Raw genomic sequence first — 57164 nt, forward strand, 5'->3', positions numbered from 1 at the left:
TCGACATCCGCTCGGAGGTCTACTCCGCCGCGTGGCTGCACCGCTACGTGGTCGCCACCACCGCCGCCCCCGGGTGGCGTGAGTTCGTGCGCGACACCAGGGCCCGGTATGCCGTGCTCCGCACCGGCTCCCCCCTCACCGGCGCCCTCGCCGCACGCCTCGGCTGGCGCACGCTCGGGCAGGACCGCGGGTACACGCTGCTGGAGGCGCCATGACCCTGCTCAGCCGCCGCCAGACCCCGGCGACGACGACGCCCGCACCGGCCACGGAGCACCGTGACCCGCGCTGGTTGGCCCCGGCGTTCGCGCTGTTCACCGTCGCCGCGACGGTCAAGCTCGGCGTCCGCGCGGTCAGCGACCCGGACACCTGGTGGCACCTCAAGACCGGCGAGCTGGTGCTGCACGGCGGTTCCTTCGCCGGTCCCGACCCCTGGGTGCCCGCGTCGACCCGCCCGTTCGTGCTGACCCAGTGGCTGCCCGAGGTGGTGGCCGCGAAGGCCAACGAGCTGGCCGGGCTGCCGGGGGTGGCGTGGCTGCGCTGCGCCGCGATGCTGGCCCTGCTGGGCGCGCTGGTGTGGGCGTGCCGCCGTGTCGCGGACAGCGTCCCGGCCGTCATCGCCGCCATCGCCGCCCTGGTCGGCACCGGCGGCAGCCTGTCGGAGCGACCCCAGCTGGTCAGCTTCGTCCTGCTGGCGGTGACCGTCGGCGCCTGGTGGCGGACGGCGGACGACCTGCGGCCGCGCTGGTGGCTGGTGCCGCTGACGTGGGTGTGGGCGTGCTGCCACGGGCTGTGGTCGGTCGGGCCCGTGGTCGGCGTGGTGTTCGTCGCCGGCCTGGTGCTGGACCGGCGCGTGGGCCGTGCCGCGGCGCTGCGCCTGCTGCTCGTGCCCGCCCTGTCGGTGGTCGTGGCCGCCCTGACCCCGGTGGGGCCCCGACTGCTGCTGACGCCGTTCCAGGTCGGTTCGACCGCGAGCCGGTTCGTGCAGGAGTGGCAGCCGACGACCGTCGGCAACGTCTTCGCCGTGGTCGTGCTGGTCATGGTGGCCACGACGGTGCTGGTGTGGGTGCGCTCCGGCCGGCCCACGTCCTGGCTGTCGCTGCTGCTCGCCGCCGCCTCCGTGGTCGCCACGCTGGCCATGCTGCGCACCGTGGCCGTGGGCGCGACCCTCGCCGCTCCCCTGCTCGCCGGGGCGCTGCAGGGGCTGCGCTCGGCGCGGCCGACCCGCGCCGGCCGACGGGAGGTGCTGGCCTGGCTGGCCGCGCTGGTCGTCGCGGCCGCCCTCGCCATGCCGTTGTGCGGGCAGGTGGCCGCACGCCCCTCGGGGGTGCCGACCGGCCTGTCGGCGCCGCTGTCGGCGCTGCCGAAGGGCACGGTCGTGCTCGACGACTTCGCCCAGAGCGGCTGGCTGCTGTGGTCCCAGCCCCAGCTCGTCCCGGTCATCGACCTGCGCTCGGAGATCTACGACCCCGCCTACATCGACGCCTACCGGCGCGCCGAGGCCGTGCGGCCGGGGTGGCAGGAGTTCGTGCAGCACACGGGGGCCCGCGTCGCGGTGCTGGAGACCCGCTCGCCGCTCGCCCTCGCCCTGCGCGAGGAACTGGGCTGGCGGGTCACCGCCTCGACGGCGCGCTTCTCGCTGCTCGAGGCTCCGACCACATCCTGAAGCCCGATGTCAATGGTCCGACCGGTCGAGATGACACACCGGGCCGCACGATGTCTGGTGGCAGCAGCAACTGATGACATACCCGCACCAACTGCAGCGCTCTCGACCCGTCGTTCTCAGGGGGGAACCGGATGATGTCCACGCTCGCGTCGCCACGCCGATCCACCGCAATCCAGAGTGGGTCACCTCTCACCGCGGGCTTGGCAGGGACCGCCGCATGACGACGCAAGCCCCGGCTCTCCGCTGGGACGTCACTGGTGCACCGGTCCGGATCATGGCGTTGTGGCGCTCGGTCCGGTTTCCCCTCGCGATCTACCTCGCGGCACGAGCAGTGTCCGCGATCCTGATCGCCGTGGCTGCCCGCGAGCAGGTGGCCATCTCCGAGGGTGCCAGCGGTTACAACCTCGCCAGACCAAGCCCGGCCGCACCCGGCTACCTCGGCGTCGCGACGAACTGGGACGGCCAGTGGTATGAGCGGATCGCCCTCAGCGGCTACCCCTCGGAGCTCCCTCTGGACCAGGCCGGGCAGGTTCGCCAGAACGAATGGGCCTTCTATCCCCTGTATCCCATGGCGGTCCGCCTGCTGATGGCACTGAGTGGCCTCGGCTTCGACGTCGCCGCCGCCTCGCTCAGTGCGACCGTGGGCCTGCTGGCGGTCATGCTGGTTCACCGACTCATCCGTGACAGCGCGGGCACCTTTGCCGCGAAGGCCACGGTTGTCCTTCTGTGTGTGTCGATGGCGGCTCCCGCACTTCAGATCGCCTACACCGAGAGCCTGGCCCTGGCCCTCGTCGCTGGGGCGCTCCTGCTGCTGCGGCGGCGCCGTTACCTCGGCCTCATCCCTGTGCTGGGCGCTCTCGCACTCACGCGACCAATTGTGCTCGCCATCGTCCCCGTGATCCTGGTGCACGGCTGGCTCCGCTACCGCTCCCGCGCCTCCGAGCCGTTCCCCGTCCGTGAGCGGGCCATGGTGAGCGCTTTGGCTGTGGGCTGCCTGCTCCTGACCGGGGTCTGGCCGGCCGTCGCGGCGGTTCGCACCGGCCACCCCGATGCCTACCTGAGGACCATGGCGGGCTGGGGCGGTTACCAGCACATCCGCCCGGGCATGGCGTGGCTGGCGTTCATCTGGGCCAACGGCGGCCTGATCGGACTGACCATCTTCGCCGTGCTGGTCGGGCTGTTCGGCTTCCTGGTGGCCGGGCGAGCCTCTCGTCCCTGGGGACCGGAGCTACGGACGTGGTCCGCCGCATACCCGATGTACCTCCTCGCGGGCACCGCCCCCGGGTCCAGCATCGTGCGCTACCTGCTGCTGGCCTTCCCGCTCTTCTGGCTCTTTCCCGCTCCAACCACGGGAAGCCGGGACCGGCGCATCCAGCTAGCCCTCGTGGGCGTGCTGGCTGCCGCCGGCCTGGTCCTGCAATGGACGTGGGTGCGCGACTTCCTCGTCATCTCCAGCCCGCCTGGCGGTCGCGCCTTCCCGTGACCGTCCCCAGCCACTCATCCGGCGGGGACGACCAGGTCGTTGGCGCTGCTCTCGACCACCCAGCCGTTGCCGGCGCGCGTCAGCACCTGACCCCGGTCGTTGGCCACGACCAGCCCACGGGGTCCGCCGGTGCTGGTCAGCGACACCGCACCGGCCACCGGCGCCAGGGCCGTGGTCGGGCCACCGACCTCGACCAGGTAGGGCCGCAACGGGTCCGCCTCGCCGGCCGAGCCCAGGACCGCGACCGTCCGCGAGTCCACCCAGGCCACGTCGCGGGCCGTGGTCAGCCGCTCCCCCACCCGCAACGGCATGGTCAGGCTGCGCGGGGCGCCGTTGGCCGCGCGCACGATGCCGACGACGTCGACGCGGACGTCGCCATCGGGGCCACGGGTCACCAGGACCATGCGGGTGCTGTCGGCGGCCACGCGCAGCGCCACCACGCGCCGGCCGCCCAGCCAGGGCACGTCGACCGCATGCGGCGCCGCAGGGCTCGCGGAGGTGTCGATGACGTAGACGTGGGGCGTGCCACCGCTGGTCCCGCCCACCCACAGGCCGTGCCGGCTGTCGAACGCGGGGCGGGTCAGGTCCCGGGCGAACGGAGCCACCGGGATCAGCCTCGTGCCACGCCACCGGGCCAGGCTGGTGCCGTCGGTGGTCACCGCCGCCACCTCCGCCCCGTCGCGGGAGAGCGCCAGCGGCCCGTACGTCAGCGGCATCGCGGGCAGCTCGCTGGTGAGGCTGGCCGGGGCCCGCCGCGGGTCCTCGGTGCCACCGAGCCGGCCGGGGTCGAGCCGGTGGAGCGCGGTGCCCTGGCGCACCACCACGCTGGTCACCTGGGTGTCGTCGCTGTCCTCGGGGTAGCCGACCTGGACCAGGCTGGACGGCGCCTCGGGGACCCCCTGCAGGTCGACCTTGCTGCCGCCAACGAGCAGGGACACCGAGGACACCGTCGGCGCCTGGGTCAGCGTGGCCACGAACTGGGCCCACATCGCCCGCCGCAGCTCCGGGTCGGCGACCAGGCCGCTGACCGACAGGTCCACCGCGGCGCGGCCGTTCTCCACCGGCACCGCGTCGACGGCCAGCCGGGTGCTCTCGGGCACGCCGCTGACCGCCGCTCCGCGCAGGTAGTCGGGCACGGGACCGAGCTGGGCCCGGGCCAGGGTCGTGGCGAGCCCCGGGGTGAGGGGGAACCAGCGCTCGTCGGGCACCAGGGTCCGGGTGGCCGGCACCGCGTAGTGGATCGCGAACGCGCGGTAGAGGCGGTCCAGGTCGGCCTCGCTGAGCCACAGCCCGAAGCCGGCCGGGGTGCTGGCAATCCGCCACTGCCCACCGGCCTGCTGCAGGCCGAACGTGGCGCTGGCGGTGGAGCCGTTCGGCAGCTCGCGGTAGCGGCCGGACTCGTCGATGGTCGCCGTGGCCGGGACAGTGACTCGCACCCGGTCCCCGGGCAGCGACCGGACCGACAGCGAGGACTCGCCGGGGAAGACGGTGACGCCGTGGTCGGGCACCCAGCTCTGGGCGACGTTGGGCAGCAGGAAGGAGCGGCCCACGGCGTGGTCGTCGTCGAAGCCGGCCGCCGCCCGCAGGAAGCCCCGGACGATCTGCTCCTGCGTGGCCCCGGCGGCCGGCCCGTCGGGCAGCACCCGCACCGGCTCCACCGGAGGGCTCCCCACGGAAAGACCCTCGCGCACCGGCCCGGTGGTGGGCAGGCCGCCGCAGCCGCCGGTCGCCAGGGCCAGCCCGAGCAGGACGGCCGCCAGCGCGCGCGGTCTCATCGGGAGCTCTCGGCCTGACGGCCGAGCTGCTGGTAGGGCCCGCCGACGCCCCGGGTGGACCGATGCTGCTCCTCCTCCGGCGTGAGGGGCAGCGGCGAGCGGTCGATGCCCACGCCCGCGCGGCGGGGCAGGGTCAGCCGGAAGCAGGAACCGCGTCCGGGCTCCCCCCAGGCCTGCAGCCAGCCGTCGTGCAGGTGGGCGTCCTCCAGGGCGATGGCCAGCCCGAGCCCGGTGCCGCCGGTGGTGCGGGCGCGGGCCGGGTCGGCGCGCCAGAACCGGTTGAACACCAGCGCGGCCTCGCCGGGGCGCAGCCCGACGCCATGGTCGCGGACGGTCACCGCGACCGCCGTGCCGTTGGAGGAGACGCGCACGACGATCGGCCGGCCCTCGCCGTGCTCGATCGCGTTGACGACGAGGTTGCGCAGGATCCGCTCGACGCGTCGCGGGTCGATCTCGGCGACGCACGCCCGGTGCGGGGCGTCGACCCGGACCACGCTGCCGCGGCGCTCGGCCAGGGCCACGGTCGCCTCCACCACCCGGGCCACAGTGTCGCGCAGGTCGGTGGCCTCCAGGTCGAGCGCCGCCGCCCCCGCGTCGAAGCGGCTGATCTCCAGCAGGTCGGCCAGCAGCGACTCGAACCGGTCGAGCTCGTCGTGGAGCAGCTCGGCCGAGCGGGACACCGAGGGGTCGAACTCGTCGCGGGAGTCGTGGATCAGGTCGCCGGCCATGCGGATCGTGGTCAGCGGGGTGCGCAGCTCGTGGGAGACGTCGGAGACGAACCGCTGCTGCACCCGGGAGAGGTCCTCGAGCTGGCGGATCTGCTTCTGCAGGCTCTCGGCCATGGCGTTGAACGACTTGGCCAGCCGGGCCAGGTCGTCCTGCCCCCGGGCCCGCATCCGCTCGTGCAGCCCACCGGAGGCGAGCCGCTCGGCCACCTCGGCGGCACGGCGTACCGGCTCCACCACGAGCCGGGTGACGACGTAGGCGACCGCACCGACCATGAGCACGAGGGCGATACCGCCCAAGGTGAACGTCTGCGCGACGACCTTCAGCGTCGCCTGCTCGCGCTCCATCGGGAAGACGAAGTACAGCTCGTAGGTGCCGGCCACGGGCAGCGAGACCTGGCTGCCCACGATGACCGTCGGCACCGCAGCCCCGGTGTCCGATGAGCTGGTGGCGATGATCTGGACGTGCTGGTGGGTGGCGTCGGCGGCGACCGCCTGGCGCAGCTCGGCGGGCACGCTGGGCAGGCCGACGTCGCCGGAGAGGCGGGTCGCGACCACCGGCGTGCGGGTGTTGTGCAGGGCCCGCGTGAGGATCACGTCACGTGCGTGGTCGGCGCCCGGCGAGGCCAGCTGCTGGACCAGGTCGGTGGCCAGCACGCTCAGGCTGGTCGGGTCGGTCCGGTCGGCGGCGTCGAAGCGGGTCTGCGCGGCCCGGGTGCCCTGGGCAGCCTCCTCCGTGGCGGACTTGACCCGGTCGGAGACCAGGCCGTCGGCGATCTGCTGGTAGAGGTAGGACCCGAGCAGCAGCACCACGACCAGGCCCAGCAGCATGGTCATGGAGATGACCCGGAACTGCAGCGACGCGCGCCACTGGTGGGCCAGCCAGCGCCCGGAGCCGAGCACCGCCGCGCGGGCCCGGGCCACGGCCCAGCCGGCACTGCGCAGTACCCGGGTCCTGCGGATCGCGAACCGGGAGGGCTGCTCGGGCGCCGGGCGGCTCGGCTCGGACATCGGCTAGCTCGGACCAGCCTTGTAGCCGACGCCACGCACCGTCACGACGATCTCGGGGTGCTCAGGGTCCTGCTCGATCTTGGAGCGCAGCCGCTGCACGTGGACGTTGACCAGCCGGGTGTCGCCGGCGTGGCGGTAGCCCCAGACCTGCTCCAGCAGCACCTCGCGGGTGAACACCTGCCACGGCTTGCGCGCGAGCGCGACGAGCAGGTCGAACTCCAGCGGGGTCAGCGACAGCGGCTGCCCGTCACGCTTGACCGAGTGGCCGGCCACGTCGATGACCAGGTCGCCGATCTCCAGGCGCTCGGGCTCGGGCTCGTCGCCGCGGCGCAGCCGGGCCCGCACCCGGGCGATGAGCTCCTGCGGCTTGAACGGCTTGACCACGTAGTCGTCGGCGCCGGACTCCAGCCCGACGACCACGTCCACCGTGTCGCTGCGCGCGGTGAGCATGACGATCGGCACGCCGGACTCGCCACGGATGCGGCGGCACACCTCGATGCCGTCCATCCCGGGGAGCATCACGTCGAGCAGGACCACGTCGGGCCGGCTCTCGCGGAAGGCGGCCATCGCCGAGGAACCGTCGGCGACGTGCACGACCTCGAGGCCCTCGTTGCGCAGGACGATGCCCAGCATCTCCGCCAGCGCGAGGTCGTCGTCGACGACGAGGATCCTGCCCTTCACCGGCTGTTCCTTTCACCGTGTGCGTTCATCGGGTGCATCGTCGCACACAGGCCCGTGGTTCCCGGTGGGGACGCTCAGGTCCGGTTACCGGCCGGTATGCCGGCCGGTCACCTGCCGGTCGCCGCCCAGGGCGGCCACCACCTCCGCGAGCGCCTCGACCGAGTGCCCGCTGAGCAGGTCGTCGCAGAAGGGCAGCGCCGCCCGCATGCCGCCGGTGTCCGGCGCGAACCCCGGCGCGACCGCCCGGGGGTTGACCCACACGACGCGGTGCGCCCGGCGGGCGATGGCCTCCATCTGCGCCCCCAGGACGGCCGGGTCGTCCCGCTCCCACCCGTCGGAGACGACGAGCACCACCGCGCCGTGGGCCATCCCGCTGCGGCCGTAGCGGTGCATGAACGCCTTGAGGTTGTGACCGATCCGGGTGCCACCGGACCAGTCGGGCATCGCCCGGCCGGCGCGGGCCAGGGCCTGCTGCGGACTGCGGGTCCGCAGCACCGGGGTGAGCCGGGTCAGCCGGGTGCCGAAGACGAACACCTCGGCGCGGGCGACGGTCGCCGCACCCCAGAGCAGGTGCAACCAGGCCCGGGCGTAGGGCTCCATCGACCCCGAGATGTCGAGCAGCGCCACCAGCCGCCGGGGGCGGCGCCGCCGGGAGCGCCGCACGGCCAGCACCGGGTCCCCGCCGGAGCGGATGCTGCGCCGGATCGTGGCGCGCACGTCCAGCCGGTCCCCCCGCGGGTGCCGGTGCCGGCGGCGGCTGCGCCGCGTCGGCAGCGTGGTCAGCAGCTGGTGCAGCAGCGGCGCCACCTCGGCCAGCTCCGCGTCGCTCAGCGCGCCGAGATCGGCGTGCCGCAGCCGCTCCTCGCTGCTGGCGAGCGCCCGCAGGACATGCGGCTCGGCGTCACCCTCCTGCTCCCCCGCCGGGCCCGCGCGGGTGCCGGCCGGCCCGGCCGGCGGTCGCTCGCTCCCCTGCTCCCCCGCTGCCTGGCGCGGAGGCCGGGACTCCGAGCGCAGGGCCGACGGCTCCTGGCCGCGATGCTCGGCCACGTCGGCCAACCCGCGGAAGACGAGCGCGAACACCGCGTTGAACTCCGGCACCTGGTCCGGGGACCGCAGCAGGCTGACCCGGGCACACCAGTACAGCTGGTCCACGGTCAGTGGGTCGCAGACCTGCACCACACGGGCCAGCTGCGCCGACTCGCTCGGCGACACCGGGATCCCGGCCCGGTGCAGCTCCCGGCCGAAGAGGCCGAACACGCTGGCCAGGTCGGCCGGCACCCCCGCGCTCACAGCCGCCGCCGGCTCACCCGGCGACCAGCGTGGCCAGGCCGGCCTCGCGCGCCACCTGCTGGTCCTCGACGTACTTCAGCGCCGAGCCCAGGGTGCGTTCGACGGCGCCGGCGTCGAGGGCGCGCGCGCCCAGCAGCTCCAGCGCCGCGACCCAGTCGATCGCCTCGGCCACCCCCGGCGGCTTCTGGAGGTCGAGCCGGCGCAGCCGTTCGACGGTCCGGGCGACCTGCTCGGCCAGCGTCCGCGAGCTGCCCGGCACCCGGCGCCGGATGATCTCGGCGCTGCGCTGCGCCGAGGGATATTCGATCCAGTGGAACAGGCAGCGCCGCTTGAGGGCGTCGTGCAGCTCCCGGGTCCGGTTGGAGGTGAGCACCGCGATGGGCGGGTAGGCGGCCCGGAGGGTCCCGATCTCCGGGATCGTCACCGCCGCGTCGGCGAGCAGCTCCAGCAGGAACGCCTCGAAGTCGTCGTCGGCACGGTCCACCTCGTCGATGAGCAGCACCGCCGGACGCGGGCCGGGGTGGCGGAGCGCGGTCAGCAGCGGCCGGGCGACGAGGTACTCCTCGCCGAAGACGTCGGCGTCCTCGAGCATCTCGCCGCGGGACTCGGCCAGCCGGATGCTGAGCAGCTGGCGCGGGTAGTTCCACTCGTAGAGCGCCTCGGCGACGTCGATGCCCTCGTAGCACTGCAGCCGCACCAGCGGGGTGCGCAGCACCTGGGCCAGGGAGGTCGCGGCCTGGGTCTTGCCGACCCCGGGCTCGCCCTCGATCAGCACCGGCTGGGCCAGGCGCGCGGCGCAGAACAGCGCGGTGGCGGTGCCCTCGTCGGCCAGGTAGTCCACGGCGTCCAGCCCGGCCTGCAGCGCGGCCACGTCGGGCAGCAGGTCGGCGACCGTGGCGGTGTCGGGGCTGGTCACGTCGCGTACGCCGCCGGGTTGTCCAGGTATGCCGTGCGGCAGCCGGTGCCGCAGAACCACACCGTCCCGGCGGGGGTGTCGACGTGCACGCTGGTGGGCACCGCCGCCACGGTCATCCCGCAGACCGGGTCCCGCGCCGTCGGCGGGGCCGGTGGGGTGGCCGCCGCCTCCGCGCGTGCAGCGCGGGCCGGCCCCGCCGCGCGGCGGGTCGCCACCACCTCGGCGAGGATCGACAGGGCCACCTCGTCGGCGGTGTGGGCCCCGATGTCCAGCCCGGCAGGGGTGTGCACCGTGTCCCGCTGCGCGTCCTCGACGTCGAGGGAGGCCAGGACCGCTGCACCGCGGCGGCGGCTGGCGACCAGCCCGACATACGGCACCCCGGCGCGCAGCGCCGCGGTGAGCACCGGCTCCTCGTCGCGCCCGTGCGAGGCGACCACGACCGCGAGGGTGCCCTCGGGCAGCTCCTCCTCCGGGGCGAGGGCACGCACCTGCAGGCCGAAGAGCCGGTCCGCCCGCAGCAGCGCCGTGGCGATCGGCGCGGACCCGACGACCGCGACCACGGGCAGCGGCACCGACGGCTCCAGCAGGATCTCGAGGGTGCCCCCGGACAGGCACGGGTTGTGCACGGTGATGACGCCGTCCTCGTCCGGCAGGCCGGTCTCCTCCTCGCCGGGGGCGACGCGCAGCAGCCGGGTCTGCCCGGTGGAGAGCGCCTCCAGCGACTGGGCGCGGACCGTGGCCTCGGCGCACTCACCGCCGACGAAGCCGTCGATCTGCCCGTCGGCCAGGACGATCGCCGAGTCACCGGCCTTGGCGCTCGTGGGCCGGTGGGCGTGCACCACGGTCGCCCAGACGAACGGGGTGCCCTCGGCGCTCAGCGCCGCGGCCCGTCCGGCGAGGTCGAGGTGGGCGGGCATCAGCGTTCCGGGTGCTCGGGGCTCACTCGTCGGTGATGGCGAGGTCGGTGCGGAACGGCCGGCCCTGCATCGCGCGCCAGACCTGCGCCGGGGTGAGTGGCATGTCCACGTGCCGCACGCCATACGGCTTGAGCGCGTCGATGACCGCGTTGACCACGGCCGGGGGCGAACCGACGGTGGCCGACTCACCGACGCCCTTGAGCCCGAGCGGGTGGTGCGGTGAGGGGGTGACCGTCTCGCCGAGCTCCCAGCTGGGGCACTCCAGCGCGGTGGGCAGCTGGTAGTCCATGAACGACCCGCCCAGGCAGTTGCCCTCCTCGTCGAAGGCGATGACCTCCATCAGCGCCATGCCGACCCCGTCTGCCAGGCCGCCGTGGACCTGGCCCTCGACGATCATCGGGTTGATCCGCGGGCCGCAGTCGTCGACGGCAATGAACCGGCGCACCTTGACCTGCCCGGTGCCCTTGTCGACGTCCACCACGCAGATGGAGGCGCCGACGGGATAGGTGAGGTTCGGCGGGTCGTAGACGCACTCGGCGTCGAGGTGGCCCTCGACCCCCTCGGGCAGCTCCTGGGTGCCGTGCGAGGCGAACGCGATCTCCTGGATCGTCTTCGCGGTGCTCGGGTCGCCCTTGACGAAGAACCTCCCGCGGTCCCACTCCAGGTCCTCCGGGGACACCTCGAGCATGGCCGAGGCGATCAGCCGGGCCTTGTCGACGATGCGGCGGGAGGCGACGGCGACCGCGGCCCCGGACACCGGGGTGGACCGGCTGCCGTAGGTGCCCAGTCCGAACGGGGTGTTGTCGGTGTCGCCGTGGACCACCTCGATGTCCGCCGACGGGATGCCGGTGACCTCCGAGACGATCTGGGCGAACGTCGTCTCGTGGCCCTGGCCCTGGGTCTGCACCGACAGCCGGACGACCGCCTTGCCGGTCGGGTGCACCCGCACCTCGGCGCCGTCGGCCATGCCCAGGCCGAGGATGTCCATGTGCTTGCGCGGCCCGGCGCCGACGGTCTCGGTGAAGAAGCTGACCCCGATGCCCATGAGCTCGCCGCGCTCGCGCTTGTCGGCCTGCTCCTGGCGCAGCTGCTCGTAGCCGGCCATCTCCATGGCCTTGGCCAGCGCCCGCGGGTACTCCCCCGAGTCGTACTCCCAGCCGGTCGGTGAGAGGTAGGGGAAGCGCTCGGGACGCAGCAGGTTCTTCATCCGCAGGTCGGCGGGGTCCATCCCCAGCTCGTCGGCCAGGCAGTCGACGATCCGCTCGACGAGGTAGCAGGCCTCGGTGACGCGGAACGAGCACGCGTAGGCCACCCCGCCGGGCGCCTTGTTGGTGTAGACGCCCTTCACCGTGCAGTAGGCGGCCGGGTAGTCGTAGCTGCCGGTGAAGATGTGGAAGAAGCCGGCCGGGTACTTCGTCGGCTGGGCGGTGTTGTTGAACGCTCCGTGGTCGGCGAGCACGTCCACCCGCAGACCCAGGATCTTGCCGTCACGCGTGGCCGCGATCTCGCCGTGCATGTGGTAGTCGCGGGCGAACGAGGTGGACACGAGGTTCTCCGAGCGGTCCTCGACCCACTTCACCGGGGCACCGGTGACGATCGAGCCGACGACGGAGAGCACGTAGCCGGGGTAGATGCCGACCTTGTTGCCGAAGCCACCACCGATGTCCGGGCTGACCACCCGGATCTTCTGCTCGGGCAGGCCGGCGACCAGGGCGTAGAGGGTGCGGTGGGCGTGCGGCGCCTGGGTGGTGCACCAGATGGTGAGCTTGCCGCTGACCGGGTCCATCCACGCGACCGAGCCGCACGTCTCCAGCGGTGCGGGGTGCACCCGCGGATACAGCATGTCCTGCCTGACGACGACCTCGGCCGAGGCGAACGCCGCGTCGGTCTGGTCCTTGTCGCCGGCGGTCCAGTCGAAGATGTGGTTGTCGGTCTTGCCCTCGATGTCGTCGCGGATCACTGGTGCGCCCGGGTCCAGGGCCCGCCGCGCGTCGATGACCGGGTCGAGCACGTCGTAGTCCACGTCGATGAGCTCGAGGGCGTCCCTGGCGGCGTAGCGGTCCTCGGCGACGACGAACGCCACCTCCTGCCCCTGGTAGCGCACCTTGTCGGTGGCCAGCACGGCGATGACGTCGTGCGAGAGGGACGGGATCCAGGCCAGCTTCAGCGACTCCAGCGTCGCCCCGGTGATGACCGCCCTGACCTTGGGGTGGGCCTCGGCCTCGGAGGTGTCGATCGAGACGATCCGGGCGTGGGCGTGGGGGCTGCGCAGGATGGCGCCGTGCAGCATCCCGGGCAGGGTGATGTCGTCGACGTACTGCCCCTTGCCGCGCAGGAACCGGGCGTCCTCCACGCGGTGGCGGCGTCCGAAGCCGACCTCTGCGTGCGCTTGCTGCTCGGTGGTCGTCATGACGAGACCCCTTCAGTGGCAACGTCTTTCGGGTGCTCGGCGGCCCACTGGATGGCCCGCACGATGTTCTCGTAGCCCGTGCACCGGCAGATCTGGCCGGAGATCGCCCCGCGCACCTCCTCGTTGGTGGGGTGCGGGTTGGTGTCGAGCAGGTGGCGGGCGGTGAGCATCATCCCGGGGGTGCAGAAGCCGCACTGGAGGCCGTGCTCGTGCATGAAGCCCTGTTGCACCGGGTCGAGCTCGGCGCCGTCGGCCAGGCCCTCGACCGTGCGCACGTCGTGGCCGTCGGCCATGACCGCCAGGACGGTGCAGCTCTTGACCGGCAGCCCGTCGAGCTGGACCACGCAGACCCCGCAGTTGGAGGTGTCGCAGCCCCAGTGGGTGCCGGTCAGCCGCAGGGTGTCCCGCAGGAAGTGCACGAGCAGCAGCCGTGGCTCGACGTCCTCGCTGACCTGTGTCCCGTTGACCGTCATGGTCACCTGCATGGCGTCAGGCCTCCTCTCCGCGACTGCGGGCGATGGCCGTGCGCAGCACACGACGGACCAGCTCCGCCACGAGCGCGCGCTTGTAGTCGGCCGGCCCGCGCTGGTCGGTGGTCGGCGAGCACTCCTCGCTGGCCCGGACCGCCGCGAGCTCGATGCTCTCCTCGTCGGCGGCACGTCCCCGGATGGCGTCCTCGGCGCCGGGCACGACCGAGTGCGCCGCGCCCACGGCCGCGAGCCCGATGCCGACCTCGGCGATCGTGTCGCCCTCCAGCCGGACCACCGCCCCCGCCGAGGCGATCGGCCAGTCCCCCGCGCGGCGCTCGACCTTGCGGTAGCTGCTGCCCGTGCCCGGGCGGATCGGCACCCGCACCTCGGTGAGGATCTCGTCCGGCGCGACGACGGTCTCGTACGGCCCGGTCACCAGCTCGCGCACCGGCACGACGCGCTCGCCGCCGGCGCCGCGGATGACGACCTCGGCCCGCAACGCCCCGAACGCGGCTGACAGGTCCTCGGCGGGGTCGGCCTGGCACAGCGACCCGCCGACCGTGCCGCGGTTGCGCACCACGGGGTCGGCGATCACCTGCTCGGCCTCGTGCAGGAGGCGGAAGTGCTCTCCGACCACCGCCGAGGCGAGCAGCTCCGCGTGACGCACCATGGCGCCGATGCGCACGGCGTCGGCGTCGACCCGGATCCGCTGCAGGTCGGTCAGCGCGTTGATGTCGACCAGCACCTCCGGTGAGGCCAGCCGCAGCTTCATCAGCGGGAGCAGGCTGTGGCCTCCGGCGATCAGTCGGGCGCCCTCCCCGTGGCGCTGCAACAACGCAATGGCCTCGTCCACGGACGAAGCCCGTTCGTACTCGAACGGTGACGGCACCTGCATGGGGCCCTCCCCTACCGGCTCGACGGGGTCACGCGAACAGCGGTGCGCCGGCCGCGGCTATGCCTGCCTCCGCTCGGACTCATCGTGGGTCTGCGCGAAGTCCCCGACAGGGACGTTTGTCCCGGGCGGCCCGGGCACGACGCCGACCGCACCGGTGGTCGCCGGAGGCGCGCCCGGCGTCACGGGATTCACAGGCTCTGGCCGTCGTCGGCCGCCGGCTTCGGTCGTAGCCTCGAACGAGGGCCGCACACCCGACCACGTCGGACCACCGAGTCATCTGGGGAGGGCCCCATGACCACTGCGACACGTCCTGTCCTGACCGCGGCGACGCGGGTCGCCGCCGTCACGTCCCTGGTCGCCGCCTGTGCCATGCCGGCGGCAGCCGGTGGCGTCCAACCCACGGCATCGGTCCGACCCGCCACCGCCGCCGCGGCGCAGGTCGGACGCGTTCCCCGTCCGGCCCACGTCGTCGTGGTGGTCATGGAGAACCACTCCTACGGGCAGGTCATCGGGTCCGCGGACGCCCCCTTCATCAGCAGCCTGGCCCGGTCAGGGGCGCTGCTCACCCAGTCGTATGCCGTGACGCACCCGAGCGAGCCCAACTACCTCGCGCTGTTCTCCGGGTCCACCCAGGGGCTGGGCGACGACTCGTGCCCGCACACGTACACGGGAGCCAACATCGGCAGCCGCGTGCTGGCGTCGGGGCGACGGTTCGTCGGGTACTCCGAGGGTCTGCCCGCCACCGGGTTCACGGGGTGCGACGCCGGCTCCTACGCGCGCCGGCACAACCCCTGGGTCAACTTCAGCTCCGTCCCGGCGTCGGCGAACCAGCCGTTGAGCCGCTGGCCGGCGAACCATGCGTTGCTGCCGGCCCTGTCCTTCGTCGTCCCCAACGTCGTCAACGACATGCACGACGGCAGCGTCGCCACCGGCGACCGATGGCTGGCCGCCCACCTGGGCTCCTACGCGACCTGGGCCCGCACCCACCACAGCCTGCTGGTGCTGACGTGGGACGAGGACGACGACAACGCCGGCAACCACGTCGCCACCGTGGTGGTCGGGGCCGGGGTCCGCCCCGGACGGTACGGCGACCGGGTCGACCACTACCGCGTGCTGCGGATGCTGTGCGACCTGATGGGCGTGACCCCGATGGGGCGGGCCGCGTCGGAGCCATCGCTCACCTCGATCTGGAGCTGATCCCCCTGCGGGTGAACGGTCGTCGTTTCTGACGCCGGTGCCGTACGCACATTGCTTGAGTGCGGATCCACGGAGCCGAACAAGACTCGCTGGTGACGGGGGCATCAGAACGGCTCGGTGACCCACACCGTCCGGCCCCCGCCAGAGTCCGGCCACAAGCCCCGGACTGCGAAGACTGCACCACGCGAGCGCAGCCAGGACCTTGTCCGGCTGCTGCTCACTCCCCGGATGTGAGGAGACTCCGGTGGACCTGCCGAACACCGCACACACCACCCAGAACGGGGCATCGGGCACCCACGTCACCGTTGTCCCCACGACCACCACGGCCGGGGCATCCCCCCGGTCGACCGAACCGGCGACCCACGCCGCCAGCCCCCTGCCCGCCACCACGCCACTCGGACCGGCCCCTGCCCCCCGCGCCCTGACCGTCAGCCTGGTGATCCCCGCCAAGAACGAGGCACGCAACCTCGCCTGGGTGCTCGGGGAGATCCCCGACTGCGTGGACGAGGTCGTCATGGTTGACGGCCGCTCGGAGGACGCCACCTTGCTGATGGCCTCGATCCACCGGCCCGACATCCGCTTTGTCGCCCAGTCGGGCACCGGCAAGGGCGACGCGCTGCGGGCCGGTTTCGCGTCCGCGACCGGCGACATCGTGGTGATGATCGACGCCGACGGCAGCATGTCGGCCCGCGAGATCCCGCACTTCCTGCACTTCCTCACCCACGGCTACGACTTCGTCAAGGGCTCGCGGTTCATCGCCGGTGGCGGGTCGCTGGACATCACGGCGTTCCGCCGGACGGGCAACTGGGCCCTGCTGCAGCTGGTGAACAAGCTGTACGACGCGAACCTCACCGACCTGTGCTACGGCTTCTGCGCCTTCCACCGCCAGTTCCTGGACCTGCTGGACCTGACTGCGGACGGGTTCGACATCGAGGCCCAGATGACCGTGCACGCGCTGAAGGCCGGTCTCCGGATCGCCGAGGTCCCCAGCCTGGAGCTCCCCCGCCGCAGCGGACGGTCCAACCTGCACGCCATCCGGGACGGCAACCTCGTCCTCAGGAGCGTGCTGCGCGACCGTCAGCGCCGGCACCGGGCACGCCACGCCCTGGACCTGCTCCACCTGCCCTACACCGGACGACGTCAGCTGGCCACACACCATGGTTGAACCGCTCCTCGTCGGTGACCTCGACCTGGACGCGCCACTGCCCCACCTGCCCTCCTCGCCGAGGCACGCCGGCACGCGGCTGCTGGCCCGGCTGCACACCCGCCCCATGGGTGAGGTCGACCTACGCTGGGGCGCAGCGGGCCTGGCCCCGGACGAGCTCGCGGCGCAGGCGTGGCCGCAGGTCGGGGACCGCGTCCGCGAGCACCTGCGCTCCGAGGGGGTGCCGGTCCCCGACCGGCTGCCCGTGCAGGGGCTGACCCCGGAGCTCCCCCCGGGGTGCCTCGAGGTCCGCTTCAGGCCGGAGCAGCCCTCGATCACCGTGGTGGTGGCGACCCGCGACCGCACCGCGAGCCTCGAGCGCACGCTGTCGTCGCTGGAACGCCTGCGCTACCAGCGGTTCGACGTCGTCGTGGTCGACAGCGCCCCCTCGACCGCCGAGACCCGGCTGGCGCTGGAGGCACGCACCACTCCCTTCGCCCTGCGGTACGTGCACACCAGCCGTCCGGGACTTGCGCTCGCGCACAACACGGCCCTCGACCTCGTCACGGGCGAGGTCGTCGCCTTCACCGACGACGACGTCGAGGTGGACCCGTGGTGGCTCTCCGCCGTGGCGGAGACGTTCGCCGACGAGGGCGTCACCTGCGTGACCGGCCTGATCCTGGCCGCCGAGCTCGAGACGGCGGCCCAGGTGTGGGTCGAGCAGGCGGGCGGGTTCGCCCGGGGGTTCGAGGAACGCCGCTTCAGCCTGACGCGACCGAGCCCGGACCCCCTGTTCCCGTTCACCGCCGGCCGGTTCGGCTCCGGCGCCAACATGTCCTTCCGCACGAGCTGGCTGCGGGACCGGGCCGGGTTCGACCGGGCCACCGGGGCCGGGACGCCCGCCCGGGGCGGCGACGACCTGGCCGCGTTCTGCCGGGTGGTGCTCGACGGTGGCGTGCTGGCCTACCAGCCGGCGGCGATCGTGCGGCACTGGCACCGGCGGGACTACGCGGGCCTGCGCCGTCAGTCCTTCGGCTACGGGATCGGCCTGGGCGCCTACCTCACGTCCACCGCGTGGCGACAGCCGTCCCTGGTCGCGCAGATGGCACGGCGCGCCGTGCCAGCCACGGCCCACCTGCTGGCGCACGACTCGCCGAAGAACCAGGGCAAGCGCTCCGACTTCCCCACCGAGCTGACCTGGCGTGAGCGCGCCGGCCTGGCCCTCGGGCCGCCGGCCTACCTGCTCAGCCGGTGGCGCTACCGGTCCACGACCCCCTGGGGGACACCCCCATGAGCGTGGGCGTCATCCTCAGCCTCGGCCGGCGTCGCGCATCGGCCCAGTGGAGCCAGCCCGTCTACCGCGCGGGATGGCTCCTGGCCGGCGGGTCGGTCGTCACGGCCGTGGCCGGTGTCGCGTTCTGGCTTTCGGCCGCCCACCTCTACCCGCCGGAAGTCGTCGGCGCCAACTCCTCGCTCATCTCGGCGATGATGTTCCTCGCCGGCGTCGCGCAGCTCAACCTCATGAGCGCCGTCCTGCGCTTCGTGCCGGGCGCCGGTGCCAGGGCCGGGCGGCTCGTCCTCGGCTTCTACGCCGTGGCCCTGACGACGAGCGCCGTGGCCGCCGCGGCCTTCCTGCTGGGCCTGGGGACCTTCGCGCCCGCCCTCCGCCCGCTCCTGTCCTCCCCACCCCAAATGTTCTTCTTCGTCGCGGCCACCATGGGCTGGACGCTGTACGTCCTCCACTGCTCGACGCTCGTGGCCGTCGGCCAGGCCGGGGCGTCCACGGTCGCCACCCAGACGTTCAACCTCGGCAAGCTCGTCCTGCTGCTCGGCTTCGCGGTGGCGGTGCCGGGGGCCGGCGTCTGGTTCTCCTGGACCGTCGCCATGGCCGTCGTCCTGGTCGGGGCCGTCTGGTACTACGCCGCCCGCGCATACCCGCGGTTCATCGCCCTTCCGCGTGCCGTGCCGGCCACGGCCCCCACGCTGCGCGAGCTGGTCCGCTACGTCGGCCCCGACTACCTGGCCGCCCTGGCCTGGATCGCCTGCACCACGCTGCCCCCGATCCTGGTCATCAACCTCACCGGCCCGTCCCATGCTGCGGTGTTCGCGCTCGCCTGGTCCATGTGTTTCGTGCTGCTCAACGTCCCCGCCTCGTTCGGCCAGTCCCTGGTCGCCCACGGCCCGCTGGAGCCGCACCGGCTCGAGGAGCGCCACCGCAAGGTGCTCACCTACTCCCTGGGCATGGTGGCGCCGGCGGTGACGGTGCTCGTTGTCCTCGCGCCGTGGATCCTGCGGCTCTTCGGGTCGTGGTACGTCGAGGTCGGCACCACCACGCTGCGCCTGCTGGCCCTGGCGGCCGTGCCCAACTGCGTCGTGGCGCTCGCCGTCAGCCGGGCCCGCGTGCAACGACGGATGACCGTCGTGGTCGGGACGATGGCCACCCTCAGCGTGGGGGTGCTGGGGGGCACCCTGCTGGCGGTCCCCCACGTGGGTATCGCGGGCGCCGGGTTCGCGTGGCTGGTGGCCGAGTCGGTCGTGGCGGCCTGGGTGGGGCTGCGGTGGGTCGGGCCCCACCTCGTGGCTCCCCCGTGGCCCACCGTGCCCCGCCGCACCCGCCGCCGCGCGGTGCAGGCCGTCGCGGCGGACGGCTGGACCCCGGAGCGGACGCTGCGGTCGGTGTCCGACTCCTCCGTGGTCCTCCTGCGCTCGTCGTCGTCGTCGGCGGCCCTCAAGGTCGCCACGGGCGAGGGGGGCGTCAGGTCCCTCGCCGCGGAACGACGCGTCCTGCAGCAGCTTGCCGCCGACGAGCGGCTCGGCTCATGGCGCCGCATGATCCCCACGGTCCTGGGCGGCTGGCAGGACGCCCGCGGTGGCTACCTGCTGCTCAGCCGCCTGCCCGGGGCACCCCCGGACCAGCACACGCCGGGGCGCCTCACTCACGAGGCCCTCTGCGCGCTCGCCCCCCTGCATCGGCTCGAGTCCTCCATCGTCGCGGTCGACGCGCGGCTGCTGGACCGGTGGGTGGGGGCACCGGTCGCGGCTCTGGCCCGCGCGCTGCCCGACGGCGAGGTCGTCCGCTCGGGGCTGCACGACCTCGAGCGGGTGCTGCGGTGCCGGCTCCAGGGACGGTCGGTGACCCTGGGCTGGAGCCACGGCGACCTGCACCCGGGGAACCTGCTGGTCTGGCCCGACGGCGTGGTGCGGGGGATCCTCGACTGGGGTGGGGCCCGGCCGGACTCCTTCCCGGCGCTGGACCCCGCGCACTGGCTGCTGACCACGGCCGCGGAGCACGGCCACCGCGCCCTGGGCAGGGAGGTGGCCGAGCGGCTGGGCCGCGGGGAGTACTGGCACCGCGGCGAAGCCGAGCTCATCGGGTCCGCCGCCTGTGGCCACGGCCTGCCGGACGAGTCCCTGCTGCTCCTGACCTGGCTGGCCCACGTGCACATGAACCTGCAGAAGTCGGCCCGCTACGGCGCGAGCCCGCTCTGGTCGCGGCGCACCGTCCTCCCGGTGCTGCGCGCCGTCCACGAGGGTGGGGTGACGCGGTGACCGGCAAGCAGGCCCAGGGCGCCTCCCTCACGACGCCCGGCCCCCCGGCTTCGGCGCTCCCCCCGCGGGCCGTCGTGGATGCCCGCACCCGGTCGCGCCATCGCGTGCTGCCGCTCCTGGGCCAGCTCCTGCCGCTCGGCCTCGCCCTGGCCCTCTGGCTGAGCTCGCTGCGCCGGGTCGACCTGCGGGGGATGAGCGACCTGGGACTGCTCTCGGTCCTGCCGCTGACCTACGGGGCGGCGCTGGGGCTGGTGATCGGGACGCTGGCGGTGCTCATCCACCAGGGGTCGACGCGGCCCGTGGTGCTGGTCGCCTACTTCGTCCTGCTCATCGCGATCCTGCACGCCACGCCGGCCATCCTCTACGACTCGTTGCGCTACGCGTGGGCGTGGAAGCACGTCGGGGTCGTCGACTTCATCCTGCGCCACCACGCGGTGGCCCCCCGCATGGACAGCCCCTTCTCGGCATACCAGTCCTGGCCCGGCTTCTTCGCGCTGAACGCCCTGCTGGTCAAGGTGTCCGGGCTGGGCAGCGCGCTGTCCTACGCGGCGTGGGCGCCCCCGGTCGTCGAGCTCCTGGCGCTCGGGCCCCTGAAGCTGCTGTTCTCGACGCTCGCGCGGGACACCCGCCAGGTGTGGCTGGCGCTGCTCGTGTTCTACCTCGGCAACTGGGTCGGCCAGGACTACTTCTCCCCCCAGGCCTTCGCCTACCTGCTCTACCTCGTGTGCCTGGTCGTCTGCCTGAGGTGGCTGCCGGCGACCCGGGCCGGGACCCCGCTGCCGCGCTGGCGGCGCTGGATGGGCGAGACGCTGCCCGGGCAGGCGTCGGGCGCACCGGTCCGGCGCCGGGAGCTGCTGGCGGTCGTGCTCCTGCTCGCCGGCGGCATCGTCACCAGCCACCAGCTGACGCCGTTCATGCTCGTCGCGGCCCTGTGCGTGCTCTGCCTCGGCCGCCACACCGGTCCGGCGTGGCTGCCGGTGGTGGTCGGCGTCATGACCGTGGCGTGGGTCGGGTTCATGGCCACGACGTTCCTGCGGGACAACCTGTACTGGATCATCGCCTCGATCGGGCAGCTCGGACAGAACACCCAGACCGGCTTCGTCGACCTCAGCCACGCCACGCTCGACCAGAAGCTGGTGTCCTACGCCTCGCGGGCCCTGACCGCGCTGGTCGGCCTCTGCGCAGTCGCCGGCTGGTTCCGGCTGCGCCACACGCGACAGCCGTATCGCGTCGCGGGCCTGCTGGCGGCCACACCCGTCTCGCTGCTGGCGGCCAACAGCTACGGCGGCGAGATGATCTTCCGCGTCTACCTCTTCGCCCTGCCGTTCCTGGCCCTGCTCGCCGCGGGCCTGGTCTACCCGCGCACCCGCCGACGGGGCAGCGCGACGGTGATCGCCGCGCTGGCCATCACGATGTCGATGCTGTTCTGCGCGGCGTACTACGGCCGCGAGCGCGCCAACTACTTCACGCCGGAGGAGGTGGCCGCCTCGACGTGGCTGTACGCCCACGCGCCCAGCCGCGCGATGCTGGTCGGCGCCACGGCCGACTTCCCGTGGGCCTGGACGCACTACGAGACCTACGACTACACCTTCCTCGAGGACCTCTCGCCGACGGAGCGCCGCGACATGGTCCGCTCGCCGATCCCCGTGCTGGGCGAGGCGGTCACAGGCCGCCAGGGACCGGTCTACGTCGTCCTGACGCGCAGCCAGGTCGACTCCGTCCGCTACACCGGCGTCCTACCGGACGGGGCCGTCGCAGCCATCGGCGCTGCCCTGGAGCACGCGCCCGGCTACCACGTCGTCTACCAGAACCGCGACGCGGTGATCTTCGCCTCCACCCAGCCACCCCCGGGGGGTTCGCGCTCATGACCCTGACCGTTCGCCCTGCAGTCCTGGCCGTCGTGCTCGGCTCCGCAGCCGCGGCCCTGGCCTGCACCGTCGGCCTGGTCGGCACGCCGTGGCGGGCGCCGCTGGTGTTCTGGTTCGTGGGTGTGGTGCCCGGCCTGGCCCTGCAGGGGCGGCTCGGAGTCACCGACCCGCTGGCCAGGGCCACCCTGGCCGTCGCCGTCAGCGTGGCCCTCGCCGCCCTTGCCTCCGAGGCCCTGGCGATCGCCAGCCTGTGGTCGCCGACCGCCCTCATGCTCTTCCTGGCCGGGGTGAGCACCGTGGCCTGCCTGCGCCGGACGGCAGCCCGATGAGCCCGGCCCTGACAGCCGCCGCGCCGGTGCCGATCCTGCTGTACCACCGCGTGGGCCCGGAGCCCTCGAGTTGGATCGCGCCGTTCAACGTCGACGCAGAGACGCTGGACCAGCACCTGGCACTCGTGGAGGAGTCCGGGCGCACCCCGGTCACCGTGTCGCGGCTGTGCGACGGGATGGCGGGCCGGGCCTCCCTGCCAGAGCGGCCCGTGGTCATCACCTTCGACGACGGCTTCGCCGATACCCTGACGCTGGCGGCTCCCCTGCTCGCCCAGCACGGTCACGTCGCCACCGTGTACCTCACGAGCGGGTTCCTGACCGCCAGGAGCCCCGGCGGCGACCTGATGCTCGACTGGGCCCAGGCCCGTGAGCTCGCCGCCCAGGGACACGAGATCGGGGCACACAGCGTCACCCACCCCCAGCTCGACCTCCTGTCAGCGCCCCTGGCGCGAGCAGAGATCCAGGTCAGCAAGGCCCAGCTCGAGGAGGGACTGGAGCGGCGGATCCGCTCCTTCGCCTACCCCCACGGCTACTCCAGCCCGCTCGTCCGCCGCAGCGTGGTCGAGGCGGGGTTCGACTCAGCCTGCTCGGTGAAGAACGCCCTGTGCAGCCCGCACGACCCGCTGTTCTCGCTGGCCCGCCTGACCGTCGCCGCAGACACCCCCGCGTCGACGGTGCGCCGGTGGCTCGGCGGCGAAGGGGCCCCCGTCGGGCTGCGCGACGACCGCGCCGCAGCCCGGGTGTGGCGCGCGTGGCGGCGGGCTCGCGCCATGGCCCCGGTGGGGTCGTCGTGAGCGCCGCCCCCGGGACCTCTCCCTCCGTCGCGCACGTGGCCGGCCCCGACGGCCCGCTCCTCGTGACCGACCTGCTGCTGCCGGCAGGCTCGCTCGTCGGCCTCCTCACCCGGGCGCTGGAGTCCGGGGACTGGCTCGACGCCTACCTCGCCGTGGCGGGACTGACCCAGCTGGCGGACGACCACTCCCATCCGGACCCCTGGCAGCTGCGGCGCACCGCCGACTACCTCGTCAGTCAGGGTCCGCGTGCTGCCAGGTGGGGCGCGCTCGCCACCACCGCGGCCGCAGAGCTGCTCCAGCGTGGCCGGGGACGGCGCCCCGACGGGGCCCCGGACGCCCGGGCAGCGCTGGCCGAGCTCGGCATGAGCCTGGCGGCCCAGGTCCTGCAGCCGGGCCGCGAGGTGGATCGGTGCCGCCTCGCCGACCTGACCCGGCTGGCGACGCGCGCCGTCGACGCCTGGGGCGGTGACGTGGCCCGTCCACCGGCCTGCTTCCGGGGCTTCGACCAGGAGCCCGGCGACCTGCGGCTGCTGGCCCGGGCCTGGCTCGACCACAGCGCCCGGCCGGACGCCCCGGTCTGCGTCGTCGGGGTGCGCACCTCCGGCTGCTACCTGGCGCCGTTGCTCGCCGCCGCGTTGCAGGCCGAGGGCACCCCCCGCCCTGGCGTGGTCACCCACCGACCGCCCCGACCGTTCATGGAGTGGGAACGAGCCATCCTGCGCGACACCGTGGCCCACGGCGGGGTCGTCCTGGTCTGCGACGACCCGCCGGGCACCGGGTCCACGCTGGCCGGCACGGTCCGCGCGGTCAGCGGTGCCGGCGTGCCGGACGCGGCGCAGGCGCTCGTGCTCGCGGTGTTCGGGGACCCGCCGGAGCTCCCCCCGGCCCTGCGCGACCGCGACGCGGTGCTGCTGCCCTGGCCGGCCTGGAGCGTGCACCGCCGGCTCGAGGAGGACCGTGTGGGCGCTGCGCTCGAGGACATGCTGGGGCCCCGGTGGCGCGTGGGCAGCGTGCATCGGCTCGGGCCACCGGGCGCGCCCGGGGGACGCGGGCACGTCCGGGCGCGCTACACCGTCGACCTGGCCGACCGGCATACCGGCAGGACCGAACGACGCGACCTGCTCGTCGAGGGGGCGGGGCTGGGCTACCTCGGTCGCCACGCCCTGGCGGTGGCGCAGGCGCTCGGCAACCACGTGCCCCGCGTCTACGGGTTCTCCGAGGGGCTGCTGTACCGCGAGTGGCTGCCTGATGGACCGGGGGCCGGCGAGGACGTGGCCGGGGCCGAGCGGGTGGCCTCCTACGTCGCCGACCGGGCGCGGGCGCTGCCCGTCGCCAGCGACCCGACCCCGGGACTGCGCGGCCGCGACCCGGTGTGGGAGGTGGCCGCCGGGCTGCTCGCCGGTCCCTACGGCCCGGCAGCCCCGGTCGCCCGGACCGTGGCGCTGGAGCCGCTGAGTCGCCGGCTGCTCGCCTGCGACCACCCGAGCGTCGTGGACGGCGCGACGGAGCTCGAGCGCTGGCGGCCCAGCGCGGGACCGGGCGGCCTGCGCAAGGTGGACTTCCACCAGTACGCGTTCAGCACCACCGAGCTGTGCTGCTACGACCAGGTGTTCGACCTCGCGGGCGCCGCCGCCGCCGCGAGGTCCCCGGCGTTCGAGGCCACCCTGCGCCACGCGTGGGAGGCGGGCACCGGCCGACGGGTCGACGCCGAGCGCTGGCTGCTGTACCGGCTGACCCACGTCCACCGCCTCGTGGGCGCCGGTGCGCTGGCGCCGCATCGCGCGGCGCAGTGCGCTGCCGCAGCGGTCCACGACTACCTCGCCGGGTGCTACCTGCGGGACCTGGACCCCACGGCCGACGGGCCGTGGGTCGCGGTCGACCTCGACGGCGTCCTGGAGACCGACCGGCTGGGGTTCCCCTCCACGTCCCCTGCGGGCGTCCTGGCGCTGCGGGCGATGCGGGCGCACGGCTACCGCCCGGCCCTGGTGACCGGACGCAGCCTGGACGACGCCAGGGACAGGTGCGAGCGGCTGGGCCTGGCCGGTGCCGTGGCCGAGTACGGCATGGCGGCCTGGGACCCCCGCACCGGTCAGGAGGTGGACCTGCGGGACGCGGCGGCCCGCGAGCTGATGACGGCCGTGCGGACGGAGATGCAGGCGCACGGTCTGGAGGTGGATGCCGGGCACCGGTATGCCGTGCGGGTGCGCCAGGACGGTGGTCCCCTGCGCGGCGACCTCGCGCGGACCATCCCGCTCCTGCGCGAACCGGACGTGCTGGTCGTCCCGGGAGAGGGGCAGACCGACATCGTCGCCCGGGCGCTGGACAAGGGCACGGGGCTGGACCACCTGATGGCCGGGAGCCGGGGCCTGTGTGCCCTGGCCGTCGGCGACTCCGCCAGTGACCTGCCCATGCTGGAGCGGGCCCTGCTGGCACGGGCACCGCGCAATGCCGACGCGCGGGTTCGCGCTGCGGGGGTGCCCGTGACCCGGCGCGCCTACCAGCTCGGCCTGCTCGACGCCTGCGCCCAGCTGCTCGGTCACCGCCCCGGCGGCTGCGCGGACTGCCGGCCGCCGGCCTTCCCGCCACGCACCCGGGCCGTGCTCGCGGTGCTCGGTCTTCCCGAGGGCGGGGCGGCCACCGTGCCGCTGCGCTCCCTGCGGCTGTTGTCCCTGTTGGCGGGGAGGGATCAATGGTGACGTTGCGTGAGGTCGTCGTGCCCGCACCCCGGGAGGCGTGGGTGGACCTGCTCGGTCGGAGCACGGGGGCCACCGCCACCCAGACCCCGGACTGGCTGGAGTGCATCTGCGCGAGCGGTCCCTGGACGGACGCCAGCCGGTGGTACCGCTTCGACGACGGGCGGGAGGTCCTGCTCCCGCTCGCCCGGCGGCGACACCTGCCGGCGGCCCTGTCGGTGGAGGCCTCGTGGCCGTTCGACTGGAGCGCGGGGGGTCCGGTCACCGACGGACCGGTCACGACCGCCCACACCCGCGCGGTGTTCCAGGACCTGCTCGAGCACCCGGCGCTGCAGCGCACCGTGCGGCTGGGTGCCCTGGCCGAGCCCGCCTGGCGATGTGTCCCGGCGACGTTCCACCGCACGACGCAGGCCACCCACGTGCTCGACCTCTCGGGCGGGTTCGACCACGTCTGGGGCACCCGGTTCCAGTCCAGCGTGCGGCGGGCCGTGCGCAAGGCCGAACAGTCGGGCCTGCAGGTGGAGGTCGACCGCACCGGCCGGCTGGTCGGCGTGTTCAACGAGCTGTACCGCGCCTCGGTGGCGCGGTGGGCGCAGGCCCAGCACGAGCCGCAGCCGCTGGCCCGGTGGCGGATGCAGCGGGCCAACCCCCCGGACAAGTTCCGGACGGTTGCCGAGCGGCTCCGCGACCGGTGCGCCGTGTGGGTCGCGCGGCAGGACGAGCGCCCGGTCGCGGCGCTGATCGTCCTGCGCCAGGGGACCCAGGCCAAGTACTGGCGCGGCGCCATGGACCGCGAGCTGGCCTCGCCCACGCGCGCCAACGACCTCCTGCACCGCCTCGCGATCGAGGACGCCTGCCTCGCGTCCTGCACCCACTACGCCATGGGCGAGAGCCGTCCCGGGTCGGGCCTGGCCCGGTTCAAGGCCGGGTTCGGCGCCGAGGTGCACAGCACCGAGAGCTACCGCACCGAGCGGGTGCCGCTGACGCGGCTCGACCACGCGGCACGGGTGACCGTCAAGCGCGTGCTGCGTTTCGAGGACGCGTGAGCACCGGCAGCCGCCGTACCGTCGGGGGCCCCGGGTGGGCCGGCGGCGCACCGACCACCCGGCCTTTCGGCGTAGGTGTCACCGCCCCCCGGTCCTCCAACCGCACGGTTGCCGCCTCCTGCAGCCGGTGTCTGCTGGGCGGGGAACCCCGGCGCGGCGGGACGGCTGCCGGGTCGGGCACCACCGCCGGAGAAGGGTGAAGGCCGACGTCATGACGTCCGTGACCGCCGTGGTCTGCGTCTTCACCGAGCGCCGGTGGGACCGCATCCTGCTGGCGCTGCACTCCCTGCGCGAGCAGACCCTGGCCGCTGACGAGATCCTCGTCGTGGTCGACCACAACCCGACGCTCGCGACCCGGCTCGCGGCTGCCCTGCCCGACGTCAGGGTGGTGGAGAACCGGCACCGGCAGGGCCTGTCCGGCGGACGGAACACCGCGCTGGAGGTGGCGACCGGGGAGCTCATCGCCTTCCTGGACGACGACGCGTGGGCCGCTCCCGACTGGCTGGAGACCCTCGTGGGGGCGATGTCGAGCGAGGACGTGCTCGGGGCGGGCAGCCGGGTGGACCCGGAGTGGCAGACGCGCCGTCCCCGGTGGTGGCCGGCCGAGTTCGACTGGGTGGTGGGCTGCACCTACCGCGGCATGCCCGGCATGGGCTGCGTCGTCCGGAACCCCTCCGGCGGGGCGATGGTCCTGCGGCGCGACCTGCGCGAGCGGGCGGGACTGTTCCGGGAGGACCTCGGCCGTGTGGGCGACCGGCCCATCGGCTGCGAGGAGACCGAGTACTGCCTGCGCGCCGCCCGGCTGACCGGCGGGGTCTTCCGCTACGAGCCCGGCTCGACGATCTCGCACCTCGTCCCGGCCGCCCGCTGCACCTGGTCGTACTTCATCAGCCGCTGCTACAGCGAGGGGCTGTCCAAGGCGATCGTCGCCCGGTCGGTGCGCGGGTCCGCACCGCTGGCGACCGAGCGCCACTACGTGACCCGCGTGCTCCCGGCGGGGGTCCGCACCGGGCTGACCGATGCCGTAGGCCTGGACCTGCCGGGGCTGCTCCGGGCGTCCAACATCGTGCTCGGCGTGGCTGCCGCGTCGGCGGGCTTCCTCACCGGCCGCGCGCGAAGGACCACCCTCGATGCGTGAGGGGCGCCCGACCAGTGGCGAGGCGTCTGCCGTCGCGGCGGCGCCGCTGCCCGGGACCGTGCGGGTGCTGATGTACCACAGTGTGTCCCCCGCACCCGCGCAGCGCGGCTTCCGCCGCTACCGCGTGGTCCCTGGGCTCCTGGACGAGCACCTGTCGGCGCTGGCCGGCGCCGGGCTGCGCGGTGTCTCCCTCACCGACCTGCTGGAGCAGGCCCGGCTGGGACGGGACGTGAGCCGGCTCGTCGCGCTCACGTTCGACGACGCCTTCGCCGACTTCGCCGACCACGCCCTGCCCCTGCTGGGCCGCCACCGGGCGCAGGCGACGCTCTACGTGCCGACGGCCCACGTCGGGCGGGATGCGGGGTGGCTCGGCGCACGCTACGGCCGCCTGCCGCTGATGGACTGGCCGGAGCTGCGTGCCGCGAGCGCGAGCGGCGTCGAGATCGGCTCGCACGGGCACTGGCACCGGGAGCTGGACGTCCTCCCGGCACGGGAAGTGGCGGACGAGGTGCAGCTCAGCCGTGCCCTCCTCGAGGACGAGCTCGGGACGGCGCCTCAGTCCCTCGCCTACCCGTTCGGCTACGCCACGCCGGCGGTGCGACGCGCCGTGCACGAGGCGGGCTTCGCCTCCGCCTGCGCCGTGGGCTACACCACCACGCCGGTGCCGGGCCTCGACCCGTTCGCGGTGCAACGGCTGCTCGTCGCCCCGGGCACCACCCCCGAGCAGCTCGCGGACCTGCTCACCGGTCGGCAAGGGGCTGAGGCGACCCTGCGCCGGTGGACCCGGCCGGCGTGGCGCACGGCCCGGCGGGTCAGGCACCGGCTGAGTGGAGATCCCCATGTGGGCACGCCCTGACACGCGCGAGCGGGGCAGCCGGTCGCCGGTGTCCGAAGTCGTCAGCCCCGCACCCCGCCCGGACTGGGAGGCCGTGCTGGCGGCCGACCCCGCCGCGTCGGTGTTCCAGACGCCGGCGTGGTTCGAGGCCGCCACCGCGGTCACCGGTGCCCGGGATGCCAGCCGGCTCTACGTGTTGCGCGACGGTCGCCGGCTGGTCCTGCCGCTGCTGCGGCGGCGCCTGCTTCCCGGCGCCCCACTCCCCGCCCTCTCCCTCGACGAGGGCCTGTCCCACCCCTTCGGCCCGGGTGGTCTGCTCGCCACGGACGGCGTGCGGCCGCAGGACGTGCGGCTGGTCCTGTCGGACCTGCGCCGGTCACCGGCGCTGAGCACCCGCGTCACGGCGATGTTCGACGTCGCCGGGCAGTTCGAGGCCGGCCTGCCGGTCGGTGCGCACGCCACCCCCCTGCGGGTCCACGTGCTCGACCTCGACGGCGGCTTCGCGACGGTCTGGGCGCAGCGCTTCCACCCCTCGGCGCGCAAGGCGGTGCGCCGGGCCGAGCGCGCCGGCATGACCGTCGTGCGGGACACGACGGGCCGGCTGGCCCCGGCGTTCTACGAGCTGTACCTGGCCTGGACCGCCGAGCGCACCAGCCGCACCGGCCTGCCGGTGCCCGTGGCCCTGGCCCTGGCCCGGCGGCGACAGCCACCGGCCGTGTTCAAGGAGCTGGCCGGCTCGCCCGCGCTGGGCTGCCGCACCTGGCTGGCCTGCCATGAGGGCAGACCCGTGGCGGGACTGGTGACGTTCGCCCAGGGAACGCACGCCATCTCCTTCCGGAGCTACTCGTTGCGGGAGCACCGCGCCCTGCACGCCAGCCACCTGCTCAAGCGTCTGGCCATCGAGGACGCCTGCGAGGCCGGCTGCCGGTGGTTCAGCCTCGGCATGTCGGGTGGGGTCGCCGGCCTGGAGGCGTTCAAGGAGTCGCTGGGCGCCACGCCGCGGTGGGCGCTCGACTGCCGGGTCGAGCGGCTGCCGGTCCACCGGCTGGAACGCGGCCGCGACCAGGCGGTGGCCTCCGCGGCAGCCGCGCTCAGCCGCGTCCGCGGCGACACCGGCGGCGGCTGAGCCGCTCGCACCGCTCAGCGCAGCAGCGACCGGTCCGTGGGGCCCAACCGCAGCACCTGCGGCGCCCCCGCGCGAGCCGGCCCCAGCTCCTCCCCCACCCGTGCCACCGCCTCCCGCCGGGCGGCCAGATGACGCACAGAGGGGTAGCGCAGCAGCCACACCAGCACCTGTTCCCCCTCACGCACCGGCAGCGCCGGGAAGGTGTTGGCCGACTGCTCGGTGACCCACAGGCCCAGGGCGCCCTCCCCGAGACCGCCCAGGGCATCGTTGAGCTGCCTGGTCACGCGCCCGAGGGCGGCCCCACCGAGGGGACCTGCCAGCGGCCACACCCAGGCAGCCAGAACCGGGACGTCGCAGGGCTGGTCATCTGGCGCGTCCGGCCGGCGGCGCCCCACCGGCAGCCGCTGGAACGGACTGAGGTCCTGCAGGTCGTGCCACCACGGGCCGAGCCAGGACGTCGACCTGTCCACCGTGACCGGACGCAGCAGCAGCACGTCGTCGGAGTCGACCATCGTGGCGTTGGCTGCCTCGCGATGTCGCGCCCACACCTGCCCGCCGTAGAAGCCCTCGAGTGCCGCCCGGCGGGACTCCATGGTGCCGAAGCCGCGCAGCCACACGAACCGGTCCGGGTCGTCGAGGTCGCGGAACTGCCCCAGGATGCGCGCCCCGTGCATCTCCTGGGTCTCGACGAGCTCCCGGTCGAAGAGCTCGATCAGCGCCTCCCGCTGTCCCGGCCGGCAGGTGTACTGCCGCAGCTCGAGCACGTCCATGGTCATGCCTCCCCTCTGGCGATGCCGCAGACGCTAGGTCCCGCCACTGACAGGGGCCGCCGGAAAGCACGGCGGGCGGTGAGGTCTCCCTCACCGCCCGCTGCGCGCGATACGGCTGTATGCCGGGAACGCACCGGGGTGCGCCCCTCGCCACCTCAGTAGCGGTAGTGCTCCGGCTTGTACGGGCCGGCGACGTCGACGCCGATGTACTCCGCCTGGTCCTTGCTCAGCTGGGTGAGCTTGACGCCGAGGGCGTCGAGGTGGAGGCGGGCGACCTTCTCGTCGAGGATCTTCGGCAGGACGTAGACCTGCTTGGCGTAGTCGTCGTTCTTGGTGAACAGCTCGATCTGGGCGATCGTCTGGTTGGCGAACGAGTTCGACATGACGAAGCTCGGGTGGCCGGTGGCGTTGCCGAGGTTGAGCAGGCGGCCCTCGGACAGCACGATGACCGAGCGGCCGGTCGGGAAACGCCACTCGTGCACCTGCGGCTTGATCTCGACCTTCTCGATGGTCGTGTCGCGCTCGAGGCCGGCCATGTCGATCTCGTTGTCGAAGTGGCCGATGTTGCCGACGATCGCCTGGTGCTTCATCCGCGCCATGTCGGCGGCGGTGATGATGTCCTTGTTGCCGGTGGCGGTGATGAAGATGTTGGCGGTCTCGACGACGTCCTCGAGGGTCGTCACCTGGTAGCCGTCCATCGCCGCCTGCAGCGCGCAGATCGGGTCGATCTCGGTGATGACCACGCGGGCGCCCTGGCCGCGCAGCGACTCGGCGCAGCCCTTGCCCACGTCGCCGTAGCCGAGCACGACCGCGACCTTGCCGCCCATGAGCGTGTCGGTGGCGCGGTTGATGCCGTCGATGAGGCTGTGGCGGGTGCCGTACTTGTTGTCGAACTTGGACTTGGTGACCGAGTCGTTGACGTTGATCGCCGGGAAGAGCAGGTCGCCGGTCTGGGCGAACTCGTAGAGGCGGTGCACGCCGGTCGTGGTCTCCTCGGTGACGCCCAGGATGCCGGCGGCCATCTTGGTGAACCGCTGCGGGTCCTTCTCGAGGGAGGCGCGCAGCACGTCGAGGATGACGCGGTACTCGGCCGAGTCGTTCTCGTCCGTGGCCGGGACGGCGCCCGCGGCCTCGAACTCGACGCCCTTGTGCACGAGCAGGGTGGCGTCGCCGCCGTCGTCGAGGATCATGTTCGGGCCGTCCTGGCCGGGCCAGGACAGGATCTGCTCGGTGCACCACCAGTACTCCGGCAGGCTCTCGCCCTTCCAGGCGAAGACCGGGACGCCCTGCGGGTCCTCGGGCGTGCCCTTGCCGACGACGATCGCCGCGGCGGCCTCATCCTGGGTGGAGAAGATGTTGCAGGACGCCCAGCGCACGTCGGCGCCGAGGGCGGTCAGGGTCTCGATGAGCACCGCGGTCTGCACGGTCATGTGCAGCGAGCCGGCGATGCGCGCGCCCTTGAGCGGCTGCTGTGCGCCGAACTCCTCGCGCAGCGCCATGAGGCCGGGCATCTCGTGCTCGGCCAGGCGGATCTGGTGACGGCCGGCCTCGGCGAGGCTCAGGTCGCGAACCTTGTAGTCAAAGGACATGCGTAGAACTCCCTTTGGATGTCGGGTTTGCTGACCCGGCGCCGCCCATCTGGGCCTGCATCTGCGGGGTCATCACCCACGCCGGCGATTGGCCAGTCTAACGACTGTGCCCCATGTCGCGAACCTCGCCGGGCTCGTCGGGGACGTAGGTGGAGTCCGCGGCCACCGGGGCGTTGTCCCACTGGGCACGCTCCTGCGGGCCGCGGTCGATGTCCGGCTCGAGGTACATCACCAGCTGGGTGCCGGGCAGCGCCTCGCGCGCCCGGCGCTCCGCCGCGTCGATCGCCTCCGCGATGTCCACCCCGCGCTCCAGCGGGCCCACCGCGAGCTTCGCCGCGACGAGCACCTCCTCGGGGCCCAGGTGCATCGTGCGCAGGTGGATGACCCGGGAGATGGCGCCCTCCGGGCCGTTCTCCAGCGCGTCGGTGATCGCCTGGAGCTGCTGCGGGCGGGCCGCCTCACCGATGAGCAGCGACTTCATCTCGATGGCCAGCACGCCGGCGACGAGGACCAGCAGCAGGCCGATCGCGGCGGTGCCCGCAGCGTCCCAGCGCCCGTTGCCGGTGACCAGGGTCAGGCCGACGCCGATGAGGGCGAAGACCAGGCCGACCAGGGCAGCGGAGTCCTCGAGCAGGACGACCGGCAGCTCGGGCTCCTTGGCGGTGCGGATGAACTGCGCCCACGTGCGCTTGCCGCGCTGCGGGTTGCTCTCCTGGATCGCGGTGCGGAAGGAGAAGCCCTCCAGCCCGATGGCGACGACGAGCACCGCCAGCGGCACCCACCACCACCGGCCCCCGATCGCCTCGGGCTGGGCCCACTTGTGCCAGGCCTCGTTGAGGGCGAACAGGCCACCGACGCTGAACAGCACGATGGAGACGATGAAGGCGTAGACGTAGCGCTCGCGGCCGAAGCCGAACGGGTGGGCGGGCGTCGCCTCGCGCCGGCTGCGCTTGCCGCCGATGAGCAGCAGCAGCTGGTTGCCCGAGTCGGCGACGGAGTGCACCGCCTCGGCGAGCATCGAGCTGGACCCGGTGACGAGGAACGCCACGAACTTGGTCGCCGCGATGCCCAGGTTTGCCGTCAGTGCCGCGAGGATCGCCTTGCCGCCACCTTCATGTGCCATGGCACCGAAGCCTATTGCCGCGACCGGGCCGCGGGCACACAGGTGTCGTTCAGCCCGCGTTCAGGTCCCGTCCCCCGCCTGCACACCGGGGGCCCGGAGGGTGGCCGCGCACCCGCCGTGGCCGGGCCGGGCCGCTATCCCAGGGCCCGGTCGCGGCGGTCGCGCAGGTCCGCCACGTGCGGGGAGACCGAGGGGTCGAGCCCGAGGCCGATGGCCAGGTAGGTGGCGGCGAAGTCGGTCAGGGCGATCTGCCCGGCCAGCCGCGTCAGCGGGTGCCCGGGCTCGGCGACGGCCGTGGCCACCCGCACGCCGGCGTCGTGTGCCGTCTGCAGGACCGCGTCGGTCAGCTCCTGCACCTCGGCGGCCTCGGGCGAGAGCTCCTCGGGCGCCACGTCGCGCAGCATCAGCAGCCCGAGCCGGGGCTGGGCCGGCCCGTCGAGGAAGGGGTCGGCGAAGATGTCCGGCGCCGACTCCCGCTCCCCCACCCCGCGCCCGCCGCCGGCGGTGAACGGGCCGTCGAAGCTGGCGACGATCTGAGAGGCGGCGTCGGGCAGCTCGCCGTAGGACGCGGGGATCCGGGCGGTGCGCTGGAGCATGGAGGCCGCGCGGGCGGCGGCGACGCCGTTGAGCGGTCCGTCCCCGAGGATCACCGGGATCGACTCGGCGAGCTGGACCGCGAGGATCTTGGCCGGGTTGACGAACGACTCCGAGGTCGGCCGGCAGGCCTCGGCCTGCTCGTCGAGCCGGTCGGCGGTCTCCATCAGCGCACGCTCGGTGCAGTCGATCAGGCCCATGCCGTCGGCGGCCAGCATGACCGGGGTGAGCAGGGACCACAGCGCGGTGCGCGAGGACGTGCGCCCGTGCGGGACGTCGATGTGTATGCCACGGGCCGCGGCGCAGATGCGGGCCAGCGGGGAGTCGGGCGCGCCGACCGTGAGCAGCGACGCGCCGCGCCGGGCGGCCTCCGCGGCCACGGCCACCGGGCCGTGCGCCCGGCCGGACAGGGACACCGCCACGACCAGGTCCAGCGGACCGACCCAGCCCGGCAGCGGCAGGTTGCGGCGCACGGTCACCGGCACCGGTGAGCCGGGCTCGGCGAGCAGCTCCAGGACGTCGGCCACGACGGCCGAGCCGCCAAGTGAGGCCACGAGCACCGACCGTGGGCGCTCACCGCCGCCGACCCGCTCAATGCCTCCCTCGCGGGAGAGCGTGATCTGCTCGCGGACCTGCGCACCCGCCGTGGCGAGCGCCCTCAGGGTCTGGCGCGAGTCACGCTCGGCGATCGCGTCGACGTCGTCGATCAGCGACTCGTCCAGGAAGGGAGCCATGCCGACCTCGCCGGATCAGCTTGCGAGAGAACGCGACTCGTCGACGAGCAGCACCGGGATGCCGTCGTCGACCCGGTAGGCACGCGCGCAGGCAGCGTCGGTGCAGTGCAGCTCGGGGCCGGTGGGGCCGGTGCCGTCGACCAGCTCGGAGTGGCACTGCGGGCAGCGCAGGATCTCGCGCAGCCACGGCTCGATGCGGGCGGCCTCGGGGCCGGTCGGGCTCTGGGTCATCACTGTCCTCCTCGCACGAGCGACAACACATCGTCGCGCACGTGCTGCATGGTTGTCTCATCGATCGCCTCGACGTTGAGGCGCAGCAGCGGCTCGGTGTTGCTGGCGCGCAGGTTGAACCACCACATCGGCTCGACCCGGTGGGTCACCGTCAGCCCGTCGAGCTCGTCGACCTCGACGTCGTGCTGCTGTGCCCACTCCCGGACCGTGGCGGTGGTGCCCACCGCGTCGGCGACGGTGGAGTTGATCTCCCCCGACGCGGCATACCGGCTGTAGCGCGCGGCCAGCTGCGACAGGGGCGCGTCCTGCTCGCCGAGGGCGGCGAGGACGTGCATCGCCGCGAGCATTCCGGTGTCGGCGAACCAGAAGTCGCGGAAGTAGTAGTGCGCCGAGTGCTCGCCGCCGAAGACGGCGTCGTGCTCGGCCATCTGCGCCTTGATGAAGGAGTGCCCGACGCGGGTGCGCACGGACTGCCCGCCCTCCTCGGCGATGATCTGCGGCACGGCCGCGGAGGAGATGACGTTGTAGACGATCCGCGCCTCGCGGCCCTCGGCACGCTCCTTGGCGATCTCGCGCGAGGCCACCAGGGCGGTGATCGCCGACGGGCTGACCGGCTCGCCGCGCTCGTCGACGACGAAGCAGCGGTCGGCGTCGCCGTCAAAGGCCAGTCCGAGGTCGGCCCCGTGCTCGACCACGGCCTTCTGCAGGTCGCGCAGGTTCTCCGGTTCGAGCGGGTTGGCCTCATGGTTGGGGAAGGTGCCGTCAAGCTCGAAGTACAGCGGCACGACCTCCAGCGGCAGCTCCGGCAGCCCCGCGCCGGTGCCGAGCACCGCCGGGACCGTGTGGCCGCCCATGCCGTTGCCGGCGTCGACGACGACCTTCAGCGGGCGGGAGCCGGACAGGTCGACCAGGCCGCGCAGGAAGGCGGCGTAGTCGCCGAGCAGGTCGCGCTCGGTGATGGTGCCGATCCGGTCGCCACCGCCGACGTGGTGGACCTCGCCGCGCTCGAGCAGCCACTGCGCGAGGTCACGGATCTCGGCCAGGCCGGAGTCCTGCCCCACCGGGCGGGCCCCGGCGCGGCAGAGCTTGATCCCGTTGTACTGGGCCGGGTTGTGGCTGGCGGTGAACATCGCGCCGGGGACGTCGAGCGCCCCGCTGGCGTAGTAGAGGCCGTCGGTGGAGCACAGCCCGATGAGGGTGACGTCGAGGCCGTGCGCGGCGGCACCGACGGCGAAGGCTCGCGCCAGGTCCGGCGAGGAGGGCCGCATGTCATGGCCGATGACGATGGAGGAGGCCCCCTCGGGGCCGGCGACCACCTGGGCGAAGGCCGAGCCGATGGCCGTCGCGACGGGCTCGCTCAGCTGCTCGGGGACGAGGCCGCGGACGTCGTAGGCCTTGATGAACTCGGACAGGCGGGGCACACTCACGCGCCCGACCCTACCGATCGCGCAGCACCCGCAGGTGGCCGCGTCGCCCGACCTCGACGGTGCCCTCCGCGTCGGGGGCGCTGGAGGGGGGCGGGGTGCGGGGCTTGCCGGCCTCACGGACCGCGTCGGCGAGGGCGAGCAGGTCGTCCGGCGTCGGGCCTGGGTCGACGAACTCCCCCGACAGGCGCACGACCTCCCAGCCCCGCGGCGCGGTCAGCCGCTCGGCGTGGTCGGCGCACAGGTCGTAGGTGTGGGGCTCGGCGTAGGTGGCCAGTGGACCCAGGACCGCGGTCTGGTCGGAATAGACGTAGGTCAGGGTCGCGACGGCTCCCCGGGCACAGGCGGTGCGGGAACACTGGCGCGACAGACTCACGGGGGGACTGTAGTGCGCGGCGCGCCCCCGGCGAACCCGGCACGCCGTAATGTGGTCGACGTGAGCAGTCCGCGCCCGCCCCGTCGACGCCGCAACCGGCACGGCCGGGGTCCTCGCGGGCCCCTCGCCTGGCCGCCGGTGCCCGCGATGCAGACCCGCGCCGAGCGGTTCGACGACCTCGTCCTCGACGCGGCGTCCCGGCTCGAGGAGCGGGTGGGCGAGGCGTTCGGCGAGGTCGAGTTCGCCGTGGAGGACGTGCCGCCGAGCGACCCGGCGCCGTGGGAGCCCGCCGACATCGCCCTGGGTCGGCTCTTCGCCGCGCGCGGCCGCATGCCGGCGCGCATCGTCATCTACCGCCGGCCGGTCGAGACCCGCGTCGAGGACCCGCGTGAGCTGGCGGCGCTGGTCAACGAGGTCGTCGTCGAGCAGGTCGCCGCCATGCTCGGGGTCGACCCGGCCGAGCTGGACCCGGGCTGGGACGTCGGCCCGGACGACGGCCCGCTCTGACCCCGCGGGTGGAGAGCGCAGAGCAGCCGGCTCCGGTCCTCGTGACCGGGGGTACCGGCACGCTCGGACGGGCGGTGGTGGCCGAGCTGGCGGCCCGCGGGGTGCCGACGCGGGTGATGTCCCGCACCGCCGCCCCGGGTGTGCCCGGCCGGGTCGTCGGGGACCTGGCCAGCGGCGCCGGCCTCGATGCCGCCGTCGCCGGGGTGCGGGCGGTCATCCACTGCGCGACCGACCCCCGCCGCGCGAAGCAGGTGGATGTCGACGGCACGGGGCTGCTGCTCACCGCGCTGCAGCGCTCGGCCCCCGCGGCGCACCTGGTGCTCGTGTCGATCGTGGGCTGTGACGCGAACCCGCTGGGCTACTACCGCCGCAAGCACGAGACGGAGCTGCTGGTGCGCGGGTCACCGGCGCCGTCGACCCTGGTGCGGGCCACGCAGTTCCACCAGCTGGTCGCCACCGTGTCCCGGGTCCTGACCCTGGGCCCACTGGGCCTGGCCGTGCGCGGGCTGCGGTTCGAGCCGTGCGACCCGGCGTGGGTCGCCGCGCACCTGGTGCGGGTGGCGCTCGGCCCACCGCTGTCGGCACGGCTCGACCTCGCCGGCCCGGAGGTGCTCCCGCTGGCGCAGGCGTTGCGGCTGACCGCCCGCGCTGCCGGGCACCGCGCGCCACGGGTGGTCACCGTGCCCGGCTGGGGACGGGTGTGGCGGGGGTTCGCCGCGGGGTCGAACCTGCCCGGACCGGATGCGGTCACCGGGGGCAGCACGTATGCCGGGTGGCTGGCCGGCCGGGGCTGACCACGGCAGGTCCGCGGGTCAGTCCCGCGCCGGGCGCACGCTCAGGGGCGTCGTCGTGAGGGGCAGGGAGACCAGTGGCGAGACGCTCACCAGCTGACCGGCGGGGTCGGCCACGGCACTGACGGTGGCGGCACGGACCTGCCCGGAGACCGGCGTGACCCAGACCGACGCGGCACCGGTCACCGACCGGGCCGCCACCGAGTCGGCGGCCACCGCGACGGTGTCGTTGGCCACCTGCCCGGACGGGCTGACCGAGGTGACGGTGACCACGGCGCTGCGCGCGACGGAGGCCAGTTGCACCTCCGTGGTGACCCCGGGCGCCGGCAGCAGCGCGGCGCCGGCAAGGCCTCGGACCGGCGCCGTCGCCGTGGTCCAGGCCAGGTCGGAGGGCCCGGCGGCCGCGGCGCGCCGCTCGATGGTCGCACCGGCGATGACAGGCTCGTCGGCGCGCACGTGGATGGCGTAGGCACCCGCCGGCAGCCCGGACATGTCGACGTCGGTGGTGCTGTGGGCGGGGACCCGCACCACCCCACCGTTGGGCAGGGTCTTCGCCCCGGCAGGTGTCAACAGTCGCAGCTGGACCACAGCCTCGGTGTCGCCCGGCACGGCCAGCCGCAGGGTCCCCCGCCCGGACAGGGCCACCCCGGGCACGACCTGCTCGGTCGCGGGGTCGGCGGTCGGCACCGCGTCGTCGCCGCCGCGGGGGACGATGCCGTCGAGCCAGGTGTCGCTGAGCACCGCGGCGACCTCGCCGCCGCGGGCGGTGACGCCGACCACGGGCGACTTCTCGGAGCCGGCAACCGCGTCGAGCAGCACCACCGTGCGGCCGTAGGGCCCGACGACGATGTCCTGCGCGGCCGGTGACGTCACCTCGCCGGCGGAGCCGAGCACGGTCAGGTCCACCTGGATCGGGTTCGGGCCGGGGTTGGCCAGGACGAGCCGCTCGCGACGGCCGGCCTCGCCGCCACCGGCGACGAGCCAGGCCTGCTCCCGTGGGGCGACACATGCCGACCCGCTGAGGCCGCGGTCGTCGCCCTTGGCCACGAGGGTCCGCTGCGCGCCCACGGTGCCCGGGGCGAGCGAGCCGGTGCCGGCGGCGAGGACCGCCGCGGGGACCGACACCGTCGTGCCGAGGGCCGAGCCGCGGGTCGAGGTCGAGGGGGCCGCGCCCGGGGTGGCCTCCGGCGAGGCCAGCGAGCGCAGGGACAGCGTCCCGGCTCCCCCGCTGCGGGCCTGCGCGGGCAGGACCTCCTGCGGTGCGGTCAGCGCGGCCACCGAGGTGGTTTGCCGTCCGGGGACCACGCCGTCGACCCCGAGGGTCTCCGGGCCGGGGCACACCACGGACGTGGAGGCCACCGCGGCGGCGGTCGCCGGCGTCGTGGCGCGGGCTGCGGGTGCGGCCAGGTCCAGCGCCGGGGCCTTGGCCGCCACGAGCACCAGGCCCGCACCCGCGGCGGCCACGAGCACCACCCGGGTGAGGCCGATCATGAAGCCCTCCTGGAGCGTCGGTTGCCCAGCGGCACCGCGAGGAACACCACCAGGGCGAGCAGGGCCAGCTGACCGCGGGTCCACCAGTGGTGGGCCGGTTCGACCTCCACCGTCAGGTGCCGGGCCGTCGCGGGCAGGTCGTAGGTGGGCTGGGGGGCGCCGGCCACGGCGGCCAGCCGCCGCCCGTCGACGGTGACCCCGGCGTGACGGGCCCACGCCGGCGGCTCGGCCAGCACCAGGCGGCGGGCTGCGCCGGCGGGGGCCAGGGTGGTCGTGGTGGCGCCGTGGTCACCGCTGACGTCGACCGAGTCCAGGAGACGACCGCTGCCGTCCTCGAGGCGGGCGCGGGCAGGGGGCACGTTGGTGCCTGCCGAGGCGCCGGCCGCCGGCAGCACGCGCCAGAGCACCATGCCCTCGCTGTCCCCGAGCCGGGTCAGCCCGGCGGTCGAGTCGAGCTGGCGCACGACGGGGCTGTTGGCGCTCCCGCGGAACGCCACGAACCCGACCGCCAGGTCGGCGAGCCGCTGGTGCGGCACGTCCGCCGTCGCCGGGGTGGTGGTCGCGAGGACGGCCTCGACGTCGCGGCCGAGCGTCGCCGGGCCGCCGGGCGGGACGGTACCGGCGTCACGGGCCGGGAGGCTCGCCTCGGACCCGAGCAGGCGGTAGCTGACGGCGCCCTGCTCGGGCACGAGCAGCAGCAGCCGGTTGGCCAGGGCGCTGTGCGCCTGGTCCACCGCGACGGCGGGCAGCCGGAGCCCGGCCACCCGCAACGGCCCCGGCACCTGCTGCGCGACCAGCAGCACACCGGCGCCGAGGACACCCAGCACCGCGAGCGCGATGGTCGGCGCGGCCAGGACCTGCCGCCAGCCGAAGCCGTGCCGGGCCAGGCGGGTGCCGAGGCCGTCCAGGCCCAGCACCGCGGCCGCCAGCAGCGCCAGCGCGAACAGGTCCAGGCCGGTGCCCGGCCACGGCGTGAGCGCAGCGCCACAGCCCGAGCGGCCGACCACGACGTGAGGGGCGAGCAGCGCCCCGGCGAGCCCGGCCAGGGCCAGCACGCCGAGCAGGCTCATCGCCCACGAGGCGCGCTGGCGGCGCAGCAGGCCGGCCAGCCCGGCGAGCACCAGGGGGGCGCAGACCGCGAGGGCCGGGACCTGCGCGAGCGACGGCTGCAGCAGGGCTGCCTGCCAGGCCGGCACCGCGGCGTGCGGGCCGACCGCCAGCCCGGGACCGGTCAGCAGCACCCGCGGGTCGGCCACGACGGCGAGCAGCCACGGGCCGGACAGCCCGGCGGTGACGGCCAGCAGCGCCAGCGCCCGCAGGCGCCGGCGGGCGCCAGGCCCGGCGAGGAGCAGGACCACCGCGGCCAGCACCGCGACGACACCGAGGGCGGGGTTGAACGCCGCCAGGACCGCCAAGGCCAGTCCAGTGCCGGCGGTGACCGACGCGGAGGCCGATCGCCTTGCCACGCAAGCGATTCCGGCCGCGGCGGCGGGCAGGAGGACGTGTGCGGCCACCGCCCCGAGCCGGCCCTGGCCGACCGCCTGGGTCATCGTGGGCAGCGTGGCCCAGGCCAGGGCGAGCCAGGCACGCGGCCAGCGCGCCCGGCTGACCACGCGGGAGGACAGGTATGCCGTGCCGGCAGCCAGGGGCGCTGCGAGCAGGAGGAGCCAGGTCAGGGCGAGGCCTGCCGGCGAGCCGGCGTCGCCCACCCAGGGCAGCAGGCTGAGCAGCCAGGTCAGGCCGGCGACCACCGGGACCCACGGCGCCACGTCGCCCGAGGCGCCCAGCCCAGGGCCGTGCCAGCCGTCGAGCCACAGGTGCCACAGGGACGAGGCGTCCGCGGAGACCGGGAGCAGCTCGCCGCCGGACACCCCGCCGGAGGCCGACAGCGCGCCGTGGTGCAGCAGGTCGCGCCAGCCGAGCAGGGTGAGCGCCATGGTGAGCAGGACCGCCAGGACACCCGGGTGGCGGGCCAGGCGCTGGGGCCAGGTGGGCCCCAGGACGGTCAGGTCCTCGGCCTCGTCGGACACCGGCCCGCTCTCGACCGTGTCCGGGGACGGTTCGACGGGGGCGGTGCGGCCCTCGAACGCGATCGCGTCGTGGACCGCGTCGAGGGTGTGGCGCAGGGCCGTGCCAGCCGGCACGAACAGGCCGTGCAGGTCGCGGCGGCGCAGCTCACGCCGGCCCCTGGCGCGCCACCGTGCCCCGACGACGCGCCACGGGGTGAGCAGTGCGCCCACGTCCGCCAGCTCGAGCAGGGCACGGCGAGGACGCTTCACCAGCAGCAGCGCGATGCCGGAGGCCAGGGAGGTCAGGGTGATCCACAGCGCCAGGAACGGGACCAGGGGTGCGGCGCACCGCGCCAGGGCGACCTGCCGGCCGTGGCGGCGGTCCAGCCGCCGCGCGGCCCGGGCGTCCAGGCCGTCCGGGCGCAGGCCGTGCACGGACGCGGCGGCGTCGCGCATCGTGGCCCGGGGCACCACGACGACGCGGTGGCCGGCGAGGTGCGCACGCCAGCACAGGTCGAGGTCGTCGCGCAGCAGCCCGAACGCGGGGTCGAAGCCGCCGGTGACGTCGTAGACGTCGCGCCGGACGAGCATGCCCGAGGTGTTGACCGCCATGACGTCGCTGCGGTGGTCGTGCTGCCCCTGGTCGGCCTCGCCGCGGCTCGTGCCGTCGGCGCGCCGTCCGGAGCGGGTGACGAGCTGGCCGACCTCGACCAGGCGGCCCGGGTCCTTCCAGCTGAGCAGCTTCGGCCCGGCGATGCCGACGGAGGTGGAGCGGCGTGCGGTGTCGAGCAGGGTCGCGAGGGTGCCCGGAGCCGCGGCGCTGTCGTCGTGCAGCAGCCAGAGCCAGTCCGCCGGGGAGGCGACCTCGGGCAGTTCGGCGACGGCCCGGGATACGGCCTGGCCGAACGCGACCTCGCGGCCGGTGGTGAGCACCTTGACCTCGGCGACCGCGTCGTGGATTGCCTTGTGACTGCTCAGGATTGCGGCACTGTCATCCCGGGAGCCCGTGTCGACGACGACCAGCCGGTCGGGCAGCCTCTCCTGCGCGGCGAGGGCGTCGAGGCACTCGCCGAGCCAGCGGGCTCCGTCGTGGACGACCAGGACCGCCGTGACCACCGGGGTGCCGGGGGTCGCGGCCGTCGCGGACGGGGATGCGTCAGGTGGCGCAAGCGTCATGAGTCAGGGTGCGGAACCGCCGGGGCGGTCAGACCGCGCGCTTCTTCAGCTTGCGGCGCTCACGCTCGGACAGCCCACCCCAGATGCCGAAGCGCTCGTCGTGCGCCAGGGCGTACTCGAGGCACTCCCCGCGGACGTCGCACCCGACGCAGACCTTCTTGGCCTCCCGCGTGGATCCGCCCTTCTCGGGGAAGAACGCCTCGGGATCGGTCTGCGCGCACAGTGCGCGCTCCTGCCAGGACAGCTCACCGCCGTCCTCGTCGATCTCCATCGTGGTGATCAGTTGAAGCTCGTGCACGGCCCCTCCTCGACCCAACTCGCCAGCACAGCACTCGCGTTGACCGCCCTGCTGGACCGAGGGTGTGACCGGCGTCTCGTCGTCGAGGTCTTGCTTCCCCGCCGTCGACTCGATTGGATCATCGGTTCTGTCCAGTAAAGAGACAACACTGGAATTACACGCGTGTCATACGCCCAAGTCAAGCCGTTCTCTGATATTCGGCGTATTCACAGGACCGATATATCCACACCGCTTCACCTACCCCATTGGGCTGATCGCAAACCCACCGCCGTGCAACGGGTTTCGGCGCCCTGAGAGACTGCGGCCCATGCGCATCACCGCACTGGCCGGAGGCGTCGGCGGCGCCCGATTCCTGCGAGGCCTTCTGACCCATCTGGGCCGTGTGCCCGAATTGTCGGGTGCCACCGTCACCGTTATCGGCAACACCGGCGACGACATTAACCTTTTCGGTCTCCGGGTTTGTCCGGATCTGGACACGGTGCTCTACACCCTGGGTGGCGGCATCCATGAGGGCCAGGGATGGGGCCGCGACGGCGAGACCCATGCCGTTCAGGCCGAGCTTGCCGCCTACGGGGCGACGCCGCAGTGGTTCGGTCTGGGCGACAAGGACTTCGGCACGCACATCGTGCGCAGCCAGTGGCTCGGCCAGGGCCTGACCCTGTCCGAGGTGACGGCCCGTCTCGCCGCCCGCTGGGGCCTGCCGGACCGCGGCGTGACCCTGCTGCCGATGGCGGACTCCCCCGTCGAGACGCACGTCGTCATCGACGAGGGCGAGGGCCCGCGCGCCGTGCACTTCCAGGAGTGGTGGGTGAAGATGCGCGCCGCCGTGCCGGCAGAGCGGTTCGTGGCGGTCGGCATGGACCGCGCCGTCGCGGCCCCCGGGGTCCTCGACGCCATCCGCGAGGCCGACGTGGTCCTCCTGCCGCCGAGCAACCCGGTGGTCTCGATCGGCATCATCCTGGGCGTGCCCGGGGTCCGGGACGCCCTCCGCGGCACGACCGCACCGGTGGTCGGGGTCTCCCCGCTCATCGGTGGGGCACCGGTGCGCGGCCACGCCGACGCCTGCCTGACCGCGATCGGGGTGGAGTCGACCACCCGCGCCGTCGCCGGCCTCTACGCCGACTTCCTCGACGGGTGGCTCGTCGACGACGCCGACGCCGAGTTCGCCGCCTCCCCCGGCCGACTCGCGGTCCGCGCCCGGCCGCTGCTGATGAGCGATGTCGACGCCGCCGCCGACATCGCCGGCGCTGCCCTGCAGCTCGCCGGCGAGCTCCGCCCCACCACCCCGGTCGTATGACGTTCCCCGCCCCCGCGGTCACCGTCACCGCCGTGGCCGGGGTGCCCGAGGTCCGCGCCGGTGACGACCTGGCCGGCCTGCTCGTCACCGCCCTGCGCGACGCGGGGCTGGAGCTGGCCGACGGCGACGTGCTCGTCGTCTCCAGCAAGGTGGTCTCCAAGGCCGCGGGACTCACCGCGCCGGCGGCATCGCGCGACGACGCCGTGGTGGCGCAGTCCCTGCGGGTCGTCGCCGAGCGCGTGACCCCCACCGGCACGGCGCGCGTCGTCGAGTCGGCCGCCGGCCCGGTGATGGCCGCGGCGGGCGTCGACGCCTCCAACACCGGCGACGACGCGGTGGTGCTGCTCCTGCCGAGCGACCCCGACGCCGCGGCGGCCTCGCTGCGCGACGCGGTGCTGGCCGCCTGGGGCCGCCCGGTGCACATCGGCCTGGTGCTCAGCGACACCGCCGGCCGGCCCTGGCGGGTGGGGCAGACCGACTTCGCGCTCGGCGCCTGCGGCGTGACCACGGTCGAGGACCTGCGCGGCGGCGTCGACGCGGACGGCCGGCCACTGCAGGTCACCGTGCGCTGCGTCGCCGACGAGCTGGCCGCGGCGGCCGACCTGGTCAAGGGCAAGGACCGCGCGGTGCCAGTGGCCCTTGTCCGCGGCAGCGGCGCGGTCCGGGCGGACGGTGCGGGCGCGCGGACGATCGTGCGCACCGGCCCCGAGGACTGGTTCGGCCTGGGCCGGGTCGAGGCCGTGCGCGCGGCGCTCGGGGTGCCACCGGGGACGGCGGCCGCCCTGGACGTCGGCATCCCCGCGGCCTGGCCGGAGGACCGGCCCACGCGCGTGGCCCGTGCGGTCCGGGTCGCCCTGCGCGACCAGGACGAGGTGGCCGCGGACGTCGGCGCCGACGAGGTCGAGCTCAGCGGCGAGGACGACTTCAGCGCCGGGCTCGTGGCCGCCCGGCTGCTGGTCGCCCTGCACGGCGAGGGGCTGGCCGGCACGGTGCGTCGTGGCGGCCGGGCCGGTCACGCCGCGGTCGTGGTGCACGCGCCGGCATGAGCGCGCTCAGTATCCTGCCGCGGTGAGCACGCCCGAGCGCGACGGCACGACCGCCGGCAACGCATCCATGGTCGAGGTGGAGCGCGAGCTGAGCCGACTGCTGCGGCGGGCCCGCGCCGCGTCGCAGACCATGGCCACCGACATCCACCCCGATCTCGACGCAGCCGGCTACGCCACGCTCGTGGCGATGCACGAGCTGGCCGGGACCCACCCCGGCGGGGTGCGCGCCACCGACGTCAGCGCCGCACTGCAGCTGCACAAGTCGACGACGAGCCGCAACCTCGGCGACCTCGAACGCCTCGGCCTCATCGAGCGCGTGCCCGACCCCGAGGACGCCCGGGCCCGGCTGGTGCGGCTGACCCGCCAGGGCCAGGGCTCGCTCGAGCGCTCGCGGGCGGGCCGCCGCTCGCACGTCGCCGCCCACCTGGCCCAGTGGCCGGCGCGCGACGTCGCCGAGCTCGGCCGGCTGCTGCGCCGGCTCAACGACGACCTCAGCTGACCACACTCCCCTCACCAACCCTTCCGAGCTTCCCACCGGGAGCACGCCAGCCGAGGCGGGGCTGGGAGGTGACGGCATGACATACCGACCATTTGGTTGCGCAAAGCAACTTTGTTGAATATAGTTGCATAGCGAAACCAAAGGAGTGGCCCCATGTCCCTCGACCACGGAGCAGCGGCCGAGCTGCTCGGTTCGCTCAGCCAGCTGATGCGCACGACCCGCTCGGTCGCCCACCGCCAGTCCCAGGTGCTCGGGGCGTCCAGCACCCACCTGGCCGTGCTCAAGAGCCTGCATGACGGGCCAGCGCGGCCCGGCGACCTGGCCCAGCGGCTGTGCGTGGCGCCGTCGGTCATCTCCCGCCAGGTGGCCCCGCTGGAGCGCGCCGGGCTGGTCGAGCGGGGGCACGACCCGGACGACGCCCGGGCCTGGCGGCTGGCGCTGACCCCGCTCGGCCGGCGCCAGCTCGAGGTGCTGCACGCCGACCGGGTGGCCCAGGTCGGGCAGCTGCTGCGCGACTGGGACGAGGACGACGTGCGCACCGCCGCCACCCTGATGGACCGGCTCAGCCAGTCCCTGGTCGCCGCGCCGCCGGTCGTCCGTCCCGCCTGGCTCGACCTGCCGCCCGAGGACACCCCCTCCCCCACCACGACCCCCACGTCCCCCGAGGAGCTCACCGCATGACCACCGCACCCGCCCGTCCACGCGAGGCCGCGTCCGAGCCGATGTCGCACCGGCAGGTGCTGGAGGCCATGACCGGCCTGCTGGCCGCCCTGTTCACCGCGATGCTCAGCTCGACCATCGTGGCCACCGCGCTGCCGACCATCATCGGTGACCTGCACGGCACCCAGCGGCAGTACACCTGGGTCATCACCGCCTCGCTGCTGGCCACCACGGTCAGCACGCCGATCTGGGGCAAGTTCTCCGACCTGTTCAGCAAGAAGCTGCTGGTGCAGCTGGCGATCCTGGTGTTCGTCGCGGGCTCGGTCGCGGCCGGCCTGGCGCCGAACGTGCCGTTCCTCATCGGCTGCCGCGTCGTGCAGGGCCTGGGCATGGGCGGCCTGACCGCGCTGGTCCAGGCCATCATGGGCTCGATCATCGCCCCGCGTGACCGCGGCCGGTACTCCGGCTACATGGGCGCCGTCATGGCGGTGAGCACCGTCAGCGGCCCGCTGCTCGGCGGCGTGATCGTGGACAGCCCGCTGGGCTGGCGCTGGTGCTTCTACGTCTGCGTGCCGCTGGCCGTCATCTCCCTCGTGGTGCTGCAGGCGACCCTGCACGTCAGCACCGAGCGCCGCGCGCCGCGGATCGACTACCTCGGCGGCCTGCTCATCGCCGTCGGCGCCAGCCTGCCGCTGGTGTGGGTGACCCTCGCCGGCACCGACTTCGACTGGGTCTCCTGGCAGAGCGCGGCCTACCTGGGTGGCGCGCTGGTCGCCCTGGCCCTGGCCACCGTCGTCGAGCTGCGCGTCCCCGAGCCGCTCGTCCCCCTGCGGGTCATGGCCAACCGCACCGCGGCGCTGGTCGTGGTCGCCTCGGTCGCCGTGGGCATCGCGATGTTCGGCGGCACGACCTTCCTCGGGCAGTACTTCCAGGTCGCCCGCGGTGACTCCCCGACCAAGGCCGGCCTGCTCACCGTGCCGCTGATGCTCGGCCTGCTGCTGTCCTCCACCGGCGCGGGCCAGATCATCAGCCGCACCGGCCGCTGGAAGGGCTTCCTCGTCGGCGGTGGCGTGCTGCTGGTCGCCGGTCTGGCCGGCCTCGCGACCCTGGACCACACCACCCCGCTGTGGCGAGCCAGCGTCTCCATGGCCGTCCTGGGCCTGGGCCTCGGCGCGATGATGCAGAACCTCGTCCTCGCCGTGCAGAACACCGTCGACGTCCGGGACATCGGCGCCGCCTCCGCGACCGTGGCCTTCTTCCGCACGCTCGGCGGCGCGGTCGGCGTCTCGGTGCTCGGCGCGGTGCTCGCCACCCGGGTGGAGGACAACGTCGCCGCCGGGCTGCGCCGCCTCGGCGGTGCCGCTGCGGCAGCCGCCTCGAAGCAGGAGGGCGCGGCCGGGCTCGACCTCGGCGCGCTGCCGGCACCGCTGCGCCAGCTGGTCCGCGCCAGCTACGGCGACGCCACCGGCCACGTCTTCGCGATCAGCGCGGCCGTCGCCGTGGTCGCCCTGCTGGCCGTCCTGTTCGTCAAGGAGGTGCCGCTGCGCACCAGCATCCGGATGACCGAGTCGGTCGAGGAGGCGGCAACCGGTGCCTCCGGGGTCGGCGAGCCGGAGCCGCTCGAGCAGGACTCGCGCCTCGAGCCCGCCGCCTCCACGGCCTGACCCCCAGTCCCCCCGGACCCACCTGCACTACCGAGGCAGGTGGGTCCGGGGCGCCATCCTCGCGCCGCGCCGGGGCCGCCTGGCCCCGGCCAGCTCGAGCAGCCGCTGCACGCGGTAGCGGTGCCCCGACCACGGCTCGAGCAGCTCGGCCAGCCCGTCGTCGTCGACTTCGACGCCGGTCAGCGCCCAGCCGATGTTGCGCGCCACGTGGTAGTCGCCGAAGCTCACCGCGTCGGGGTCGCCGAGCGCCCGCTGCGCCACCTCCGCGGCGGTCCAGACCCCGATCCCCGGTATCGCGCGCAGCCGGCGGTGCGCGTCCGCGTGGGACATCGCGGTGCACTCCTCCAGCCGCCCGGCGCTGCGCGCCGCGCGCACCGCCGCGGCCGAGCGCTTGCCGTCCACGCTGGCCCGGAGCCACTCCCACGACGGGACCATCGTCCACGTCGCGGGCGCGGGGGCGACCCAGAGCCCCCGGGGGCCGCCCGGGCCAGGTGCGCGCTCGCCATACCGGTGCACGAGGGTGCGGTAGGAGCCGAAGGCCTCCTGGCCGGTCACCTTCTGCTCGATGACCGCCGGCACCAGGGCCTCCAGGACCAGGCCCGTGGCCGGCACCCGCCACCCGCTGAACCGGCGGGCGGCCTCGGCGACCACGGGATGGCGTGGCTCGAAGCCGGAGGCGTCGTCGTCCTCGCCGAGCATCCGGGGCAGCCGGTCGAGGACCCAGGCCGCGCCCAAGCCCCAGGCCTGCGCCTGCACCTCGCCATCCGCATGCTGCAGCAGCCTCAGCGTCGCCGGCCCGCACGGCGTCCGGATGCCGCGCCAGATCGTGCCGTCGGGCTCCTGCCGCCAGGTGGGGTCACCGGCGCCGCGGCGCAGGATGACGAGGGTCGATCGCACATCGAGGGCACGCCCGGAACGCCAGCTGCGTTCCAGCGGTGGGGCGTCCGCGCCGGCCGGTGTCACCGGCCCAGTGTCACCCACCCGGCCGACAGCGTGCGCGCACGGGTTCGCACCGTAGACTCCCCCGACGTCCGACCGAACGAACCCAGGGGACCCACACCGTGGCCAAGAAGCAGGTCAGCCAGGAGCGCAAGGCGCGCCTCGCCGAGATCCAGCGCCAGCAGAACGCCCGCGAGCGGCGCACCAAGATGGTCATCATCGCCGGGTGCCTGGCGCTGCTGCTGGTCCTCGCCGGCGTCATCACCTTCGCCGTGGTCGACGCCCAGGGCAAGCAGCCCGACGCCGCGCTGAGCAAGCTCGGGGTGGCCGCTGGCGCCGCGTCCTGCTCGGCGATCACGACCGACGCCGCGTCGGGCAACGGCGAGCACGTCGGGCCCGGCACGCCGAAGGCCAACGTCACGTCGGTGAAGTACGCGACCGTGCCGCCGTCCTTCGGCCAGCACTTCGCCCAGCCCGACCTCGACGGCATCCACTTCTACAGTGGCGCCGACGCCCCGCGGATCGAGACGCTGGTGCACAACCTCGAGCACGGCTACACGGTGCTCTGGTACGACCCCAAGGCGCCCGCCGCCAAGATCGCCGTGGTCAAGCAGATCGCCGAGATGGCACCGAAGACCAGCTGGGCCAAGGACAAGTTCATCGCGTCGCCGTGGGACAGCAAGTACGGCGCCTTCCCGGCCGGCAAGCTCTACGCCCTCTCGCACTGGGCCGCCAAGGTCAAGGCCGACGGCAGCATCGAGAGCCAGGCCGGCCACCGCGAGCTGTGCGGCGACATCTCCGGCGACGTGGTCAAGCAGTTCATCGAGAAGTTCCCGCGCACCGACGCCCCGGAGCCGAACGCCGCCTGACCCCTTCCCGGCCGCTCTGCCGAGGTTCCTGACGCCCTGCCGAGGTTGCATCCTCGGCAGGGCGTCTGTTTGTGCGGCAGAGGGCACGGTCCACATCCCCTGGCTGCGCCGTCCCCTCATCCACAGGCGCGACCGGTGTCGTGGCCGGGACGCCGCTACCAGGACAGGCTCGCGGCCATGGATGACCTGCTCCTTGCCCGTGCCGTCGCCGCCGGCAACGTCTTCACCACGGCCGACGCCGCCGAGTGCGGCCTCGACGCCCGCTCGCTACGGCGACTGGTCGCGTCGGGTGAAGTACCGCGGCGACGGAGGCAGCGATGCCATGGTTGCCGAGAAGCTGCGTGAGGACCGCATCCGCGGCCTTCGCTACGAGGTGGTGGTGGGGACCTGGCGCGAGCTCGACCTGATGGAACCGGGTCGCCGCCCGGGTGCGCGCGGCCGTCTCACGCGAGCGAGGCCGGTCCGCGTGACGCGACCGGGCGGCATACCTCTGCTGTGCCGCGGTTCCCGCCGCTTCGCCGAGGTTGCAGCCTCGGCACAGCGCACTCTTCCCCGGCAGAGCGGGGGCGGTGCGTAGGGTCAGCGGCGGCGGAAGGTGAGCAGGATGAAGGTGTAGTCCAGGCCCACGCGCTTCCAGTGCACCGGCCGCTCGGTGTGGCTGAGCGCGGCCGCCAGGTCGCCGACCAGCTCCAGGCCGTGTCGGTCGGCGGTGGCCACCAGCTCGCGGATGTCGTCGGGGCCGAAGATCCGCACCGGCGTGCCATAGGCCTCCAGCCCGGTGGTGTCCGGCGGCGCCTGGTCGTAGTCGGTCGAGACGCACAGCACCCCGCCCGGCCGCAGCACGCGGGCGCTCTCGGCGAGGAACCCCTCGATCGGCACGCCATGCTCGATCACCGACATGCAGGTGATCGCGTCGAGCGAGTCGGCCGCCAGGCCGGTGTCGGTGACGTCGCCGTAGCGGAACGTCACCCCGTCACGGTGCACCGGCTCGCCGAACTCCAGGTTGATGCCCAGCAGCGACTCCGGCGCCGAGCCCAGCCCGAACAGCCGCAGCCAGGGCAGGACCGAGGAGTATCGCGCGCTGCCCGCGTCCATCACGCGGGCCGCGCGCGACCCGTCGTCGGCCAGGGACAGCACCGCGGCGACGGCGCCGAGGGCGTCCCAGTTCTTGGGCCGGTCGTGGTGCAGCGGCAGGCGCAGCGTGCGCGCCTCGGCCACGGCGCGCTGCCAGTCGGCGGGGCTGGACAACACCGCGGTGGGCGCCACCGACGTCGGCACCGGCCGGTGCGCGGCCGAGGGCCAGGAGCGCACGACCCGCCGCACGCCCGGCTCGACGCGGCGCTGCAGCCCGACCCGTGCCCAGAGCGCCAGCTCGGCGCCGCGCTTGGCCACGGCCAGCAGGCGCCCGCCGGGCGGGGCGGCGACCTGGCCACCCGTCGCCGGCGTCGGCTGGACCTCGGGCTGCTCTGTCATGGACGACCTTCCTCGTGGGTGACCGGGTCGGGCGCGGCGGGGGCACCCTGTCCCGGGTGGGCGGACACCAGATGGTGGGAGCGGGCGTAGAGCCAGCCGCCGCCGGCGACCAGCACGTCCCCGGCGGTGATGATGAAGCGCGAGAGCAGGACGACGGCGGTGGCCGCGGAGGTCGGCATGGCCTGCCCGAGCATGAGCACGAGCAGGGCCTCGCGGATGCCCACGCCGGCGGGGGCGATGACGGCGAGCATGCCCAGCGAGGCCGCCAGGGCGTAGCCGGCGACCGAGGCCAGCGCCAGGGACGCCGGCCCGGTGGCGCCGCCGATGGAGGTGGCCAGCACCCAGACGTGGACGCCGAAGCACAGCCACGCCCCGACGAAGAGCACCACCGAGGTCAGCACCGCCCGGCCGGACAGCTCGTGCTCCAGCGGCTCGCGGTGCAGCAGCCGCAGCCCCAGGGCGATCAGACGGTTCAGCAGCCGCGGCCAGCACGCGACGACGAGCAGCGGCAGCGCGAGCACCAGCCAGCCGACGTGCCCGGACCCGGAGGTGTGCAGCAGCAGCGGCAGCGCGGCCACCCCGACGAGCAGCCCGGTCAGCACGCCCAGGCCGATCGAGATCAGGCCCACCACCGCCGAGCGGCGCCGCGGGATGTGCAGCTTGGCACCCATCTCGGCCTGGGCGAGGACGCTCCACACCGACCCGGGCAGGTACTTGCCGAGCTGGCCGATGAAGAAGATGCCCCCGGCGGGCGCCACGTGCATCGGCGAGCCGAGGTCGGTCATGAGCACCCGCCACCCGAGCATGGTCAGGATCGGGCCGACCACGGCCAGCACCAGCGCCACGACGAGCGCCCAACCGGTGACCTTGCCCAGGTCGGCCGAGACCGCGGCCCAGTTGCGGGCCACCGCCCAGGCCACGGCGGCGAGGATCACCAGCGCGATGCCGAGCCGCAGCAGGCCCAGCAGGCGGGCGCGGGGCAGGGCCACCTAGCGCCGCCGGAAGGTCAGGCGCACCAGCGCGTATGCCGCGTCCTCGCGGTGCGTGCCGCTGCTCGCCTCGCGCATCCGGGCACCGATCTCGCCGTCGAGGTCACCGACCAGGACGAAGCCGAGGTCGTGCGCGCGGGCCAGGACGCCGCGCACCTCCACCGGACCGACCGCGCCCTCGGCGGTGGCCGGCCCGAGCGGCAGGGTGATCGAGAGCAGGCCGCCGGAGCGCAGCGCCCAGGAGGCCTGGCTCAGCGCCTCGTCCACGTCGTCGGCGTCGCAGCCGGAGGGGTGCAGCCTGGTGATGACGTCCAGCGAGGCGGTGTCGACGTCGAGCACCGCCACCGACGAGCGGGGGCCGGTGAGCTCCAGCTCGACCGGGGCGAAGCCGATCGCACGGGCCCAGCGGGCCAGCGGGGAGCGGCTGCCGGACTCGTCGAGGATGACCGCGCTGTGGTGCCCGTCGTCACCGAGGCGCACCACGGCGGCGAGCGCCCCGAGGGCGGCCCAGGCGGCTACGGCGTCACCGCCGCGGGGCAGGCCCAGCTCACGGGCGAACGCCCGCGCCTCGTCGGCGTCCGCGGCGTCGGCCAGCACGTCGCTGGGCCGGACCCAGTTCGGCAGGTCGCTGCGGGTCAGCTCGATGGGGGGCCGCTTGCTGGCCAGCGCCGCGCGGACCGGAGCGAGCAGCCGGTCCTTGACCGTGGTCGGCAGCGTCCTCTCCTCCTCGGCCAGGTCGTCGGCCGCAGCCGTGCTCGGCGAGGCCAGCGCCTCGAGGATGCCGACGTAGGTGGCCCAGGGGCTGGTCAGGTCGGGCGGGCGGACCCCGGCGCGCAGCCGTGCCAGCTCGTCGGCGTCGGCGAGCTGCTTCAGGGCGGTGACCAGGGACGCCTCGTCCCCGGGCGGCACGAGCAGCCCGTCGACGCCGTCGCGCACCTGGGCGCCGAACGTGCCGACCTCCGAGGCGAGCACCGGCATCCCGTGGGCCTGGCCGAGCAGGGCGTTCTGCGACGCGGTGGCGGTGCGGTAGGTCAGCGCCAGCACGTCGTGGCTGGCGAACAGGCCGGCCAGCTCCTCGGCCGGGACGTAGCCGGAGCGGATACTCACCCGATCACGCACCCGCGGGTCGGCGGCCAGGGCCCGCACCCGCTCGCCGCTGGCGCCCCAGAGCTCCCCGGCGACGGTCAGCCTCACGTCGGGCACCTGGGCCAGGGCCTGCAGCAGGAGGTCGACGCCCTTGTACTCGCGGACCATGCCCAGGGCGAGCAGGCGGGTGGGACCGGCATACGGGGGCCGCTCCTCGGCGGGGCCACCCGGCAGGTGCGGCGGGAGCTCGGCCACCGACACCCTCGGCGCACCGAGGTCGTGGGCGAGGCGGGCCTGCTCGGCGCTGTGCACGAGCACGGCGTCGACGCGTGAGAAGAGCGAGCGCATCAGCGCGCTGTCGCCGGGGTGCGACTCGTGCGGCATGACGTTGTGGGCGATGACCACCGAGCGGGGGCCCTGGCCGGTGCTCGAGGTGCGCCCGACGCCCGCGGCACGGAGGAGGGCCAGGTGGGCGGGCACGACGGCGGGGATGACGTGCACGACGACGACCGCGTCGAACCCGCGCAGCCGGCGCCCGGTGCGCACCCACGTGTCGGGGCGGGCCCACGACAGCGCCCGGACGGTCCGCGGGAACGGCGGCAGGTCGGGCGCGCCGCCGGGCACCGCCTGCTCACCGGGGTAGAGCCTGCTCGGGTAGAGGTGGCTCCACGACACCAGCGTCACGTCGTGCCCGGCCTCGGCCAGCTGGTGGGCCAGGGTCGTGGTGTGGGCGGCCACGCCTCCCTTGTAGGGGTGCGTGGGGCCGACCACGGCCACCTTCAGGGCGGAGTCGCTCATCGCCGCCCCCGGCTCAGACGCCGTCTCGTGAGCGCACCACGAGGTCGGCGAGCAGGGCGACGGACCCGATCATCATGCCGCTGACCAGGAGCAGCACGGTGCTTGCCGGGAAGTAGAACGGGTGACGGACCATGTCCACGACCGCCTTGACCAGGCCGATGCCGACCATCCACAGCGCTGGCGGGAGGAGCACCTTCAGCGGGTTGAAGTACATGACCATCCGCAGCACCTGCAGGATGTAGCGGTAGGCGTCCCGCACGAAGTGGAACTTGCTGACGCCGGCGCGCTTGGCGTAGGACGTCGGCACGTACTTGATGTCGTGCTGGTTGTGCAGGAACGCCAGCGTGATCGTCGTGACGCAGGAGAAGCCGGGGGGCAGCAGCCGCAGGTAGGGCAGCGACACCTCGCGGCGGAACGCCCGCAGGCCCGAGTTGAGGTCGGGGATCTTCTCGTTGGACAGCTTCTCGGCGATCTTGCGGATGAGCCACTTCGCCGGGACGCGGGCCCACTTGTGCGTGCCCTCCTCGGTGGTACGGGCGCCGACGACCTGGTCGTAGCTCTCGTCGTCGCGCAGGATCCGCACCAGCTCGGGGATCCGCTCGTTCTCGTAGGTCATGTCCGCGTCGGTCCACACGACGATCTCGCCGTAGGCCTGCTGGGTGCCGATCCGCCGGGCCGTGCCCGAGCCGCCGTTGCGCCGGAACGGCATCACGCGGATGTTCGGGTAGCGGTTCGCCGCGTCGTGCAGCACCTGCAGGGTGTTGTCGGTCGAGGCGTCGTCGATGCACAGCAGCTCGTAGGTGAACTCGCTGGCCTCCATCGCCGCGGTAATGCGGTCGATCTCCTGCAGGACGTGCTCGCCCTCGTTGTAGCAGGGCAGCACGACCGTCACGTATGGCGCGCCGTCGCGGCCCGTGGTCGGCTCACCGCGCACCTCGGTCACCGGGGTGGGGGCGGCAGCGGGGGCCGGCTGCTCCACCGGCGCGGGTGCGGGCGGGGCCTGCGGCACCTCCATCCGCAGGGTCGGCTCGTCGCCCACCCGGGACGAGGACTCCTCGTCCTGCTCGGGGCTGACCGGCGGCAGGGCCGTGGTCACCGGCAGTGCCTCGGTGGCGCCGTCGACGGGGGTGACGCCGTGCTCGGCGCCGGGCTGCGTGGAGGTGGTGTGCTCGTTCATCTCGCGGGTGAGCCTACCCGCGACCGGCGGGCGCGCTCCCGCAGCCACGCGTCACGACGGTCGTGGTGACGCCACGGGGCCCTCGGCCTGGTCATGACGGAGGTCGTGTCGGCGAGACCGACGTGATCACAGCGGTCTGGCCGTCCCGACCGCCGTCACGGCGTCAGCCCAGCCGTCGACCAGGCGCTCGGCGCCGTTCACCTGCGCGCGACGTCCGGTTTGTCCGGGTTTCCTACGGTGCGCGGCATGAGACGCTCTCCCGCACTCGTCGTCGGCGCCGTGGCGCTGACCGTCATCGGCGGAGGCGCGGCCTTCGCCACCGCCTCGCGGCTGGCCGGGCCCCGCCCCGACGGCACCGCCGTCACCCCCGTCGGCTTCCGGGTCACCCCCGCCGGCGACCAGACCCGGCTCGGGGACCTGCCGCTGACCTCCGCACTCTCGCCCGACGGCAGGCACCTGCTCGTCAGCAACGACGGCCAGGGCACACAGAGCCTGCAGCTCGTCGACGCCGCCGACCACCGGGTCGAGCAGACGATCCCCTACACGAGCCCCGAGTCGCTCTACATGGGCCTGGCGTGGAGCCCGGACGGGCAGACCGCCTACGCCAGCGCGGCCGCCAACTCCAAGGTCCGCGTCCTGCACCTGCAGGGCGGCAAGCTCGTCGAGGGCACCCCGCTGAGCCTGCCGACGACCAACCCCGCCGGCGAGAAGGTCACCCTCTTCCCGGCCGGCCTGGCCGTCACGCCCGACGGCAAGCGCCTCGTCGTGGCCGACCAGCTCGGTGACGCGGTCTCGGTCATCGACACCGCGACCGGCACCTCCTCGACGGTCCCGGCCGGCCACCGCCCGCTGTGGACCACGGTCAGCAAAGACGGCACCAAGGCGTTCGTCACCGACCAGGGCGCCTCCACCGTCGACGTCCTGGACCTGACCGGCGGCGCGCCGAAGGTCACCGGGCAGGTCAAGGTCGGCCTGCACCCCAACCGCTCGGTCCTCTCCCCCGACGGGCGCACGCTCTACGTCAGTAACAGCGACGCCGACACCGTCTCGGAGGTGGACGTCGCGACGGCGACGGTCCGGCGCACCCTCAGCCTCGCGCCATACACGGGGGCACCGGTGGGCACGACGCCCAGCGGGCTGGCGCTCGACCCGACCGGGCGGCGGCTGTTCGTCGCGAGCTCGGGCAACAACGACGTCGCGGTGGTCGACCTGGCCCGCGGCAGGGTCTCCGGCCTGGTGCCGACCGGGTGGTACCCCACCTCGGTCGCCTGGCGCGAGGGGCACCTGCTGGTCACCAACGCCAAGGGCCTGGGCGCCGGGCCGAACGACGGGCCGGGCCACCCGGACCCGGAGTCGAGCGCGCCCACGTCGCCGGACCAGTACTCCGGCTCCATGATGGTCGGCACGCTCTCAACCCTCGCCGAGCCGACCGGTGACCGGCTGGCGCGCTACACCGCCCAGGTGCAGCGCAACAACGCCGCCGACCAGGCCCGCGGTGCGGTCATCCCGCGCACGCCGGGCGGCCCCTCGCCGATCAAGCACATCATCTACGTGGTCAAGGAGAACCGCACCTACGACCAGGAGATGGGCAGCCTGGGC

The 57164-nt window shown here is 74.2% G+C and carries 49 protein-coding genes (1 of these 49 running past the window's edge); 25 read left to right on the forward strand and 24 right to left on the reverse strand.

The window, feature by feature from the left end:
* From ACXVGS_RS04700 to ACXVGS_RS04710, 3 genes are all read left to right on the forward strand, one after another.
* On the forward strand, nt 1-215 hold a 215-nt coding region (locus ACXVGS_RS04700; RefSeq protein WP_458536678.1), incomplete at its 5' end, for a hypothetical protein.
* Nucleotides 212-1663, forward strand: a complete 1452-nt coding sequence (locus tag ACXVGS_RS04705; protein WP_458528078.1) for a hypothetical protein — start codon at nt 212-214, stop codon at nt 1661-1663. The genes ACXVGS_RS04700 and ACXVGS_RS04705, both read left to right, overlap by 4 nt.
* Before the next feature lie 217 nt (nt 1664-1880).
* Complete coding sequence (locus ACXVGS_RS04710; protein ID WP_458531579.1) at nt 1881-3146, forward strand: hypothetical protein; 1266 nt, start codon at nt 1881-1883, stop codon at nt 3144-3146.
* 14 nt (nt 3147-3160) lie between these two features.
* On the opposite strand, the gene ACXVGS_RS04715 is transcribed toward ACXVGS_RS04710, so the two are convergent.
* The 9 genes from ACXVGS_RS04715 to ACXVGS_RS04755 all read right to left on the reverse strand — a co-directional run bounded on the left by ACXVGS_RS04715 (nt 3161) and on the right by ACXVGS_RS04755 (nt 14236).
* Nucleotides 3161-4921, reverse strand: a complete 1761-nt coding sequence (locus ACXVGS_RS04715) for an LpqB family beta-propeller domain-containing protein (protein WP_458531578.1) — start codon at nt 4919-4921, stop codon at nt 3161-3163.
* Nucleotides 4918-6657, reverse strand: coding sequence for an MtrAB system histidine kinase MtrB (mtrB, locus tag ACXVGS_RS04720; protein WP_458528081.1), 1740 nt, complete (start codon nt 6655-6657; stop codon nt 4918-4920). The genes ACXVGS_RS04715 and mtrB overlap by 4 nt, the downstream gene beginning before the upstream one ends.
* Nucleotides 6658-6660: 3 nt before the next feature.
* A complete protein-coding gene (gene mtrA, locus ACXVGS_RS04725; RefSeq protein WP_141787439.1) occupies nt 6661-7338 on the reverse strand; it encodes an MtrAB system response regulator MtrA in 678 nt (225 codons plus the stop codon).
* Between the two features lie 84 nt (nt 7339-7422).
* The gene (locus ACXVGS_RS04730) at nt 7423-8628 is read right to left on the reverse strand and encodes a vWA domain-containing protein (protein ID WP_458536679.1); all 1206 of its coding nucleotides are present in this window, start codon (nt 8626-8628) and stop codon (nt 7423-7425) included.
* Between the two features lie 13 nt (nt 8629-8641).
* Nucleotides 8642-9544, reverse strand: coding sequence for an AAA family ATPase (locus ACXVGS_RS04735; protein WP_458534182.1), 903 nt, complete (start codon nt 9542-9544; stop codon nt 8642-8644).
* Nucleotides 9541-10461, reverse strand: coding sequence for an XdhC family protein (locus tag ACXVGS_RS04740; RefSeq protein ID WP_458528084.1), 921 nt, complete (start codon nt 10459-10461; stop codon nt 9541-9543). The genes ACXVGS_RS04735 and ACXVGS_RS04740 overlap by 4 nt, the downstream gene beginning before the upstream one ends.
* A gap of 22 nt (nt 10462-10483) precedes the next feature.
* A complete protein-coding gene (locus ACXVGS_RS04745; RefSeq protein WP_458536680.1) occupies nt 10484-12871 on the reverse strand; it encodes an aerobic carbon-monoxide dehydrogenase large subunit in 2388 nt (795 codons plus the stop codon).
* On the reverse strand, nt 12868-13356 hold the full coding sequence (locus tag ACXVGS_RS04750) for a (2Fe-2S)-binding protein (protein ID WP_458531576.1): 489 nt from the start codon (nt 13354-13356) through the stop codon (nt 12868-12870). The genes ACXVGS_RS04745 and ACXVGS_RS04750 overlap by 4 nt, the downstream gene beginning before the upstream one ends.
* 4 nt (nt 13357-13360) lie before the next feature.
* Nucleotides 13361-14236, reverse strand: a complete 876-nt coding sequence (locus ACXVGS_RS04755) for an FAD binding domain-containing protein (RefSeq protein ID WP_458528087.1) — start codon at nt 14234-14236, stop codon at nt 13361-13363.
* A 291-nt stretch (nt 14237-14527) separates the two neighbouring features.
* Here ACXVGS_RS04755 and ACXVGS_RS04760 point away from each other — a divergent pair, with 291 nt between their 5' ends.
* The 12 genes from ACXVGS_RS04760 (at nt 14528) to ACXVGS_RS04815 (ending at nt 29955) form a co-directional block, all read left to right on the forward strand.
* Nucleotides 14528-15433, forward strand: a complete 906-nt coding sequence (locus ACXVGS_RS04760; protein ID WP_458528088.1) for an alkaline phosphatase family protein — start codon at nt 14528-14530, stop codon at nt 15431-15433.
* Nucleotides 15434-15869: 436 nt separating this feature from the next.
* Entirely contained in the window at nt 15870-16598 is a 729-nt protein-coding gene (locus ACXVGS_RS04765; RefSeq protein ID WP_458528089.1) for a glycosyltransferase family 2 protein, read from the forward strand.
* Nucleotides 16591-17871 (forward strand): glycosyltransferase, encoded by a 1281-nt coding sequence (locus tag ACXVGS_RS04770; protein ID WP_458528090.1) that lies wholly within the window; start codon nt 16591-16593, stop codon nt 17869-17871. Before ACXVGS_RS04765 ends, ACXVGS_RS04770 begins: the two co-directional genes overlap by 8 nt.
* Nucleotides 17868-20126 carry a phosphotransferase gene (locus tag ACXVGS_RS04775; RefSeq protein WP_458528091.1) on the forward strand — a complete coding sequence of 753 codons (2259 nt, stop codon included), beginning with the start codon at nt 17868-17870 and terminating at the stop codon, nt 20124-20126. The genes ACXVGS_RS04770 and ACXVGS_RS04775 overlap by 4 nt, the downstream gene beginning before the upstream one ends.
* Nucleotides 20123-21994, forward strand: coding sequence for a hypothetical protein (locus tag ACXVGS_RS04780; protein ID WP_458536681.1), 1872 nt, complete (start codon nt 20123-20125; stop codon nt 21992-21994). The genes ACXVGS_RS04775 and ACXVGS_RS04780 overlap by 4 nt, the downstream gene beginning before the upstream one ends.
* Entirely contained in the window at nt 21991-22323 is a 333-nt protein-coding gene (locus ACXVGS_RS04785) for a hypothetical protein (RefSeq protein WP_458528093.1), read from the forward strand. Before ACXVGS_RS04780 ends, ACXVGS_RS04785 begins: the two co-directional genes overlap by 4 nt.
* Nucleotides 22320-23117, forward strand: a complete 798-nt coding sequence (locus tag ACXVGS_RS04790) for a polysaccharide deacetylase family protein (protein WP_458528094.1) — start codon at nt 22320-22322, stop codon at nt 23115-23117. The genes ACXVGS_RS04785 and ACXVGS_RS04790 overlap by 4 nt, the downstream gene beginning before the upstream one ends.
* Complete coding sequence (locus ACXVGS_RS04795) at nt 23114-25813, forward strand: HAD family hydrolase (RefSeq protein ID WP_458528095.1); 2700 nt, start codon at nt 23114-23116, stop codon at nt 25811-25813. The genes ACXVGS_RS04790 and ACXVGS_RS04795 overlap by 4 nt, the downstream gene beginning before the upstream one ends.
* Nucleotides 25807-26856 carry a GNAT family N-acetyltransferase gene (locus ACXVGS_RS04800; protein ID WP_458528096.1) on the forward strand — a complete coding sequence of 350 codons (1050 nt, stop codon included), beginning with the start codon at nt 25807-25809 and terminating at the stop codon, nt 26854-26856. The genes ACXVGS_RS04795 and ACXVGS_RS04800 overlap by 7 nt, the downstream gene beginning before the upstream one ends.
* A 211-nt stretch (nt 26857-27067) precedes the next feature.
* Nucleotides 27068-27994, forward strand: a complete 927-nt coding sequence (locus ACXVGS_RS04805; protein WP_458528097.1) for a glycosyltransferase — start codon at nt 27068-27070, stop codon at nt 27992-27994.
* Entirely contained in the window at nt 27987-28850 is an 864-nt protein-coding gene (locus tag ACXVGS_RS04810) for a polysaccharide deacetylase family protein (protein ID WP_458528098.1), read from the forward strand. The genes ACXVGS_RS04805 and ACXVGS_RS04810 overlap by 8 nt, the downstream gene beginning before the upstream one ends.
* Nucleotides 28851-28878: 28 nt before the next feature.
* Nucleotides 28879-29955: a GNAT family N-acetyltransferase gene (locus ACXVGS_RS04815; protein WP_458538170.1), complete on the forward strand. Its 1077-nt coding sequence runs from the start codon at nt 28879-28881 to the stop codon at nt 29953-29955.
* A 14-nt stretch (nt 29956-29969) separates the two neighbouring features.
* On the opposite strand, the gene ACXVGS_RS04820 is transcribed toward ACXVGS_RS04815, so the two are convergent.
* From ACXVGS_RS04820 to ACXVGS_RS04850, 7 genes are all read right to left on the reverse strand, one after another.
* Entirely contained in the window at nt 29970-30731 is a 762-nt protein-coding gene (locus tag ACXVGS_RS04820; protein WP_458528100.1) for an NIPSNAP family protein, read from the reverse strand.
* A gap of 149 nt (nt 30732-30880) precedes the next feature.
* Nucleotides 30881-32314, reverse strand: a complete 1434-nt coding sequence (gene ahcY, locus ACXVGS_RS04825) for an adenosylhomocysteinase (RefSeq protein ID WP_458536683.1) — start codon at nt 32312-32314, stop codon at nt 30881-30883.
* A 97-nt stretch (nt 32315-32411) separates the two neighbouring features.
* Nucleotides 32412-33437, reverse strand: a complete 1026-nt coding sequence (locus ACXVGS_RS04830) for a cation diffusion facilitator family transporter (protein WP_458528102.1) — start codon at nt 33435-33437, stop codon at nt 32412-32414.
* Nucleotides 33438-33571: 134 nt separating this feature from the next.
* A complete protein-coding gene (locus tag ACXVGS_RS04835) occupies nt 33572-34765 on the reverse strand; it encodes an SIS domain-containing protein (protein ID WP_458528103.1) in 1194 nt (397 codons plus the stop codon).
* 15 nt (nt 34766-34780) lie between these two features.
* Nucleotides 34781-34996: a Trm112 family protein gene (locus ACXVGS_RS04840; protein WP_458528104.1), complete on the reverse strand. Its 216-nt coding sequence runs from the start codon at nt 34994-34996 to the stop codon at nt 34781-34783.
* Entirely contained in the window at nt 34996-36423 is a 1428-nt protein-coding gene (locus tag ACXVGS_RS04845) for a phosphomannomutase/phosphoglucomutase (RefSeq protein WP_458531568.1), read from the reverse strand. Before ACXVGS_RS04845 ends, ACXVGS_RS04840 begins: the two co-directional genes overlap by 1 nt.
* Nucleotides 36424-36433: 10 nt before the next feature.
* The gene (locus ACXVGS_RS04850; RefSeq protein ID WP_458528106.1) at nt 36434-36796 is read right to left on the reverse strand and encodes a DUF3499 domain-containing protein; all 363 of its coding nucleotides are present in this window, start codon (nt 36794-36796) and stop codon (nt 36434-36436) included.
* Nucleotides 36797-36856: 60 nt separating this feature from the next.
* On the opposite strand from ACXVGS_RS04850, the gene ACXVGS_RS04855 reads away from it, so the two are divergent.
* Both ACXVGS_RS04855 and ACXVGS_RS04860 read left to right on the forward strand, forming a co-directional pair.
* Nucleotides 36857-37303, forward strand: a complete 447-nt coding sequence (locus ACXVGS_RS04855; protein WP_458536684.1) for a metallopeptidase family protein — start codon at nt 36857-36859, stop codon at nt 37301-37303.
* A gap of 41 nt (nt 37304-37344) precedes the next feature.
* A complete protein-coding gene (locus ACXVGS_RS04860; protein WP_458532882.1) occupies nt 37345-38097 on the forward strand; it encodes an SDR family oxidoreductase in 753 nt (250 codons plus the stop codon).
* 18 nt (nt 38098-38115) lie between these two features.
* On the opposite strand, the gene ACXVGS_RS04865 is transcribed toward ACXVGS_RS04860, so the two are convergent.
* Genes ACXVGS_RS04865 through ACXVGS_RS04875 form a run of 3 tightly spaced genes read right to left on the reverse strand, consistent with a single transcriptional unit; the run spans nt 38116 to nt 43041 of the window.
* Nucleotides 38116-39585, reverse strand: coding sequence for a DUF5719 family protein (locus ACXVGS_RS04865; RefSeq protein ID WP_458536685.1), 1470 nt, complete (start codon nt 39583-39585; stop codon nt 38116-38118).
* Nucleotides 39582-42770 (reverse strand): glycosyltransferase family 2 protein, encoded by a 3189-nt coding sequence (locus tag ACXVGS_RS04870; RefSeq protein WP_458536686.1) that lies wholly within the window; start codon nt 42768-42770, stop codon nt 39582-39584. The genes ACXVGS_RS04865 and ACXVGS_RS04870 overlap by 4 nt, the downstream gene beginning before the upstream one ends.
* 28 nt (nt 42771-42798) lie before the next feature.
* Nucleotides 42799-43041, reverse strand: coding sequence for a WhiB family transcriptional regulator (locus tag ACXVGS_RS04875; protein ID WP_141789787.1), 243 nt, complete (start codon nt 43039-43041; stop codon nt 42799-42801).
* Nucleotides 43042-43375: 334 nt separating this feature from the next.
* Here ACXVGS_RS04875 and cofD point away from each other — a divergent pair, with 334 nt between their 5' ends.
* The 5 genes from cofD (at nt 43376) to ACXVGS_RS04900 (ending at nt 48234) form a co-directional block, all read left to right on the forward strand.
* On the forward strand, nt 43376-44365 hold the full coding sequence (gene cofD, locus ACXVGS_RS04880; RefSeq protein WP_458528110.1) for a 2-phospho-L-lactate transferase: 990 nt from the start codon (nt 43376-43378) through the stop codon (nt 44363-44365).
* Nucleotides 44362-45411 carry a coenzyme F420-0:L-glutamate ligase gene (gene cofE, locus ACXVGS_RS04885; RefSeq protein WP_458528111.1) on the forward strand — a complete coding sequence of 350 codons (1050 nt, stop codon included), beginning with the start codon at nt 44362-44364 and terminating at the stop codon, nt 45409-45411. The genes cofD and cofE overlap by 4 nt, the downstream gene beginning before the upstream one ends.
* Before the next feature lie 22 nt (nt 45412-45433).
* The gene (locus ACXVGS_RS04890) at nt 45434-45910 is read left to right on the forward strand and encodes a MarR family winged helix-turn-helix transcriptional regulator (RefSeq protein WP_458528112.1); all 477 of its coding nucleotides are present in this window, start codon (nt 45434-45436) and stop codon (nt 45908-45910) included.
* A 153-nt stretch (nt 45911-46063) separates the two neighbouring features.
* Nucleotides 46064-46591 carry a MarR family winged helix-turn-helix transcriptional regulator gene (locus ACXVGS_RS04895; protein WP_458528113.1) on the forward strand — a complete coding sequence of 176 codons (528 nt, stop codon included), beginning with the start codon at nt 46064-46066 and terminating at the stop codon, nt 46589-46591.
* On the forward strand, nt 46588-48234 hold the full coding sequence (locus ACXVGS_RS04900; RefSeq protein ID WP_458536687.1) for an MDR family MFS transporter: 1647 nt from the start codon (nt 46588-46590) through the stop codon (nt 48232-48234). Before ACXVGS_RS04895 ends, ACXVGS_RS04900 begins: the two co-directional genes overlap by 4 nt.
* Nucleotides 48235-48261: 27 nt before the next feature.
* Here the strand turns inward: ACXVGS_RS04900 and ACXVGS_RS04905 are convergent, their stop codons facing one another.
* Nucleotides 48262-49197: a DNA-3-methyladenine glycosylase family protein gene (locus ACXVGS_RS04905; protein WP_458528115.1), complete on the reverse strand. Its 936-nt coding sequence runs from the start codon at nt 49195-49197 to the stop codon at nt 48262-48264.
* 98 nt (nt 49198-49295) lie between these two features.
* On the opposite strand from ACXVGS_RS04905, the gene ACXVGS_RS04910 reads away from it, so the two are divergent.
* Complete coding sequence (locus tag ACXVGS_RS04910; protein ID WP_458528116.1) at nt 49296-50042, forward strand: DUF3105 domain-containing protein; 747 nt, start codon at nt 49296-49298, stop codon at nt 50040-50042.
* A 177-nt stretch (nt 50043-50219) separates the two neighbouring features.
* A complete protein-coding gene (locus ACXVGS_RS04915; RefSeq protein ID WP_458531561.1) occupies nt 50220-50387 on the forward strand; it encodes a type IV toxin-antitoxin system AbiEi family antitoxin domain-containing protein in 168 nt (55 codons plus the stop codon).
* A gap of 234 nt (nt 50388-50621) precedes the next feature.
* Here ACXVGS_RS04915 and ACXVGS_RS04920 read toward each other — a convergent pair whose 3' ends face one another.
* From ACXVGS_RS04920 to ACXVGS_RS04935, 4 genes are read right to left on the reverse strand one after another with little or no spacing between them, the layout of a single operon-like run.
* On the reverse strand, nt 50622-51515 hold the full coding sequence (locus ACXVGS_RS04920; RefSeq protein WP_458534521.1) for a class I SAM-dependent methyltransferase: 894 nt from the start codon (nt 51513-51515) through the stop codon (nt 50622-50624).
* Nucleotides 51512-52504: a lysylphosphatidylglycerol synthase domain-containing protein gene (locus ACXVGS_RS04925; protein WP_458528120.1), complete on the reverse strand. Its 993-nt coding sequence runs from the start codon at nt 52502-52504 to the stop codon at nt 51512-51514. The genes ACXVGS_RS04920 and ACXVGS_RS04925 overlap by 4 nt, the downstream gene beginning before the upstream one ends.
* Complete coding sequence (locus tag ACXVGS_RS04930; RefSeq protein ID WP_458528121.1) at nt 52505-54388, reverse strand: glycosyltransferase family 4 protein; 1884 nt, start codon at nt 54386-54388, stop codon at nt 52505-52507.
* Between the two features lie 13 nt (nt 54389-54401).
* Entirely contained in the window at nt 54402-55565 is a 1164-nt protein-coding gene (locus ACXVGS_RS04935) for a glycosyltransferase family 2 protein (RefSeq protein WP_458536688.1), read from the reverse strand.
* Between the two features lie 246 nt (nt 55566-55811).
* On the opposite strand from ACXVGS_RS04935, the gene ACXVGS_RS04940 reads away from it, so the two are divergent.
* A protein-coding gene (locus ACXVGS_RS04940) for an alkaline phosphatase family protein (RefSeq protein ID WP_458536689.1) crosses the window boundary here: on the forward strand, nt 55812-57164 show its 5' portion. The gene runs 1137 nt beyond the window's last position; the window shows 1353 of its 2490 coding nt (coding positions 1-1353); it begins with the start codon at nt 55812-55814; the stop codon falls past the right edge of the window.

Source organism: Oryzihumus sp. (genome assembly GCF_054325275.1).

Excerpts from the sequence above, each read along its gene's own strand:
- ACXVGS_RS04705 (WP_458528078.1), top strand. The coding sequence starts at position 212 with ATGACCCTGCTCAGCCGCCGCCAGACCCCGGCGACGACGACGCCCGCA.
- ACXVGS_RS04710 (WP_458531579.1), top strand. The coding sequence starts at position 1,881 with ATGACGACGCAAGCCCCGGCTCTCCGCTGGGACGTCACTGGTGCACCG.
- ACXVGS_RS04715 (WP_458531578.1), bottom strand. The coding sequence starts at position 4,921 with ATGAGACCGCGCGCGCTGGCGGCCGTCCTGCTCGGGCTGGCCCTGGCG.
- mtrB (WP_458528081.1), bottom strand. The coding sequence starts at position 6,657 with ATGTCCGAGCCGAGCCGCCCGGCGCCCGAGCAGCCCTCCCGGTTCGCG.
- ACXVGS_RS04740 (WP_458528084.1), bottom strand. The coding sequence starts at position 10,461 with ATGCCCGCCCACCTCGACCTCGCCGGACGGGCCGCGGCGCTGAGCGCC.
- ACXVGS_RS04745 (WP_458536680.1), bottom strand. The coding sequence starts at position 12,871 with ATGACGACCACCGAGCAGCAAGCGCACGCAGAGGTCGGCTTCGGACGC.
- ACXVGS_RS04750 (WP_458531576.1), bottom strand. The coding sequence starts at position 13,356 with ATGCAGGTGACCATGACGGTCAACGGGACACAGGTCAGCGAGGACGTC.
- ACXVGS_RS04755 (WP_458528087.1), bottom strand. The coding sequence starts at position 14,236 with ATGCAGGTGCCGTCACCGTTCGAGTACGAACGGGCTTCGTCCGTGGAC.
- ACXVGS_RS04760 (WP_458528088.1), top strand. The coding sequence starts at position 14,528 with ATGACCACTGCGACACGTCCTGTCCTGACCGCGGCGACGCGGGTCGCC.
- ACXVGS_RS04770 (WP_458528090.1), top strand. The coding sequence starts at position 16,591 with ATGGTTGAACCGCTCCTCGTCGGTGACCTCGACCTGGACGCGCCACTG.
- ACXVGS_RS04775 (WP_458528091.1), top strand. The coding sequence starts at position 17,868 with ATGAGCGTGGGCGTCATCCTCAGCCTCGGCCGGCGTCGCGCATCGGCC.
- ACXVGS_RS04785 (WP_458528093.1), top strand. The coding sequence starts at position 21,991 with ATGACCCTGACCGTTCGCCCTGCAGTCCTGGCCGTCGTGCTCGGCTCC.
- ACXVGS_RS04790 (WP_458528094.1), top strand. The coding sequence starts at position 22,320 with ATGAGCCCGGCCCTGACAGCCGCCGCGCCGGTGCCGATCCTGCTGTAC.
- ACXVGS_RS04800 (WP_458528096.1), top strand. The coding sequence starts at position 25,807 with ATGGTGACGTTGCGTGAGGTCGTCGTGCCCGCACCCCGGGAGGCGTGG.
- ACXVGS_RS04805 (WP_458528097.1), top strand. The coding sequence starts at position 27,068 with ATGACGTCCGTGACCGCCGTGGTCTGCGTCTTCACCGAGCGCCGGTGG.
- ACXVGS_RS04810 (WP_458528098.1), top strand. The coding sequence starts at position 27,987 with ATGCGTGAGGGGCGCCCGACCAGTGGCGAGGCGTCTGCCGTCGCGGCG.
- ACXVGS_RS04820 (WP_458528100.1), bottom strand. The coding sequence starts at position 30,731 with ATGACCATGGACGTGCTCGAGCTGCGGCAGTACACCTGCCGGCCGGGA.
- ahcY (WP_458536683.1), bottom strand. The coding sequence starts at position 32,314 with ATGTCCTTTGACTACAAGGTTCGCGACCTGAGCCTCGCCGAGGCCGGC.
- ACXVGS_RS04830 (WP_458528102.1), bottom strand. The coding sequence starts at position 33,437 with ATGGCACATGAAGGTGGCGGCAAGGCGATCCTCGCGGCACTGACGGCA.
- ACXVGS_RS04835 (WP_458528103.1), bottom strand. The coding sequence starts at position 34,765 with ATGGCTCCCTTCCTGGACGAGTCGCTGATCGACGACGTCGACGCGATC.
- ACXVGS_RS04840 (WP_458528104.1), bottom strand. The coding sequence starts at position 34,996 with ATGACCCAGAGCCCGACCGGCCCCGAGGCCGCCCGCATCGAGCCGTGG.
- ACXVGS_RS04865 (WP_458536685.1), bottom strand. The coding sequence starts at position 39,585 with ATGATCGGCCTCACCCGGGTGGTGCTCGTGGCCGCCGCGGGTGCGGGC.
- ACXVGS_RS04870 (WP_458536686.1), bottom strand. The coding sequence starts at position 42,770 with ATGACGCTTGCGCCACCTGACGCATCCCCGTCCGCGACGGCCGCGACC.
- ACXVGS_RS04875 (WP_141789787.1), bottom strand. The coding sequence starts at position 43,041 with ATGGAGATCGACGAGGACGGCGGTGAGCTGTCCTGGCAGGAGCGCGCA.
- cofD (WP_458528110.1), top strand. The coding sequence starts at position 43,376 with ATGCGCATCACCGCACTGGCCGGAGGCGTCGGCGGCGCCCGATTCCTG.
- cofE (WP_458528111.1), top strand. The coding sequence starts at position 44,362 with ATGACGTTCCCCGCCCCCGCGGTCACCGTCACCGCCGTGGCCGGGGTG.
- ACXVGS_RS04895 (WP_458528113.1), top strand. The coding sequence starts at position 46,064 with ATGTCCCTCGACCACGGAGCAGCGGCCGAGCTGCTCGGTTCGCTCAGC.
- ACXVGS_RS04900 (WP_458536687.1), top strand. The coding sequence starts at position 46,588 with ATGACCACCGCACCCGCCCGTCCACGCGAGGCCGCGTCCGAGCCGATG.
- ACXVGS_RS04915 (WP_458531561.1), top strand. The coding sequence starts at position 50,220 with ATGGATGACCTGCTCCTTGCCCGTGCCGTCGCCGCCGGCAACGTCTTC.
- ACXVGS_RS04920 (WP_458534521.1), bottom strand. The coding sequence starts at position 51,515 with ATGACAGAGCAGCCCGAGGTCCAGCCGACGCCGGCGACGGGTGGCCAG.
- ACXVGS_RS04930 (WP_458528121.1), bottom strand. The coding sequence starts at position 54,388 with ATGAGCGACTCCGCCCTGAAGGTGGCCGTGGTCGGCCCCACGCACCCC.
- ACXVGS_RS04935 (WP_458536688.1), bottom strand. The coding sequence starts at position 55,565 with ATGAACGAGCACACCACCTCCACGCAGCCCGGCGCCGAGCACGGCGTC.